At 63.1% G+C, this 55,999-nt stretch carries 54 protein-coding genes and 1 pseudogene (2 of these 55 running past the window's edge); 35 read left to right on the plus strand and 20 right to left on the minus strand.

The genetic code is table 11. The annotated features are described in order from the left end of the window. On the minus strand, positions 1-1,738 hold the 5' portion of the coding sequence (locus ACZ1JY_RS20255) for a cytochrome c/FTR1 family iron permease (protein WP_004212871.1). 230 nt of this gene lie to the left of the window's left edge; 1,738 of the gene's 1,968 nt are visible here — the first part of the coding sequence; its start codon is at positions 1,736-1,738; the stop codon falls past the left edge of the window. Then, positions 1,738-2,364: a cation efflux transmembrane domain-containing protein gene (locus ACZ1JY_RS20260; RefSeq protein WP_004212870.1), complete on the minus strand. Its 627-nt coding sequence runs from the start codon at positions 2,362-2,364 to the stop codon at positions 1,738-1,740. Before ACZ1JY_RS20260 ends, ACZ1JY_RS20255 begins: the two co-directional genes overlap by 1 nt. A gap of 75 nt (positions 2,365-2,439) precedes the next feature. Here ACZ1JY_RS20260 and ACZ1JY_RS20265 point away from each other — a divergent pair, with 75 nt between their 5' ends. Continuing rightward, entirely contained in the window at positions 2,440-2,859 is a 420-nt protein-coding gene (locus ACZ1JY_RS20265; protein ID WP_007406847.1) for a MerR family transcriptional regulator, read from the plus strand. Here ACZ1JY_RS20265 and ACZ1JY_RS20270 read toward each other — a convergent pair. Both ACZ1JY_RS20270 and ACZ1JY_RS20275 read right to left on the minus strand, forming a co-directional pair. Beyond that, the gene (locus tag ACZ1JY_RS20270; RefSeq protein WP_013039112.1) at positions 2,853-4,055 is read right to left on the minus strand and encodes an aspartyl protease family protein; all 1,203 of its coding nucleotides are present in this window, start codon (positions 4,053-4,055) and stop codon (positions 2,853-2,855) included. The genes ACZ1JY_RS20265 and ACZ1JY_RS20270 overlap by 7 nt on opposite strands. Before the next feature lie 289 nt (positions 4,056-4,344). Beyond that, positions 4,345-4,917 carry a recombinase family protein gene (locus ACZ1JY_RS20275; RefSeq protein ID WP_009824027.1) on the minus strand — a complete coding sequence of 191 codons (573 nt, stop codon included), beginning with the start codon at positions 4,915-4,917 and terminating at the stop codon, positions 4,345-4,347. Positions 4,918-5,108: 191 nt separating this feature from the next. Here ACZ1JY_RS20275 and ACZ1JY_RS20280 point away from each other — a divergent pair, with 191 nt between their 5' ends. Genes ACZ1JY_RS20280 through ACZ1JY_RS20290 form a run of 3 tightly spaced genes read left to right on the plus strand, consistent with a single transcriptional unit; the run spans position 5,109 to position 10,031 of the window. Continuing rightward, positions 5,109-6,509 (plus strand): Mu transposase C-terminal domain-containing protein, encoded by a 1,401-nt coding sequence (locus ACZ1JY_RS20280; RefSeq protein WP_004212864.1) that lies wholly within the window; start codon positions 5,109-5,111, stop codon positions 6,507-6,509. Next, positions 6,436-7,314: an AAA family ATPase gene (locus tag ACZ1JY_RS20285; protein WP_082102860.1), complete on the plus strand. Its 879-nt coding sequence runs from the start codon at positions 6,436-6,438 to the stop codon at positions 7,312-7,314. Before ACZ1JY_RS20280 ends, ACZ1JY_RS20285 begins: the two co-directional genes overlap by 74 nt. Beyond that, the gene (locus ACZ1JY_RS20290; protein WP_465131576.1) at positions 7,287-10,031 is read left to right on the plus strand and encodes a Tn3 family transposase; all 2,745 of its coding nucleotides are present in this window, start codon (positions 7,287-7,289) and stop codon (positions 10,029-10,031) included. Before ACZ1JY_RS20285 ends, ACZ1JY_RS20290 begins: the two co-directional genes overlap by 28 nt. A gap of 520 nt (positions 10,032-10,551) precedes the next feature. Here the strand turns inward: ACZ1JY_RS20290 and ACZ1JY_RS20295 are convergent. The 9 genes from ACZ1JY_RS20295 to ACZ1JY_RS20335 form a co-directional block, all read right to left on the minus strand. Continuing rightward, a complete protein-coding gene (locus ACZ1JY_RS20295) occupies positions 10,552-12,039 on the minus strand; it encodes an efflux transporter outer membrane subunit (protein WP_050763085.1) in 1,488 nt (495 codons plus the stop codon). Positions 12,040-12,046: 7 nt separating this feature from the next. Beyond that, on the minus strand, positions 12,047-13,603 hold the full coding sequence (locus tag ACZ1JY_RS20300; protein ID WP_050763086.1) for an MDR family MFS transporter: 1,557 nt from the start codon (positions 13,601-13,603) through the stop codon (positions 12,047-12,049). A 2-nt stretch (positions 13,604-13,605) separates the two neighbouring features. Continuing rightward, positions 13,606-14,754 carry an HlyD family secretion protein gene (locus ACZ1JY_RS20305; protein WP_009824032.1) on the minus strand — a complete coding sequence of 383 codons (1,149 nt, stop codon included), beginning with the start codon at positions 14,752-14,754 and terminating at the stop codon, positions 13,606-13,608. Positions 14,755-15,322: 568 nt separating this feature from the next. Then, complete coding sequence (locus ACZ1JY_RS20310) at positions 15,323-15,799, minus strand: hypothetical protein (protein ID WP_139114817.1); 477 nt, start codon at positions 15,797-15,799, stop codon at positions 15,323-15,325. Positions 15,800-15,945: 146 nt separating this feature from the next. Continuing rightward, positions 15,946-16,524, minus strand: coding sequence for a DUF4142 domain-containing protein (locus tag ACZ1JY_RS20315; RefSeq protein ID WP_225870697.1), 579 nt, complete (start codon positions 16,522-16,524; stop codon positions 15,946-15,948). A 399-nt stretch (positions 16,525-16,923) separates the two neighbouring features. Then, a complete protein-coding gene (locus ACZ1JY_RS20320) occupies positions 16,924-17,622 on the minus strand; it encodes an ABC-type transport auxiliary lipoprotein family protein (RefSeq protein ID WP_139114816.1) in 699 nt (232 codons plus the stop codon). Further along, the gene (locus ACZ1JY_RS20325) at positions 17,619-18,548 is read right to left on the minus strand and encodes an MlaD family protein (protein ID WP_009824036.1); all 930 of its coding nucleotides are present in this window, start codon (positions 18,546-18,548) and stop codon (positions 17,619-17,621) included. Before ACZ1JY_RS20325 ends, ACZ1JY_RS20320 begins: the two co-directional genes overlap by 4 nt. Further along, the gene (locus tag ACZ1JY_RS20330; protein WP_009824037.1) at positions 18,548-19,336 is read right to left on the minus strand and encodes an ABC transporter ATP-binding protein; all 789 of its coding nucleotides are present in this window, start codon (positions 19,334-19,336) and stop codon (positions 18,548-18,550) included. Before ACZ1JY_RS20330 ends, ACZ1JY_RS20325 begins: the two co-directional genes overlap by 1 nt. Then, on the minus strand, positions 19,333-20,442 hold the full coding sequence (locus ACZ1JY_RS20335) for an ABC transporter permease (RefSeq protein ID WP_031291247.1): 1,110 nt from the start codon (positions 20,440-20,442) through the stop codon (positions 19,333-19,335). Before ACZ1JY_RS20335 ends, ACZ1JY_RS20330 begins: the two co-directional genes overlap by 4 nt. A gap of 222 nt (positions 20,443-20,664) precedes the next feature. Between ACZ1JY_RS20335 and ACZ1JY_RS20340 the strand changes: the two genes are divergently transcribed. The 6 genes and pseudogenes from ACZ1JY_RS20340 to ACZ1JY_RS20365 form a co-directional block, all read left to right on the plus strand. Next, the gene (locus ACZ1JY_RS20340; protein ID WP_009824040.1) at positions 20,665-21,159 is read left to right on the plus strand and encodes a MarR family winged helix-turn-helix transcriptional regulator; all 495 of its coding nucleotides are present in this window, start codon (positions 20,665-20,667) and stop codon (positions 21,157-21,159) included. After that, on the plus strand, positions 21,152-22,765 hold the full coding sequence (locus tag ACZ1JY_RS20345; RefSeq protein ID WP_009824041.1) for an ABC1 kinase family protein: 1,614 nt from the start codon (positions 21,152-21,154) through the stop codon (positions 22,763-22,765). Before ACZ1JY_RS20340 ends, ACZ1JY_RS20345 begins: the two co-directional genes overlap by 8 nt. A gap of 70 nt (positions 22,766-22,835) precedes the next feature. Beyond that, positions 22,836-23,777 (plus strand): MlaD family protein, encoded by a 942-nt coding sequence (locus tag ACZ1JY_RS20350; RefSeq protein ID WP_009824042.1) that lies wholly within the window; start codon positions 22,836-22,838, stop codon positions 23,775-23,777. 215 nt (positions 23,778-23,992) lie between these two features. After that, positions 23,993-24,865, plus strand: a complete 873-nt coding sequence (locus ACZ1JY_RS20355) for an alpha/beta fold hydrolase (RefSeq protein WP_021245287.1) — start codon at positions 23,993-23,995, stop codon at positions 24,863-24,865. Between the two features lie 160 nt (positions 24,866-25,025). Next, positions 25,026-25,790 (plus strand): class I SAM-dependent methyltransferase, encoded by a 765-nt coding sequence (locus ACZ1JY_RS20360; RefSeq protein ID WP_021245286.1) that lies wholly within the window; start codon positions 25,026-25,028, stop codon positions 25,788-25,790. A gap of 32 nt (positions 25,791-25,822) precedes the next feature. Then, a pseudogene (locus ACZ1JY_RS20365) lies at positions 25,823-25,990 on the plus strand (IS110 family transposase); the annotation flags it as partial. Positions 25,991-26,534: 544 nt separating this feature from the next. Here the strand turns inward: ACZ1JY_RS20365 and ACZ1JY_RS20370 are convergent. Then, positions 26,535-27,773 (minus strand): site-specific integrase, encoded by a 1,239-nt coding sequence (locus tag ACZ1JY_RS20370; RefSeq protein ID WP_021245284.1) that lies wholly within the window; start codon positions 27,771-27,773, stop codon positions 26,535-26,537. Between the two features lie 146 nt (positions 27,774-27,919). On the opposite strand from ACZ1JY_RS20370, the gene ACZ1JY_RS20375 reads away from it, so the two are divergent. The 3 genes from ACZ1JY_RS20375 to ACZ1JY_RS20385 all read left to right on the plus strand — a co-directional run bounded on the left by ACZ1JY_RS20375 (position 27,920) and on the right by ACZ1JY_RS20385 (position 30,264). Next, on the plus strand, positions 27,920-29,086 hold the full coding sequence (locus ACZ1JY_RS20375; RefSeq protein ID WP_419680964.1) for a hypothetical protein: 1,167 nt from the start codon (positions 27,920-27,922) through the stop codon (positions 29,084-29,086). Between the two features lie 96 nt (positions 29,087-29,182). Further along, positions 29,183-29,581 (plus strand): antitoxin Xre-like helix-turn-helix domain-containing protein, encoded by a 399-nt coding sequence (locus tag ACZ1JY_RS20380; protein ID WP_465131577.1) that lies wholly within the window; start codon positions 29,183-29,185, stop codon positions 29,579-29,581. Beyond that, positions 29,581-30,264, plus strand: coding sequence for an RES family NAD+ phosphorylase (locus ACZ1JY_RS20385; RefSeq protein ID WP_465131578.1), 684 nt, complete (start codon positions 29,581-29,583; stop codon positions 30,262-30,264). The genes ACZ1JY_RS20380 and ACZ1JY_RS20385 overlap by 1 nt, the downstream gene beginning before the upstream one ends. Before the next feature lie 44 nt (positions 30,265-30,308). Here ACZ1JY_RS20385 and ACZ1JY_RS20390 read toward each other — a convergent pair whose 3' ends face one another. The 4 genes from ACZ1JY_RS20390 to ACZ1JY_RS20405 form a co-directional block, all read right to left on the minus strand. Then, positions 30,309-30,659, minus strand: a complete 351-nt coding sequence (locus ACZ1JY_RS20390; protein WP_465131579.1) for a hypothetical protein — start codon at positions 30,657-30,659, stop codon at positions 30,309-30,311. 64 nt (positions 30,660-30,723) lie between these two features. After that, positions 30,724-31,737, minus strand: a complete 1,014-nt coding sequence (locus ACZ1JY_RS20395) for a ParB/RepB/Spo0J family partition protein (protein ID WP_013849890.1) — start codon at positions 31,735-31,737, stop codon at positions 30,724-30,726. Between the two features lie 47 nt (positions 31,738-31,784). Continuing rightward, entirely contained in the window at positions 31,785-32,987 is a 1,203-nt protein-coding gene (locus ACZ1JY_RS20400; protein ID WP_419680967.1) for an AAA family ATPase, read from the minus strand. Between the two features lie 195 nt (positions 32,988-33,182). After that, complete coding sequence (locus ACZ1JY_RS20405; protein ID WP_296540277.1) at positions 33,183-34,271, minus strand: replication initiation protein; 1,089 nt, start codon at positions 34,269-34,271, stop codon at positions 33,183-33,185. Positions 34,272-34,936: 665 nt separating this feature from the next. Between ACZ1JY_RS20405 and ACZ1JY_RS20410 the strand changes: the two genes are divergently transcribed. From ACZ1JY_RS20410 to ACZ1JY_RS20475, 14 genes are all read left to right on the plus strand, one after another. Continuing rightward, positions 34,937-35,263: a single-stranded DNA-binding protein gene (locus tag ACZ1JY_RS20410; protein ID WP_007688082.1), complete on the plus strand. Its 327-nt coding sequence runs from the start codon at positions 34,937-34,939 to the stop codon at positions 35,261-35,263. Positions 35,264-35,324: 61 nt separating this feature from the next. Beyond that, positions 35,325-36,191 carry a DUF7146 domain-containing protein gene (locus ACZ1JY_RS20415; protein WP_056383874.1) on the plus strand — a complete coding sequence of 289 codons (867 nt, stop codon included), beginning with the start codon at positions 35,325-35,327 and terminating at the stop codon, positions 36,189-36,191. Between the two features lie 66 nt (positions 36,192-36,257). Continuing rightward, positions 36,258-40,457 carry a strawberry notch-like NTP hydrolase domain-containing protein gene (locus ACZ1JY_RS20420; protein WP_465131580.1) on the plus strand — a complete coding sequence of 1,400 codons (4,200 nt, stop codon included), beginning with the start codon at positions 36,258-36,260 and terminating at the stop codon, positions 40,455-40,457. Positions 40,458-40,568: 111 nt separating this feature from the next. Continuing rightward, on the plus strand, positions 40,569-42,581 hold the full coding sequence (locus ACZ1JY_RS20425) for a ParB/RepB/Spo0J family partition protein (RefSeq protein WP_419680979.1): 2,013 nt from the start codon (positions 40,569-40,571) through the stop codon (positions 42,579-42,581). Positions 42,582-42,673: 92 nt separating this feature from the next. Continuing rightward, on the plus strand, positions 42,674-43,597 hold the full coding sequence (locus ACZ1JY_RS20430; RefSeq protein ID WP_465131581.1) for an ArdC family protein: 924 nt from the start codon (positions 42,674-42,676) through the stop codon (positions 43,595-43,597). A 52-nt stretch (positions 43,598-43,649) separates the two neighbouring features. After that, the gene (locus ACZ1JY_RS20435) at positions 43,650-43,988 is read left to right on the plus strand and encodes an ArsR/SmtB family transcription factor (protein WP_013849891.1); all 339 of its coding nucleotides are present in this window, start codon (positions 43,650-43,652) and stop codon (positions 43,986-43,988) included. A gap of 12 nt (positions 43,989-44,000) precedes the next feature. Then, positions 44,001-44,537 (plus strand): arsenate reductase ArsC, encoded by a 537-nt coding sequence (locus ACZ1JY_RS20440; RefSeq protein ID WP_062069247.1) that lies wholly within the window; start codon positions 44,001-44,003, stop codon positions 44,535-44,537. Next, positions 44,534-44,962 carry an arsenate reductase (glutaredoxin) gene (arsC, locus tag ACZ1JY_RS20445; RefSeq protein ID WP_465131582.1) on the plus strand — a complete coding sequence of 143 codons (429 nt, stop codon included), beginning with the start codon at positions 44,534-44,536 and terminating at the stop codon, positions 44,960-44,962. The genes ACZ1JY_RS20440 and arsC overlap by 4 nt, the downstream gene beginning before the upstream one ends. After that, positions 44,959-46,026, plus strand: a complete 1,068-nt coding sequence (gene arsB / locus ACZ1JY_RS20450; protein WP_056383883.1) for an ACR3 family arsenite efflux transporter — start codon at positions 44,959-44,961, stop codon at positions 46,024-46,026. Before arsC ends, arsB begins: the two co-directional genes overlap by 4 nt. Beyond that, positions 46,023-46,454, plus strand: coding sequence for an arsenic resistance N-acetyltransferase ArsN2 (arsN2, locus tag ACZ1JY_RS20455; RefSeq protein ID WP_056383886.1), 432 nt, complete (start codon positions 46,023-46,025; stop codon positions 46,452-46,454). The genes arsB and arsN2 overlap by 4 nt, the downstream gene beginning before the upstream one ends. Then, a complete protein-coding gene (gene arsH / locus ACZ1JY_RS20460; RefSeq protein ID WP_056383962.1) occupies positions 46,454-47,194 on the plus strand; it encodes an arsenical resistance protein ArsH in 741 nt (246 codons plus the stop codon). Before arsN2 ends, arsH begins: the two co-directional genes overlap by 1 nt. 347 nt (positions 47,195-47,541) lie before the next feature. Beyond that, complete coding sequence (locus tag ACZ1JY_RS20465; protein WP_056383887.1) at positions 47,542-48,483, plus strand: DUF2493 domain-containing protein; 942 nt, start codon at positions 47,542-47,544, stop codon at positions 48,481-48,483. 113 nt (positions 48,484-48,596) lie between these two features. Further along, complete coding sequence (locus ACZ1JY_RS20470) at positions 48,597-49,265, plus strand: hypothetical protein (RefSeq protein WP_465131583.1); 669 nt, start codon at positions 48,597-48,599, stop codon at positions 49,263-49,265. 407 nt (positions 49,266-49,672) lie between these two features. Further along, positions 49,673-50,080 (plus strand): single-stranded DNA-binding protein, encoded by a 408-nt coding sequence (locus ACZ1JY_RS20475; RefSeq protein WP_007688067.1) that lies wholly within the window; start codon positions 49,673-49,675, stop codon positions 50,078-50,080. Between the two features lie 75 nt (positions 50,081-50,155). Here the strand turns inward: ACZ1JY_RS20475 and ACZ1JY_RS20480 are convergent, their stop codons facing one another. Next, entirely contained in the window at positions 50,156-50,590 is a 435-nt protein-coding gene (locus ACZ1JY_RS20480; RefSeq protein ID WP_007688066.1) for a thermonuclease family protein, read from the minus strand. Positions 50,591-50,895: 305 nt separating this feature from the next. On the opposite strand from ACZ1JY_RS20480, the gene ACZ1JY_RS20485 reads away from it, so the two are divergent. Both ACZ1JY_RS20485 and ACZ1JY_RS20490 read left to right on the plus strand, forming a co-directional pair. Next, positions 50,896-51,060, plus strand: a complete 165-nt coding sequence (locus ACZ1JY_RS20485) for a hypothetical protein (protein ID WP_007688065.1) — start codon at positions 50,896-50,898, stop codon at positions 51,058-51,060. A gap of 107 nt (positions 51,061-51,167) precedes the next feature. After that, entirely contained in the window at positions 51,168-51,689 is a 522-nt protein-coding gene (locus ACZ1JY_RS20490; protein WP_031295760.1) for a hypothetical protein, read from the plus strand. A gap of 138 nt (positions 51,690-51,827) precedes the next feature. Here the strand turns inward: ACZ1JY_RS20490 and ACZ1JY_RS20495 are convergent, their stop codons facing one another. After that, positions 51,828-52,178 (minus strand): hypothetical protein, encoded by a 351-nt coding sequence (locus ACZ1JY_RS20495; RefSeq protein WP_066564291.1) that lies wholly within the window; start codon positions 52,176-52,178, stop codon positions 51,828-51,830. A 259-nt stretch (positions 52,179-52,437) separates the two neighbouring features. Here ACZ1JY_RS20495 and ACZ1JY_RS20500 point away from each other — a divergent pair, with 259 nt between their 5' ends. The 6 genes from ACZ1JY_RS20500 to ACZ1JY_RS20525 all read left to right on the plus strand — a co-directional run. Then, positions 52,438-52,830 (plus strand): DUF3768 domain-containing protein, encoded by a 393-nt coding sequence (locus ACZ1JY_RS20500; RefSeq protein ID WP_007688057.1) that lies wholly within the window; start codon positions 52,438-52,440, stop codon positions 52,828-52,830. 191 nt (positions 52,831-53,021) lie between these two features. Next, complete coding sequence (locus tag ACZ1JY_RS20505; protein ID WP_013039042.1) at positions 53,022-53,198, plus strand: hypothetical protein; 177 nt, start codon at positions 53,022-53,024, stop codon at positions 53,196-53,198. A 12-nt stretch (positions 53,199-53,210) separates the two neighbouring features. Then, positions 53,211-53,975, plus strand: coding sequence for a ParA family protein (locus ACZ1JY_RS20510; RefSeq protein ID WP_007688046.1), 765 nt, complete (start codon positions 53,211-53,213; stop codon positions 53,973-53,975). Then, positions 53,975-54,922, plus strand: coding sequence for a ParB/RepB/Spo0J family partition protein (locus ACZ1JY_RS20515; RefSeq protein ID WP_007688045.1), 948 nt, complete (start codon positions 53,975-53,977; stop codon positions 54,920-54,922). Before ACZ1JY_RS20510 ends, ACZ1JY_RS20515 begins: the two co-directional genes overlap by 1 nt. Positions 54,923-55,152: 230 nt before the next feature. Further along, the gene (locus ACZ1JY_RS20520; protein ID WP_030540906.1) at positions 55,153-55,689 is read left to right on the plus strand and encodes a plasmid mobilization protein; all 537 of its coding nucleotides are present in this window, start codon (positions 55,153-55,155) and stop codon (positions 55,687-55,689) included. Next, positions 55,682-55,999, plus strand: the 5' portion of a protein-coding gene (locus tag ACZ1JY_RS20525; RefSeq protein WP_030540905.1) for a relaxase/mobilization nuclease domain-containing protein. 804 nt of this gene lie beyond the right edge of the window; only the first 318 of its 1,122 coding nucleotides appear in the window; it begins with the start codon at positions 55,682-55,684; its stop codon lies off the right edge, out of view. The genes ACZ1JY_RS20520 and ACZ1JY_RS20525 overlap by 8 nt, the downstream gene beginning before the upstream one ends.

Below are 55,999 nucleotides of genomic sequence, written 5' to 3' on the forward strand. Positions count from 1 at the left end.
GGACCGCCATGAGCCAGGAGCTATAGCGGAAGAACTGCGCGATCGGCAGCTTGCGACTGTAGCGAAGCATGGCCCAAGCGATCAGGCTGAGCAGTCCAATCGCCGACCCGGCCCCCGCGAGAAGCATCCCGTTGTCACCTTGCGCCGAAAGCGCGGCATAGAACAGGATCGTCTCGAAGACCTCGCGATAAACTACGACGAACGCCAGCCCGAACAGGAACCAGCCCGACCCGCCCGAGAGCGCCCGCGACATCTTCTCGCGAATATAGCGCTGCCACTGATCGGCCTGCGCCTTGCCGTGCATCCAAATCCCGACCGAGAGCAGCACGACCGCGGCGAACAGCGAGCCAAACCCTTCCGTCAGCTCCCGGCTCGCACCGCTGATCCCGATCGCATAGGTGGCGACCGCCCAGGTGATCCCGCCCGCGATGATCGCGCTGACCCAGCCGCCATGCACGTACCGCAGCGCCTCGCCGCGCTCGGCTTTACGCAGGAACGCGATCATGGCGACAACGATGAGCAGGGCTTCGAGCCCTTCACGCAGCAGGATCGTGAACGCGCCCAGGAACGTGGACGCTTCGGTGGCGGCATCAGGCGCGAGCGCCGCTTCCGCATCGTCGAAAAGGCCGCCCAGTACTGCGACCTTCTCCGCGAGATCATCGGGCGACGCGCCCCGGTCGATCGAGGCGCGGAACTCCCCCATCGCGCCCTCGATTCGACCCATCAGCGTCGCGTCGCGCGCGGTGAGTGTTGGCTCGATCGGCTCGAACCCATCGAGATAGGCCGACAGCGCCAGCTCTTTCGCCATGCGCGCATCGCCGCGCCGCGCAGCCGCCACGCTTTCGGCGAGTTTGGCGCGGGCGACCGCGAGCGAGCCGGGAGCCTGTTGTATCACCTGTTCGGGATGACGACGCAGGAACGCGAGCACTGGGTCAGCCTTGGCGTCGCCGATCGCCGCGCCGAGCGCGGCCGGGGTGAGCGCGACCAGGGTTTTCAGGTCCGGAATGCGCCGGCGAAGGGTCGGGTCGGATTTCCAAAGCCGCTCGCCTTCGCGCGCCTGCGCATCCGTGAAGGCGAAGCTCCCGGCTCGGAATGCTAACGCCCAGCGCTGATCGTTGGGCAGATCGGCGAAGCTCTGCATCGCGGTCCCGTCGATGCCTTGCGTCACCACCTGATAGAGCGCGAACACGCTGCGCTGGCGCGCGCGCTCGGCATCGGTGAAAGCAATCGGGGGCGTAGCGAGCTTGGCGGCGTCAGGGCCACGGCCGTTGCCCGTCATCCCGTGGCAGGACGCGCAGGATTGTCGGAACAGTGCATCGCTGGAGACGAGGTTCGGAGCCTTATCGGGCGCGAGCGGCACCGGGTAGGCGCGCAACAGATCGGCCGCGAGCCCGTGCGCCAATGTTGCCACCTGTTCAGTCGGTCCCTTTTCCGCGATCACCGCCTGGAGGTTGGCAGCCCGCTGGATGAGGGCTTGACGCTCCGGCTTCGCCGGCAGGCCCTGAAGCCGTGTCGAGACCGACGCGGCGAACTCCGTCATCTCGGCATATTCCGACGTGCTCTTGATCCGACCGTTGGCGACCGCGCCGCCATAATCGACGGCCATATAGTCGAGCAGCCGCCATGCGGTTTGCACGTCGCCGGGTTCGGCGATTGCCGCAGCAGGGATCAGCAGCGCCGCGAGCGCGGAGAGCAGCCGCAACGAGAGCATTGCCCGGATCAACGCGAGCAGACGCACTACCGCTCTCCCAATTCGCGCCGAGCGCCAGTGACGATTTCATAAGCGGAGTGGAGGAACAGGAGGGCGATGAGGCCGGCGACGGCGAGGTCCGGCCAGGCGCTTCCTGTCCACGCCACCAGACCGGCCGCGGCGATCACCGCCACGTTGGCGAGCGCGTCGTTGCGGCTGAACAGCCAGATCGCGCGAACATTGGCGTCCCCTTCCCGGAAACGCGCAAGCACCAAGGCGGACACGACATTGATCGCGAGCGCGACAACGCCGATTGTGCCCATCAGTTCGGCATCGGGCGCGGTTGCGTTCAGGGCGCGCCAAATCGCGAAACCGATTACGCCCACGCCAAGCGCACCGAGAAACAACCCCTGCGTCAGCGCGACCTTTGCCCTCGCCCGTGCGGACCAGGCAAGCGCGAGAAGACCGATAAGGCTGATCGACCCGTCCCCGAGAAAATCGAGGGAATCCGCTTTCAGCGCTTGGCTATCGGCGATGAACCCGCCGAACAGCTCGGCGACTCCGAAGCCGAGGTTGAGCACCACGACGGTCAGCAGCGCACGGCGATAGGCCGGATCGGTTTGCGCGCGCGCGGGCTCCCCGTGGCACCCGCAGCTTTCGGTAGAAGCATTCATGCGGCCTTCCTTACCACCTCCAGTCGCTGTAGAAGCAAGCGAAATGTGCGACACGTTCGCATAAGCAAGGATGGCATGATGAAGCCGGTGATGATTGGGCAGCTCGCCAGCGAGACCTCGACGAAGGTGACGACGATCCGCTTTTATGAGTCGATCGGGTTGCTCCGATCCGCCCCTCGCACGGCGTCGGGTCGCAGAACCTACGATGCCAGTGACATTGAGCGTTTGCACTTCATCCGCAACGGTCGCCGGCTTGGCTTCTCCGTCGACGAGATCCGTTCGTTGATGGGGCTGGCGCAGAACCCGGACCAGGATTGTGGTGCCGCCTCAGCTATCGCTGCTCAGCACCTCAAGGATGTGGAGGAGAGACTGGCGCAACTCGCGGTGTTGCGGGATGAGTTGGCAATGCTCAGCCAGAGCTGCACCAAGGCGCGCATGGCCGATTGTCGGATCATGAAGGCGATCGGCAAAGGCCACCCTCAAGCCGATCAATAATAATCGGCCAGCCTGAGCTCGCGCACATCACCCGAGGCCATCGTCAGCTTTACGAGGGTGCCAGCAGGCCGGGAGCGCACTTGCCAGAGCTCCCCACGCGTATAGTTCGCATCGATCGAATGGCCGTTCACCGCCACGATCCGGTCGCCGACCGCCCAGCCAGCCTTTTCCGCGGGACTGTTCGCCGCCACATGAACAACGGTGAGCGCCGTTGGTGAGGCTGCGAGGCCAAGGCCGCTACGGTCCTTCAGCATCGGCAGGCGACGACGAGGACCGAGTGGCCGGAGCCACACGAATCCGGCGGTCACGTCGAACACCACGTCGAATTGAGCGATCAGCGGTAGGCCGACATTGCCAACCGTGCTGGTGGAGAGCCAAGCTCTCATCCCGAGTGTGGGGACGTTCGAGACGCCAAGCCCTTCGATGTTGATGTTCTGGATCGTGAAAGCATCGTTGATACGCACACCATCGACGCCGCCGATCGCCGCGGTCGAGACGAGCTTCCCGTTCAACAGCCCTTGATCGCGGGCATAGGCCGACGAGAGCATCAGCGCGGCCGAGCTGCCAAGATCGATCATCAAGGGCACGGGAGGCAAACCCGAGACGGAAGCTCGAATGAACAGCTCCTGCTTGGCACCGCGCCCGAGCGCGACAGCGCGCCAGTCGGGACCGGCGAGAAACGTGCCTGACTTGACGACCGCCATACGCCTTTTCGCGAAATCGAGCGCGATGCAGCTACCCGTGAACATATCGGCACCGAGGAGGATATCGATCGGTCGTCCGAAGGCCGCCGACACTGAACTCAGATCACCAACGACGGCAAAGGGTAAGCGACGGGTTTCGCGGGCGAGCTGTACGTCGATGTCGCGGACCAGCAGCACCGGGGCCTTGGCGCTCAGCCCGCTAATCATGCGCCGCTCACCATCGTTCAAGCCGAGCTTCGCCGCGAGCGCCGTGCTCATGATCGACGCGCCGCTGCCACTGTCGAGCACCGCCCGCACCGGCACTCCGCGCACTTGTGCCGAAACAAGGAGGGTATCACCCGTGCCGACTTCCAGCGGCTCCCATTCGAGGTGAGCCGCACCGAAGTTCCACGAGCCCGCAGACCGGGAAGTCTGTCGCGCGAGCGTTGGAGAACCGAGCACCAAGCCGGTTCCACAGGCCACCAGCCGCGCCACTAATGAGCGTCGAGACATACCGATTGCTTCAACACGGGCCGTCAAAAAGCCACCTCCAGCCCCCCGTCCGCAGGAGAGCAAATTGCGGTTACATGCTCCAGCCACTGGAGGAGCAAGTGCTTTTGGTGCGCCCGAAAATCCTCAGAAGCGCTTGGAGAACTTTAGATGAAGGATGGTGCAGACCGCTTAGATGCCTTCCCGATAACGAACGGTTCCGGGGGACGCTGGGCCGATCGGGACCGCGAACGGTGTAAACGCTCGCGCTAAGTGGCGGCATTCTGATCGCGCTATTTGTCGGCGAGCGTCGCTACGCGGCTACCGGCTTGGTCTCGGCCGATCGCACATAGGCGTAGAGTTTTGGCTTGGAGATGCCGAGCATCGAGCAAATCTTGGCGATCGGCATCGTGTTCTCGTGGTAGAGCCTGACGGGCAGGTCGCGCTTGTCCTTGCCGAGTGCGGCCGGCCGGCCACCCTTCTTGCCGCGAGCGCGGGCTGCGGTGAGACCGGCCTGGGTCCGCTCGCGGATCAGGTTGCGCTCGAACTCCGCCAATGCCCCGAACAGGTGGAAGGTAAGCTTGCCCGACGTGGTGGTCGTGTCGATCGCCTCGTGCAGGCTCAGCAGCCCGACCTTTTCCTCGTCGAGGTAGGTCATCCATCCGATCAGATCACGGAGCGAGCGGCCGAGCCTGTCGAGGCGCCAGACCACCAGTGTGTCGCCGGCGCGAAGCAGCTCCTTCACCTTTTCCAATCCAGGGCGAGCGGCAGTCGCCCCGGAGGCCTTGTCGGTGATGACCTTCTCGCAGCCGGCAGCCTTCAGCGCATCACGCTGGAGGTCCAGGTTCTGCTCGGCGGTCGATACGCGGGCGTAACCGATTTTCATGCGTAGGGCCGGTGGCGCCCCGATCGGGCGCGGTTTGGGAAGAAAGTCGTCATCGGCAGGTCTATGTTGCCCTAGTTTTCTTTACCGGGTAGATTTACGTCGAACAGGCCGGTTTGGCAACGCGAGCGGACTCGCATGGCGATGGGCAGGCAAATCTCCGTTTTCCTTACCTGCGACACGGACCGTCGGCGGTGACGCATCCGGCGCTTGTCCCGCCGCTGGCGATCGAGCGCTACCGCGTCCTTGAACCGCACCTCGCCGATGGCATCCCGCTCGCGGACCTCGCCCGCACCGGCACGCTGAGCGAGCGGACGTTGCAGCGCTGGCTCGGGCGCTACCGTGCCGAAGGACTTGCCGGTCTCGCGCGTCTGCCGCGCAACGATCGGGGCAGGCTGCACCTGCCGGAACATCTGGTCGAACTGACCCGCACTCTCGCCACCAAGCGCCCGCGACCCCCGGTCGCCGCCATTCACCGAAAGGTGCAGGAACTCGCCATCGCGCATGGACACCGAACCCCCAGCTATGCGGCCGTCGCGCGTGTCGTCAGGGCGATACCGGCAAGCCAGATCGCCGCAGCCTCCGATCCGGCCGTCTACCGCGACCAGCACGAGCTAGTGCATCGGCGCGAAGCCGCGACCTCGAACGAGATGTGGCAGGCCGATCATACCGTTCTCGACATTCTCGTGCTCGATGATGCCGGAACCCCGGTGCGTCCTTGGCTGACCGTCATCGTTGACGATCACAGCCGAGCCATCGCTGGTTACTTCCTCAGCCTCGATGCCCCCAGTGCCCTCAACACGGCGCTCGCCTTGCGGCAGGCGATCTGGCGCAAGCCCAATCCCGAATGGATCGTCAGCGGCATTCCCGAACAGCTTTACGTCGACAACGGCTCGGATTTCATCTCCGAGCATATCGAGCAGGCGTGCATCGCCCTCAAAATCCGCCTCATCCATTCGCTGCCGGGGCGTCCTCGCGGGCGCGGCAAGATCGAGCGGCTGTTCCGCACCATCAACGACATGTTCCTGCCCGACCTGCCCGGCCACCTGATCGCGGGCAAGCCGCTGTCGGCGCCAGTGCTCACGCTCGACGAGCTGCGCGCCCGCTTCGAGGCGTTCGTGTGCGGCGTCTATCATCGTCGCCCGCATGGCAGCACCGGCGAACCGCCGATCACGCGCTGGCAGAAGGGCGGGTTCCTGCCCGCAATGCCCGACAGCCTTGAACAGCTCGACATGCTGCTCGTGCACGTGCCCAAGCCCCGTAAAGTGCTGCGCGACGGCATCCGTCTGATGGGCAGGCGCTATGTCGAACCCACGCTCGCGGCCTTCGTCGGCGAGCAGGTCGAGGCGGTCTATGACCCCCGCGACCTGACCGAGATCCACGTCTACCACCAGGGCCGGTTCGTCTGCCGTGCGCTCAGCTCCGAGCACGCTGGGCACCCGTCGTTGCGCGCGATCCAGCGCGCCCGGCGCGGCGCGAAGGAGCGCGACAAGCAGGTGCCTGCCCCCACGGAGACCTTCGATGGCGACCAAGAGGATACGGCTTCCCGGCCCACCACCTACCGAGGGCTCCGGCTCTACGCCGCTGACGATTGAGTTCCTGGTCGAGCAGCCGTTCCTGGCGACCCGCGAACATGCCCGGTTCGTCGAGTTTGCCGAAGCCTGCGCGCACTACCGCTATATCGGCGTGTGTCATGGCCGGCCGGGCGTCGGAAAGACGCGATCGGCGCGCGAGTTTTCCAGCTTCCCCGACCTGGGGGAATATGCCGCGCTCCGTCCCATTGCCGCGCTCCTTGGCGAAAAGGTCGCTCGCTGCCGCGCCGTCTTCTACACCGTGTCGGTCAGCAACACGCCCAAGACGATCGACGCGGTGTTGGGCCTCAACCTCATTAAGCTGGGCTATGCCCGGCTGACGGTCGCGGGCGGCTCGCAGGACGAAATCACCCATGACGCCGCCCGCATCGCCTGCCCCCTCGTCATCGTCGACGAGGCCGACCGCCTGACCATAAAGTCGCTCGAACATCTCCGCGACATGGCCGATCGCCACGGCTTCGGGCTGATCCTGATGGGTATGCCGGGCTTGGAGAAGCGCCTCGCCCGCTATGCCCAGCTCTACTCGCGGATCGGCTTCGTCCACGAGTTCAACCCGCTTACCGAGACCGAAATGCGGCTGCTGCTCGCGACCCACGCCGGCGATTTCGGGATCAGCTTCGACCCGGCCCAACTCGACGCGATCGAAGCGCAGGCAGCCGTGATCCGCATCACGCGCGGCAACTTCCGGCTCATGGAGCGCCTGTTCGCGCAGATGCGGCGGATCATGACCCTCAACCGCGTCGAGGAGGTCACCGCTGACATCGTTCAGGCCGCGCGCGATTGCCTCGTCATCGGACCCGGCAACTGACAAATAGCGCGATCAGAACGCCGCCATTTAGCGCGAGCGTTTACACCCGGCTCGAGCACGCCTGGGAAGCAATGGGAAGTCTGGGCCTGCGCGGCTTCGAGCCCGGCGACGTGGGGCGCGCACTTGACGTCGCGACCGAGGCGGCGAGAGGAACCGAGCGCGGCATGGCCATTGCGACTGCGATCATCGACGACCTTCGCGCAGGCCGCATCGTTCTTCCGGCGCCAGCCCGCATCGAGCGGATCGGGATCGCAGGAAGGGCAAGGGCGCGCAAGCTCGCGGCCGACATCGTGGTGGCCGCACTCACGCCAGGGCAGGTCGGCGCCCTCGACGCTTTGCTGGTCGCCGATCAGAAAAGTGGGGTGACCCCGCTCGCGTGGTTGCGCGACACGGGCGACAGCCCATCCGCCCGAAATCTCGCCGGCATCCTCGCTCGCCTGTCCTACGTCCGCGGCATCGGCATCGACGCGCGGGTGGCCGAGAGCATCCACGAGCGCCGATTTCGCCAACTCGTACGTGAAGGAGCAGTTGCGCCGGCATTCCTCCTCTCGGACTATTCGCTCCGTCGCCGGCGAGCGACCTTGGCCGCGGCCATGATCGACCTTGAAGCCCGGCTCGCCGATGCCGCGATCGAGATGTTCGCCAAGCAGACCGGGCTCCTATTCGCCAAGGCGCGAGCCTCGCAAAAACGCCGCTACGAGGCGACCACCAAGGACGTCGGCCGCCTCATGCGAATGTTCGGATCGACGATCGGTACGCTTCGTGTCGCGCGCGAAGACGGGCTTGATCCTTGGTCTGCGCTCGAGACCGGCGTTGGCTGGGACCGGTTGATGGGTGTGGCCGATGAGGTGTCCGCGATCGCCGGTCTCGCTCGTGACGAGCCGTTGGTCAGGGCGTCCGACAAGTACATGACGCTTCGTCGATATGCGCCGGCTTTCCTGGACGCATTCCGGTTCAAGGCCACGGGGTCGCGCGATGGCGTGCTCGCGGCCGTAAAGCTGGTGCGCGAGTTGAACGCGACCGGCAAGCGCGAGGTGCCGATCGACGCACCCATGCCATTCCCGAAGAGCTGGAAAGCCGCGATCACGGAGGGCGGAAGCATCGATCGGAGACGATATGAGACGGCAACCGTCGCTATGGTGCGCGAGCGGCTTGGCTCGGGAGACCTGTGGGTGGAGGGTACCCGCGACCACCTTCGCTTCGATGCCTATCTGCTGCCCCGCTCCGAGGCCGCAGCAATCGCCGGTAATCTGCCTTTCGACACCGACGTGGACCGCTACCTCGACGGACGTGCCAAGTTGCTCGACTGGCGGCTGCGCCGGTTCGGCAATGCACTGAAGCGCGGCACGCTCGACGGCGTCGAGCTGAGGGGCAACGAATTGCGCGTCACCCCGGTCGCGGCAACGACACCCGCGGCAGCCGACCAGCTCGATGCACTCGTTGATCGGATCATGCCTAAGGTCCGCATCACCGAGCTTCTGGCCGAGGTGGCGAGACGCACCGGCTTTGTGTCAGCTTTCCCCGAACTCCGTTCGGGGCGGACGCATCCCAATCCCGAGGCCCTTCTTGCGGCCATCCTGGCGGACGCGACCAATCTCGGGATCGAGCGAATGGCTAACGCCAGTCAGGGTATCAGTTACGCGCAGTTGGCGTGGACACACAGCTGGTATCTCTCGGACGAGAACTATGCGGGCGCGCTGCGCCACCTGATCGATGCGCAGGCCGCCCTGCCGCTCACCCGGCTCTGGGGAGACGGCACCACGTCGAGTTCGGATGGGCAGTTCTTCAGGAGCGGTCGCCGCGGGTCCGCCGGTAGCGTCAACCTGCATTACGGCTCGGAACCCGGGCAGAAGATCTATACCCACGTCGCCGACACCTATGCCCCGTTCCACGCCCGGCTGATCTCGGCGACCGCGGCCGAGGCGCCCTACGTCCTCAACGGTTTGGTCGCCCACGGAACCGGCATCGAACCGGCCACCCATTACGCCGACACCGGCGGCAGTTCCGACCATGTGTTCAGCCTGGCGCATCTGCTCGGTTTCCGGTTTGTCCCGCGCCTGCGCGACTTGGCAGACCGCAAGCTCGGCACATTCGAGGGCCAGAGTCGCTACCCTTCGCTGGCGCCCCTGATCGGCCGCCCGATCAACACCTCGGTGATCCGCGAGAGCTGGGACGAGCTGGTCCGTCTGGCCGCATCCATCAAGGCCCATGCCGTGCTGCCGTCGGTCATGCTGAAGAAGCTGGCCGCGCACCGCCGTCAGAACCGTCTCGATTTCGCGCTCCAGGAGGTGGGCCGCATCGAGCGCGCACTGTTCACAATCGACTGGTTGGAATCGAAGCAGCTCCGGCAGCAGTGCCAGGCCGGACTGAACAAGGGCGAAGCGCGGCATTTCCTCGCCCAGGCCGTCTTCGCGCACAAGCAGGGCCGGTTGCGGGATCGCACGTTCGAGGACCAGGCGCTCAAGGCATCGGGGCTGAACTTTGTCACCGCCGCCATCATCTATTGGAACACACTTTATATGGGCCGGGCAGTCGATCACCTACGCCGATCGGGCGAGCCTGCCCCCAACGAGTTGCTTGCGCATGTCGCGCCGCTGGGCTGGCGGCATATCAGCCTCACCGGCGACTATCTTTGGCAGAACACCGGCCATGGCGTCGATAACGACGGCTTCAGGCCGCTCAATCTTGGCGTCGAACCCATCGACCAAGTTGCATGAAGGGGGTCGAAGCTCATCTGACCCCGCAATGTTGCCTCTATGTTCAACTTACCGCTGTCCGTGTAACAAACCTTGAAGTGCCCCCTTCGTCGATCTATGGTCGTGAGGTCGTAAGCTTGGCTGGTCTTACAAGCGCCCCCATCTTCCGTCTGCGGGTGATGCCGTCTGTCGGGTACAAGGTCGTATACGCGGTCAGGACAACTCCCCGCGGGATAGATCTTCGTCGGACAGAAAATTCTATTCAATCACACGTCGAGGCCGATAAACTGCTCTATGGTTGTCTCCGGTCCGATGTTGCGTCCGGCTATGCGGTCGTGAATCCGTATTTCATCCTATCGGGGGCAACCCCCGTCAAACACATCGCAATCGCCCCGGGGCGCGTTACCCCGCGAAACTCTGTATAATCGCAAGGGCCGCAGGATGGATGCCGAACAGGCGGGTTGCCCTGTGCCAAAAGTCATCATTGGCGGTGGGCAGGGCCGCCGATTCTTGTATTGGCAAGTCCGGACAGATACCATCATTATTTGCTCATAAGGGCTGAGGCTTGACTCCCAGCTTCTGTCCATCCCAGTCCAAGCGACTTCTGTATGGCAACATAGCTGGCGGTGAGGGCCGCAACCGCACTGTGCAGGTTTGCCTCTGCAAGCCGCTGCTGGCGGTCAGCCTCAAGAGCGTCGCCTCTCGAAATGACCTGCCGCGCATAGCGCTGCCGCATCAGCGTTGCCGCTTCATCTGCTGACCGCTTGATTTCGGCAAAAGCGGCGACGTTTCGCCTTTGCTGTGCAAAGCGCGCAAGCGACGTCTCCGCATCCTCAAGCGCGCCGAGCACTACCTGCCGATATTGTGCCTCGGCTTCATCGCGACCAGAGCGTGCCTGTGATATCGCCGCTGACGTTCGTCCAAAATCGAGCAAGCCCCATTGCAGCTGAGGGACGGCGATGTTGGAAATATTGCCCAGATCTACCAGGTCTCCGATCGACGTGCCGCCAATCCCGAGAATCCCCATGAAGCTGATTTTCGGAAAACGAGCTGCTTCCGCGACTCCTATCCGGGAAGTTGTGGCAGCGAGACTGCGCTCCGCAGCGCGGATGTCGGGACGGCGACGCAGGAGCGCCGAAGGGTCTCCGATCGACACCCGCGCAGGGGGCATCGGGATATCGCGCCGTGGCGTCAATAGCGGATCGAGAGATCCCGGCGCTTCACCGGCGAGAACCGCTAGCGCATTCATATATATTACGATCTCAGCATCGGCTGCGGCGAGATCGCTGATCGTGGCCTGAACCGCGCGGTTCGCTTGGCCGACAGTAAAGGCCGGGATTGTGCCTTGCCCGAAACGCTGCCGGGCTAGGGCGAGCTGCTGCCGCTGAATGTCGAGACCTTCGCGAAAAGCGGCGGCGCGCTGCTGCCGGTCACGAAGATTGGTATAGGTCTGCGCGACTTCAGCGCTGAGCTGGACCTTTGCGTCTGCAACATTATACGCCGCTGCCGCCGCCAGCGCGTTTGCCGCTTCGATTTTTCGCACCTGCCCGCCCGCGAGATCTATTTCCCAGTTTGCGTTCAGACCAAGGTTGTAGAAACGCAGAGACGTGTCCGCATCCTGGGCGGATGAAGGCGCCGGAACAGGTGTGGGTGTAGTACTTCCTTGACTGGTCTGGAGATCGATCCCGGGAAGATCGGCAAATATGGCCGTGCCCTGAGCACCAGCCGTCGGCAGGCGGTTTGCTCGCTCCTGGCGTACAGACGCACGGGCTTGGCGAAGTCGGGCCTGCGCAACATCAATCGAGGGATTCGCGACAAGAGTGCGCCGCTCGAGCTCATCGAGAACCGGATCTTGCAGCGTCGCCCACCATTCGGCGAGTTCAGGCTCGCTGGTCGATGCATCTGCTGGTTGACGAACGAATGTTGGCCGCGGCGCGGCTTGGCCGAGCTCTGGTGGTCCGGAATAGTCCGGGCCGACCACACATCCACCAAGGAGCAGCGGAAGGATGAGACCACTTAACTTTGCCATTACCACCTCAATGCATCGTCAGCGACATCCCCTTGGGGAGCGGGCGAAGGAAAAACACGAACGGGAGCGTCACAAAAGTCGCTACCGCCATCGTCAAAAATATGTCGTTATAGGTCATGACGAACGCCTGCTGCTGAATAGTGCCAGCGAGCGACTGAAGGCCGGCGTCCATATTTCCCAGAGTATGAGACATCCCCGCGATATACTCCTGCACGCTTGGATCGTTTGCCCACAGCGTTTCCTCCATCCGTCGGCTGTGGAGTGACATGCGCTGGTCCTGGAACGACGTCAGGGCCGCCAGAGCGAATGAGCCACCGAGGTTTCGCGCAGCATTGAAGATGCCCGAGGCATCTCCAGCATCCTCCTTGCTGACTGAGGTAATGGCGGCTTGGTTCAGAAAGAGCATGACAAAGATCATCCCCACCCCGCGCAGCAGCTGACCGGTAGTAAAGGCTTCGCCTGCGGATTCCACTGTGAGACTGGTGTTCACAAAGCAGCTAGCAGCCATAAGCGCGAGGCCAGCACCAACGGCCAGCCTGATGTCGACAAACCGCATCAGAAACGGTACGAATGGCATCACAAAGAAGGCAGGAACGCCCATGAGAAAAATGACCTGTCCGGTCTCGAGGGCATTATAGTCGGCGATAAGCGACAGGAATTGCGGGATGACGAAGGTCGATCCGTACATCACCATGCCCAGCGCTAGCGCCATTATAACGACGCTGCCGAACTGTCTGCTCATGACGATTCGCAACTTAAGGACGGGCTTTGTTGCCCGGATCTGTCCGATCCCCAACATCACAAACCCTGCTACTGTTATAAACGTCAGCCGGATGATAAGCGTCGATTCGAACCAGTCTTCACGGTGCCCCTCCTCGAGCACGATCGTCAGTCCTCCAAGGCCAAGGATCAGGCCTATAATACCCAACCAGTCGGCCTCGCGAAGATAGACCCAATTCGTACGTTCGTGCGGCAGGCCGAGCAACAGGAGCAAGAGGAGTATCCCGCAGACCGGCACATTGACGAAGAAGGCATAATGCCAGCTCAAATTTTCCGTCAGCCAGCCACCGAGCAAGGGGCCAAGAACGGGCCCCAAGATTACTGTCATTCCGAAAAGGGCCATCCCGATAGGCTGCTGGGGTGGCGGGAGTCGCTTTGCGACAATCGTCATGGCGGTCGGTATCAGCAGCCCTCCCATAAGGCCCTGCCCGGTTCGTCCGATGATCATCGTCATAAGGTCGGTGGCGATGCCGCATAGGATGGAGAACCCGGTAAAGGCAGTCACGGAAATGAGAAGGAGGGTTCTCAGTCCCAAAAGCCGCTCCAGCCAAGCGCTCAGCGGAATGACGACGATCTCGGCAACGAGAAAGGCGGTGGCGATCCACGTTCCCTCAGTGCCGGTTGCTCCGATTTCGCCTTGGATCGTTGGCAGTGCCGAGTTGACGATCGAGATGTCGAGGGTCGCCAGCAGTGCGCCGAGCGAGCCGGCAGCCACAGCGATCCAAGCGGTCAAGTCCGCACGCGCGGAACGAGCTGCGTCTGGAGATGCTGTGACCGTGACCACTGTCAACGCTTCCGGCTTACGGCCTGACGGAGTCGATCCATCTCTCCTCTGGCTGAACGCGTATCGACCGTTACTCCAACCGACATTCCCGGCACAAGGAGCCTGCGCACTTCGAGAGGAGCATCGATTGCAATGCGTACAGGCACGCGCTGTACGATCTTTGTGAAGTTTCCGGTCGCATTCTGGGGGGGGAGCACCGAGAACTGGGCGCCCGTGCCAGGAGCGACACTGGCAATACGCCCGGTCAGTTCGACGCCAGGGAGCGCATCGATTTCGATGCCAACAGGCTGGCCGACGCGCATAAGCCCCAGTTGAGTCTCTTTGAAATTCGCCTCTATGAACAATCGATCGACAGGAACCAGTGTCATCAGGCGCGTACCGGGCTGCACGAATTGCCCGACACGGACAGCCAGGTCGCCCACACGGCCATTGATGGCAGCCTTAAGCACTGTCGATTCGACGTTGACGCGCGCCACCTTGAGTTGGGCACGCGCGGCCTCTGCTTGCGACTGGGCCTGACGTACCTGCGCGCTCAGTGTACCGACACGCCGTTGCGCGGCAATCAGCGCGGCATGCGCAGCATTGGTTCGCTCGCGAGCTTGCCGTGCCTGCGTCTGAAGCTGCGCGAAACGCTCCCCTGGCTCGGCGCCGGATGCGGCAAGCGGCTGATATCGCGTAACCTGCTGTGCGGCGAAAGCAGCCTCGGCGCGCGCCGCGTCGAGCTGGGCTTGCGCTTGCGCTATGGTTGCCTGTTGTTCGGAAATCTGAGAGCGCGTCGTATCCCCCGCAGCCGTTGCCGTTTCGATCTGGCTGGTAATCTGTTCAGTCTGCGCCCGATATTCGCGGGGATCGAGTTCAGCTAGAGACTGCCCCTGCCGAACCGTCTGATTCTCGATAACGAACACCCGTTCAACATATCCGGCGATCTTGGGCGCTGTGATGACGGAATCCGCCGCAACATAGGCGTTGTCGGTCACCTGCATGTATCGGCCCCGGTTCTGATGATCCAAGTACCAGACAAGGCCACCAATGAGCAGCAAGATCGCGCTAATGAGCATCGCCAGGCGAACGCGTGGCGATTTAAGCGGGGACGCTGCCGATTCGCCGAGGCCCTCAGGATCCGCCGAAGCAGTGGCCGACTTGTCCGCCATATAAATTACAATTCCCCATGATGCGCGGTGCGGTTCTGCTCTTGCAGCATTAAAGGGCGCTCGGCAATTGCATATTATATGGAACCTCAGCGTTTACGCCCCTATCATTCGCTCTTGCCCGACGCCGCTGGACCGGTACTAACCATCAGCCGCCCTATCAGGCTGTAGCTCCCCCCAACTTCACGTCAGAATCAGAATATACCGAGGAACGATTTGTTAAGCTGGGGCACAAATACAGAAGCTGAACGCGCATGATGCCCACCATTTCGGCGAGAAGATTACTGGTGCCTACAGGACGGTCGATAAAAACTGAGCCGAGATCCGATGTCCAGGTTCAATCCGCGCAACGATGGGCTATCGTGATATGAGCAGCGCCATCCGAAAATTGCCGTGCCACTTTGATTGGATGGGTGCCGTCACCTTGTCCGACAGCGATATTATGGGCGGTCTCGACCGCTAGTACTTTCTTGTTAGTCTCGCCGGAGTTATTGCCCTGCAATGCCAAGCTCACGAGATAATGCGCAGCCTCACACAGCGGCATTGAATTCAATAGCGTCAGCTTTCGTCGTTAATTTTTACTACCCGGACAGCGCCGTGCGAGCGCTGTTCCACGAAGAAAGCCGCGGCGCGCGAAGCCGGCGTCGATTGCTGACGCCAGGCGTCTTTCGGCCGGAGCTGCGCCCGAAATCTCCCGAACTAAGCCCCGAAACGGTATGATTGTGTTAACAATAGTTTTTCCTCCAGCCTCGGCTAGCCGACCAGGCCTGTTCTCTTTTTTGTTGTTGCCGACGGCAAAATCAGGTCCGAGGACGCTATCGAGCTCCGTGGTTGCGGCCTTGATCTGCGCACAGGATTTCAAACCGGAGAGGCCATATGGATTTTCTTGCGCTCTTTCCAGAATAACTGGAATTTCAGTTTTGGCCGCGCCAATATCTTTCGCCGGCTGAGTGACGATTTCCCGACCGCGGTCAACTGTCTCATCTTTTCTGGCGGGTTGCTCGGGGCTTTGTCCAAGAGCCGCCATGGCAAAAATAAGTATCATCATCCGCCAAATATCCTGAAGACAAGGTTGAAAGCATAAACACGACCGCTGTGGGGTTCACTGTTGCCGCGCTTGAAATAACAGCAGATGCCCACAAGGGCATGACGATCACATTGAGTGGCGCCCGTGAAGAACGGGCGCCACTATGATCATTGACCGCCGGTCAATGCTGAAGGAAGAAGTGCCTTCCCGTTGGTGAGTTCTTGCTCAAGTGTGGGAACGGCGGTGCCCGCGACTTGCTTCAAGGCTGGGTCGGTGCCGTCTTGCGCATAGCCTTTGTTGATGGCCCATGCCGCCTGCAGTACCTGGGCGGACTGGGATAGATAAAGATTATCGAAGCTGCCGCGCGGCGTCTTCTGGAGCAGCTTCACGAGTGCGGCTCTGTCGGAGGAAAGCGATGACGATGGCGCTTTTATCGTCCGCTGATCGTTGCGCAGCGCCGCCATGAGAGCTTTCTGGGCGATTTGCGCTTCTGTCTGAACACGTTTGGCATAAGCCTTCACATCGTCACGCTGGGCCTTGGTCACGGCGAGCTGCGCCGCTTTTATTTGATAGAGGTTCGCATCCGATGCAGCCATCACAAACGCTGGCTCATTCTGTCCAGCTATCGGTGTCGTGCCGGTATCCATGCTCGACATTGAACCTGTGTTCGTTGGCGAAACAGCTTGGGCAAGAGCCCCTGAACCTGAAAGCGCTAGCGCGCCCGCGGCCATAATGACTTTCAGCATAGTACCTTCTCCGTAGAATAGATTGCGAGCGGTCAAGTGGCCGCATCACGTTAAACGTGACCACGTCGTAACGATGCTGTTGGATAATCGTTCCACCATCACCCGCATTGCATAAATTGAATTGTCAAATCAATAGCAATTGAATCGGCAGCAGATTCCATTGGCTAATCGGATAGAAATATTAGGAATTGCAAGATTTGACTTATCACATGGTCGATATGCTATCGCTTATTAAGACCTGGAACCCGATATTCACTATCTTACTTAATTTGGCTCCGATCGGGTCGGTCCTTCAAATAAAAACAAAACTCGTAGATACCTACGAAGGTATCCGGCGCATGGCGATTTTGTACATGCAATTACGCCCGAAAGTTGCTGAGATCGGCGACAGGCTCATGATCAATTTATCTCCTGCTTGCGATCCATCCGATCCTTGGATGTATCTAGCGCGCGCTCTGTGGAATGCTTCCGCGCTGTATCCGCGGACCAATCCGTCAATTCTGTGGTTGAGCGAGCTACTGCACGATCGAAAGCGGCGACTATCCCACTTGTGGTATTTGCGGAAGCTGGCTCCTGCACCAAGAAGCGCTTGGCCTCGACGGGACGACGATCAGAAAGATCAAACAGGGTTGCATCGCCTTCGATAATGACAGTGGGCGGTGCTTTTTCACCCCCATCTAGGGCATACCTTGCTTCGAATCGCTCGATATCAATCTGCAGCGCATGCGATGCCCCGGTGGCGTTTCTCACGCCCGTCAGGCGCACGTCAGGTGCCCGCGCCGCATATTGACGCATCAGCGCCTGGGTGAAAAGATCGGGGACCGGCGCCACCCAACGAACCCCCTTGAGGTAGAGCGCACGCTCCCCCCGCGTGGTGAGCATGCGATCGCCCTCCACCTCCTGCGAGAACCGGGGGCGAAGCAGAGATACAGAGCGAGTCGGGAGCGCACCCTGCATCCCGGTGACGGGCGTGGGGTCAACCACGCCAAACCTGAAAAGGTCAGCGCGCTCGCCGCCGCCTAGCAGGTTTCCACAGCTAGCCAGCAGCAAGGCGCTCGACAGAAGTGCAAAAGTCCGATTCCTGGTTGATAATGTCACTTAGGCAACTCCAGTTCAGTACCCCGGCTTTTGGCCAGAGCTTCGCGGGGACTTTGTCGGATCCCGCGAATTAGCCCGTCCAGCGATTCAGCTGTTTCTTGCAATGTCAGCATAGTCGCATTGATATTAGGGATCGTGGTCGTGCCGATATCGGCGCTTTGCGTGTCGAGTTTGGCGATCACGCCGCGAGCCTCATGAACTGCCGATTTGAGCTCGTTTGCCGCTTGGGAGATGTCGGCGAAGGCGCGCTTGCCATCGCCATCGGCAATCTGCCGAACGGACGAGGCCGCGCCCTGAATATCGTCAGCCGCCCGATCCAGTTTGGCGAGCGCAGAACCGGCATGGGCGAACATGGTCCGATTGGCCGCCAGTTCCGCCGTAGTCATTCGGACATCGCGAATGGCGCCGCCGATGTTGGCGATATTACGGTCAGACAGGACCTTGTTCACACGGCTCAGTGCCTCGGTCGCGCTTGCCACCACCTGTCCGCCGCCTTGCAGCAACGAAGACATAGCGTTGGGCTTGCTGGGGATGACAGGTCGCTTACCGTGATCATTGGTCTTGAGAAGGGGCTTGCTCGGCGTGCCAGCGCTGATTTGAACGATGCTGACCCCTGAGATGCCCTGACTTTCAGAGGATGCGACCGAATCTTCGCGGACCGGTGTCCCGCGCGTCAGTTCGATATCCGTGATAACACGGTTGGGGTCGCGTTGGTCGAGGCGGATTCCGCCGATTTCCCCGACCTTGATGCCGTTGAACTGCACTTCGCCTCCAACGCTTAAGCCTCTGACCGGCCCATGAAACACGATCTGGTAAGAATCACTTCCTTTGGCCGAACCGCCGAGCCAGACAACAAAAACAAGCGTGGCGATAAGCAACGCGATGGAGGCGGCGCCTACCAGAGCATAGTTGGCATGGCGTTCCATCAGCTTTCTTTCTCTTTTTTGGCGGCACGGCCTCGCGGTCCCAGAAGATAGCTCCGGATCCACGGGTGATCTGACCGTTCAAGTTCTTTGATCGTTGCAACAGCGGCGATTTTCTTGTCAGCGACAACCGCAACGCGGTCGCAAATCGCGTACAGAGTATCGAGGTCGTGGGTGATTATGAACACGGTGAAGCCAAGAGCATCCCGCAATGTTCTGATAAGATCATCGAATTCGGCTGCAGCAATTGGATCGAGGCCGGCAGTCGGCTCGTCGAGAAAGAGGATATCCGGATCCAGCGCGATTGCGCGGGCTACCCCCGCGCGCTTGCGCATTCCGCCAGATAGCTCGGCAGGCTTCAAGCAGCCTGCATCTTCCGGCAAACCAGCAAGCTTGATCTTCAGCCTTGCAAGATCGTGCACATACTCATGTGTGAGTTTCGTATGTTCTAGAAGTGGCGCCTCGACATTTTCCTGTACGGTGAGAAAGGAGAATAATGCGCCTTGCTGGAACATCACCCCAATCCGACGCTCGACTTCACTGTGCGCTTGCGGATCGCGGATGTCCTGCCCGAATATCTCGACGGATCCGCCATCGGGCTGCTTGAGGCCCAGGATAGTGTTGAGCAGCACCGACTTACCGGAACCCGATCCGCCAACCACACCCAATATCTCACCGCGCTTGACCTCAAGGCCGAGATCCTCATGGATGACCTTGTCGCCAAAAGCCGTGCGCAGGCCTTTGACGCGAATGGGCACGTCTTCGGCATCGGTTTCCAGAGGCGCGCTCACAGATCGAGCGCCATGAAGATCACCGCGAAAATCGCATCGAACATAATGACCATGAAGATTGACTGGACGACCGCGGATGTCACATTTTGACCAAGGCTTTGGACATCGCCGCCGACCATAAGGCCATGCCGACAGCCCGCAGCAGCGATGATCAGAGCCAGAAACGGCGCTTTGCACATGCCTATCCAGAAATGCTTAATGTCTACCGTTTCGAGCGTACGCTGGATGAAAAAGACCGGGCTGATATCAATCGTCACCCAACTGACCAACAGTCCGCCAGCAAGACCGCCGATATCCGCGCAGAAGGTCATGAGAGGCATCATGAGAAGCGCGGCTAATATGCGCGGGATTACCAGCGCATCGAAACGGTCCACACCCATAACCTGCATCGCATCGGTTTCCTGGTTCATCCGCATCGAACCGATCTGAGCGGCAAAGGAAGATGCGGAACGTCCAGACAGAAGGATGGCGGTGATCACTACGCCGAACTCGCGCAGGATGGCCACGCCCACCAACTGGATCGTGAACACCTCAACGCCAAGCGTTGTCAAAAGGTTGGTGCCAACAAGCGCAATGACCGCGCCGATGAAGAAGGTCATGATAAAAACTATCGGAAGCCCATTAATGCCCGCGTCCTGCATGAAAGCGACAAGCGGCGTCATGCGCAATCGGCGAGGATTGCCAAGCGTACGGCCGAGCGCGATAATAAGCTGTCCAGTGAACACCAGCATCTGGTAGGCGTCACCGGCGGTCCCGATTACCTGACGGCCGAAGCGCTCGAAAAATCCTAGAACACCAGTGACGCCAGCCTTACCGGACGACTCTTGTTCAAGGGCAGGTCGAACAAGGTCTATCAGCCTTTGCAAATCCTCTCTTTCGCCAAAGTCAATTTCGGCGCCTGGAGCCATGGACCGCAAAAGTAGGAGGGCACCAGCAGTGTCGATCCGCCCTAGAGCAGAAAGATCGAGACGCTGCACGTCTAGACTCCTGGCCGCCTGGGCATCCAGGCGCCCTTCCGCATCGCCCAAAGCAAGCGAAGTCCAGTCACCGCTCACATGCAGAGTCTGGCCGCCACCCTCGTCAATATGCCAATCTGCCGCGATCATCGCACTGGCAGCATGGGAATTGAACAGCGGACGATTTCGGCTGCTGCTGGCATCAACGCCACGCAGCGCATATCTTGAACTACGCCATGGTCAAGCATTGGGGTCTCACGATGACGATCGAGCAATGGCGCGCCAAAGGCCAAGAGCGGTCAGCTTCGTCGCAGTCATAACTTTATCCTCTCCTCTTGCCATGCCATCAAAGATTGAGCAAGGACATAACATATGGAACCTCAGGAAGTTCATTTGCGCGCGCTCGCGACGGCCTTTGGCTGGACCTGGTACAGAATGCGGCGGCTGATCGACGCGCACCTTGCGTCCCAAGGTGCATCGATGGCCCGTCTTAAGCTGCTAGTATATCTCGCCGAGCAACCCAGCCGCTCAACCGATATTGCAAGCTTCTTCGATCAGGCCCCGCGCACGGTAACCCAGGCGATTGACTGGTTGGAGCAGAATGGTCTGGTCACACGCTCGCCCGTTGAAGAGGACCGCCGTGTAAAGCTCGTGGAAATCACGGACGCAGGCAGGGCGATGCTGGAGCAGGCCCTGCCACTCTACGATGGCATTGTGGCAAAGACCTTCGGCAGCTTGACCGCGGAAGAACTGGAAGCATTGGATAGGGCGATCCTTCACCTCGACAAGGTCGTGGATCAACTCGAAACGCAAGCTGGCTTCCGCCAAGGTCGGGTCCCCACGCTCAAGGCACATAACGATGGCTGATCCTCATTTGATGGACGGGCCTGAAGCGGTCGCATTGAAGGAGCGGGAGCGGTTCGCACAAATCCTGCTTCTGTTCGGGCGACATGGCCTCAAGGGAATGGCCTCCCGGCTAGGTCTCAGACTGGGTGGTGAGGAACCATTTGATAGCGCTCGACCAGAAGCAGTCGTTGCGCTGCTGCAAGATATCGGTCCTGCGGCGGTCAAGTTCGGGCAGATTCTTGCAATGCGAAGTGATCTGTTGGAGCCCGATTGGATCGATGCGCTTTCGAAACTTCAGGACCGGGTTCCGCCGCTGCCGTTCGCCACCGTGCGACCACTTATCGAAGAGGCGATCGGCGGAACTGTGGAAAGCTATTTCGCCTCGTTTGAAGACGAAGCGATTGCGGCCGGCTCGATCGCTCAGGTCCATGCAGCAACGCTGCTCGACGGCCGGGACGTTATCGTCAAGGTCCGTCGTCCCGGGATCGAGCGGATTGTCGACGCCGACCTTCGGCTGCTGCGCCGCGTCGCCCGGATCGCAGAGCGCCGCATCCCCGAGATCGCGCGACTCAAGCCGGACGAACTGCTGCGCCACTTCGCTGAAAGTATCGATCGGGAAATGGACCTCGGCGCGGAAGCTCGCGCCAGCGATACGATCGGAGAGTATCTCAAAGCTTTCGGCGTGCGAACGGCTCGCTTCGACTGGGAGTTGTCCGGCAGGCGTGTCAACATACAGGAGCGGTTTCGAGGCCTCGCGGCAAGCGATCTGGAGGCGGCACGGCAGGGCGACCTTGATCTCACGAGCCTCGCCAGCACCTATGCGCAGGCGATCCTCCACATGATCGTCATCAATGGTCATTTCCACGCCGATCCCCACCCCGGCAACGTCTTTTTCCTGGAGGACGGAACGCTGGCGCTTATCGACTTCGGAGCGGTGGGGACGCTTCTGCCGAGACGCCGGGAGGAATTGGTACGGCTTGGCCTGGCGATCGCGGCGGCGGACACAAGCGGGGTCGTCGATATTCTGCTGCTTTGGGCGGGCGACCCTGATGTTGACCGTGTCAGGCTGGAAGAGGCCCTGGACGAACTGATCAACCGTTTCAGCAATGTTCTGCTGGAGCAAATTGACCTTACCGACATTTTCAAGATGGTCTTTGCGATACTGCGCGACTTTCATCTCGCGCTCCCGCCCGATCTGGCACTGGTGCTCCGGACGCTGCTCACAGCAGAGGGATTTGTCCGGCGCATCGATCCGACATTTGACATCACTCGAGAACTGGCTCCGCTGGCAAAGGAACTGATGCGCGAGCGAACGAGTCCTGCGCGATTGCGTGGCGAAGCGGGCAAGCTATTTGCAGCGCTTGGAAGAGCCGCCTTGTCAACGCCGAGCCTGGTGGGACAGATCGAGAGAGTTGCGCGTACCGGGTCTATCACCGTCAGTATCGCACCCAGGGATCTTGAACGATTGCGCGGCGATGAGCGCAACAGCAGAGCCACTCCCCAGCTCTACCCCGCAGCATTGGGAATATGTGCTGCAATCCTTTTCGCCTCGGAACCGATGATCGCCGGGCTGCTGGCGGTGCTTTCCATTGCCCTGGCAATTGGCGAACGAGTGAAGCGGCGATGATCACGTTCCAAATCTCGCGAAAAGTCAAAGCTTATTTGTCGCGCTGCCGGCTCCAGGATTTCTAGGTCGCATGGAAACGCGTTCGAACTGGTTGAAGGTGAGCCTTGTTGTCGGCCTGCTCATAGCCGCCGTCATTGGGTTCACCCTGTGGCTCATCCAGTCGCGTGAGGCTGACGGGGCCACGTATGAGGTGCAGTTTAAACAATCGGTCGACGGCGTTCAAATCGGATCGGGCGTCAACCTTCTTGGTGTTCCCGTCGGGAAAGTAACCCAGGTCCGGCTCCAACCTTCAAATCCGGGTACGGTGATGGTCCGGTTCGTCCTTACCAAGGACATCTTACTCCATCGCGGCGTGACAGCGTCGATCGATAAATCATTCTTCGATGGATCGGCAGAAATAAGCCTGGCGGGAAGCAACAAGCGTGAACCGGCACTTACAGTTCAAGCGGGACAGCCATTCCCGCTTGTGCCAGTGAAGACCGGCGGTCTCCTGAGCGGTGATCTCAATCCAGGCGAGATGATCGCCAAGATATCGTCAGGTGCCGAGAGCATCTCAAAGAAGCTGGACCCTGCCGGTCAGCGATCAATCGAGGAACGTCTTGGCCAACTCGCGCTGCGCTCGCGGGACTGGAAAAGCGATGCCAGTCAAATCGCGGCGGAGGTCCTGCAGGAAGACAGGATCCATTCTCTAGGGAATGTGATGGCTCGGGCGGGAGACGACGCGGAGAGGCTTCGCCTGAGGCTCGAGGCATCGCGGGGCGGTCTTCGCGACAGCCTCGGCCGGCCCTTGCATGATGCCGAAGGCAAGGCCCGGTCTCTGGGCCTATCCATTGCACACGCACGGCCCCGGATCAGGCAATTGGAAGGGGATGCGCAACAAATCGCCGAAACCGCCCGCTCCGTTCGCGAACCAGTTCGACGCGTGGGCGATGCGGCCAAGAAGATTGACCGGGAAGGCTTGGGATCTCCCAAACTACCTGACTACCGGCCCACGACTGAGGAACGGAAATAGATGATCGCGATCGACCGCTCAGGAACGGACCAACCCTCGTCTTCATGCACAGGCGCGCAATCAGCTTCTGTGAAGCACGAAGTCAGGACGATAGAACGACCCTCTCAATTCTTCGCGCGTGTGTGGATGCAACGTCCTGAAGTGGCGCAAAGGCAACGCCAAAAATGGACTAAGGGGTTTATCTTCAATCGGGCCTGCAAGACCGAGACTGGTGGATGACCGGGAAGAATCGCACAATCGATGGAGCCGCTGGTATCAGCCTGGCTGTTGAAGTGAAGGGCGAGTGCGGGGCGATGCCCGTCTTGCTTGCCCACGGGGCGGGTCAGACTCGCCGCGCCTGGAAGCGGGTAATGCAAGATCTGGTCGAGGCGGGGTTTCGCGCTATCGCTATCGACATGCGTGGGCATGGCGACAGCGACTGGTCGAGCGCAGGTGCCTATGACGTGCGCGACTTTGCGGCCGATCTCGTCGCGGTAGCATCAAGAATGGATCGCAAACCGGCTCTGGTAGGCGCCTCCCTTGGCGGCCTTGCCGGAATGATAGCCGAAGGAGACCTCGCCCCAGGCAGCTTCGCGTCGCTCACTCTTGTAGATATAGCCCCGCGTATCGATCCGGGCGGCGTGATGCGGGTGGTCAGCTTCATGCAAGAACATGTCGAGACTGGCTTTTCGTCTCCGGAAGAAGCTGCACAAGTCATTGCGCGCTACATGCCTCATCGTCGCAAGCGCAGAGCGGGTGATGGCCTGCGGCACTATCTCCGGCATAAAGAGGATGGCCGCTATTACTGGCACTGGGATCCAGCATTTATTAGCAATATGGTGGCTGCACATTGCAGCGATACCGCGCATCAGGAGCAGCAAGTCAATATATTATACAAGGCTGCCGCTAATTTGACGCTACCGCTTCATCTGATCAGGGGCGGATCTAGTGATCTTGTCTCGAAAGGCGCTGTCGAACATCTACGCGAATTGGCGCCGCATGCTGAATATACCGACATAATCGATGCCACGCATATGGTCGCAGGCGATGCAAACGACGCCTTTTCTGCCGCAATTCTCGGCTTTTTAGGGCGCCAGTCGACCTCCTAGAGGGACGAGCATGGGAGAAGAGATTTTGCTCCAGATCATCGAGGGTCGGACGACTTGCTGTGCAGAGCGCCATACATTGGTGGGTTTGCCTAAGATGACACTCGGTAACTGGCTGCTGCCTCGCTCACTGGACTGCTATCCATAACGAAGGTGACGAAAGTTGACGACCAAAAATCTGACCGGCATGCTGGCCAAAAAGATGCCGCAGGAAACAGGCACCGCGCGCACAAAGGGCGAAACCCTGTTCCAGCTATTCTTTGCGCTCATCCAATGGCCTTGGCTGTTGAAAAGCCTTTATGGGGGAAACAAAGCTGAAAAAAATGCTGTTCTTGAGCGTATAAACCTTGAACAGGACGCCTTGCCTCATCTTGGCAGCTGGAAAGCAGACACTTACCTTCTTCACAGGATTGTTGATGAGATTGAAGTCCGACAACCGAAAAATGTTGTGGAATTAGGTTCCGGAGTAACTTCGCTGGTTATCGCCAAAGCATTGTCGCTTCACGGTGGCGGGCATTTATACAGCTACGATCAGTATGAACCGTTCGTTGAGCAGATGGGCATTTGGCTCGCTGAGCACCACCTGTCGGCAAGTTTCAGCCATGCTCCGCTGAACTTTCGGGACAAGGCCTGGCCTGGATTATGGTATGTCTTGCATCACCTTCCAAAGACAATTGATCTGCTTGTCATAGATGGACCGCCTTGGTCAATACATCCCTTTACCCGAGGAATGGCGGAACGCCTTTTCGAACGTATCGCACCGGGAGGCCTTATCATGCTCGATGATGCAGCAAGACCAGGAGAAAGATACGTGGCGCGACGCTGGAGGAAAACCTGGAGAGACTTCGAGTTCAAGTTCGAAGGCAAGGGCGCCAAAGGCCTGCTAACGGGACGGAGGATCGACGGATCAGATAATCGCCAAAAGTGACGCTGCAATGCATTATCGACTTCCGTTGCTGATTCGGTTTGATCATTCCCAAGGGTTCCGGACGAGTCTTTGAAGGGCACGTCCGGAGCCTTTTGAGCACCAATGCTGCATTGGAGCGGATCATCTTGCCCATCCTCGAAGCATGGCGCAGCATGCGCAGCCAGACCGCAGAGCTCGGGAAGCAGCTCGTTTGCGGGGCACCAGAGCGACGCGTGCAAGCTGGCAGTCATAATGCATCAGATGCTGAAGACTGGCGAGCTGTTCGACAGGTCAGCAAACGCAAAGCCTTAAACCAGTTCACGAGGAAGCTAGAAGGAAAAACCATAGCCGATCACGCCGGTATCCGGCGCCCGGTCGTCTCGTCGGGACGTTGGTCAGGCCATTCCGTCCAACAACGTTCCAGTTGCAATTACTGTCGGCAAAATGCGCGCACCACACTGGAAGGCCTCTCTTGCGAAACCCATCATGCGGCGGAACATGTCGACCGCGCAGACAACCATGCTCCTGGCAGCGCCCACCTTAAAGGCGCCAGGGTACCGAGCCTGTCGATCTTTATGACTGCAGCTGCCTGTCATCCCGCCACGGCAGCCCAGTGATGTTGCGAAAAGGTGCTTGCTCAGCGGTTCGCGATTAGACAACACCTTGGGCACAATCTAAGAAAGCCGTTGCACCGCCCCGTGCTGGCACCAAAGAAGGCCTCGAAATACAAAGGGGCTAGGGAGCAGCTGTCGATACCGGGCGCGGTCATTTCAACCTGTCCATCAGGCGGCCGACGGCGCCCGCTTCGGCGGCCAAATTACGGTTGTAGCTCAGTGGCATTCGTGGCGACTTCCACCGCAAAGCATCCATGATACCCGCGAGATCCTCGCCACTCGCGAACAAATCCTGGTTCAGCCCGATCCGTGTCGAGTGCGCGCTGATCCCTTTTAGCAATCTGGCCAAATCCTCGGCTGTCAGATCGGGCAGCGCGCCGAGGTCGAACGCCCGCTTGATGATCGACCGGAAAATCGGCCCGATCGAGCCCGGGTGGAGCGCCAGGCTGCCGATGTCATATTCGACGCGCGCCTTCACGGCAGGCTTCGAGAGTGTCTTGCGCAGGTCCCAAGCCTCACGACCTGAAATGCTGTCGATCGCCCGACCGCGCACGGCGGCGCGCGCCTTGTAGCGCCGCACCTGCACCCGCCGGAACAGCGGCCCGGCCGATAGCTCGGCAGCCTCGGTCCAGGCCATGATCGCCGCGACGGTGCGGGGGCTAAGATAGGCGGTCGCCCCCTCCCCGTCCTGATCGCCCTTACTGCGCAGGATCTGCAGCAGGCGTGACTCGGGGTCGATCGCCTCCTCGATATGCTCGACGGCCACCGCCACGAGTTCGGAGGCTCGCAGGCCGGTATCATAGGCCGCCGACAGCAATGCACGATCGCGAAGGCCCGGCAGATCGTCTCCGCAGCTCTCTAGCAGCGCGCGGATGTTGAGCCCACGCGCCTTGTCACGCTCGACGTCGCGCACCGGGCCCTTGAACCGCAGCGGCCGCGCCTGCTTCTGCGCCGTCCCCTTCTCACGGCGCACGGCCTGCAGCCGCAACTTGACCAGCGGCGCCGGCGTCGGATCCTGGCGGTCGAGCAGTTGATGAATCTTGGCGATCGACGCCTTGTACCGGGATAGCGACGCTGGACGGCTCCCCTTCCCCGCCCGCGCATCCAGATAATCGGCCACGGTCTCAGCCGTCGCCGGCAGCGCGATCCGGTTGGTGCGCCGACACCAGCTGTCGAATGCTTCGATGTCGGACTTGAGCGCGCGGATGCTGTGAGGCGACGAAGCGGCCTGATAGGCGGCGATCAGCGCCTCGTTGACGGCAATGCGCTCGCCCGCGCGCATCTGCACGATCGTCCAGGCAAGGTCGGCCGGCGCGCTAACGGTTGGCAGGATCGCCTCAGGCGCCGCCACAGCGTTTTCTGACCCTTCTAAGCCGGTTTCGGTGCCCATCCTGCGCCACGCTCCTCAGCGGCCCTTGTAGCTCACCTAATAAAGAGAGGTCAATTCCGCTTATGCGATAACTGCAATTATCGCATGTTCATTCACCAACCATCCGAGCGATTGTGCAGTGTTTTGGTATTCACTACACATTCGGCATGGAGCGCTTCCATCCCCTCGCCGCCGACACCGACGTCCCGCCCGAGGAGCTCGCCCTCGCGCAAGGCGAATGCGCGCTGGCGCTCGGCCGGCTCGACGGGCTCCTCGCCGGCCTCACCGATACCGAAAAACGGCTGTTCTGCGTAGGGCTGCTGCGCGAGGTGCTGCTCTCGGCCCTGGCGCAGGCAGGATTTGCCGATGCCGAACACCGATTCAACGCCTGGTTCGCCGGGCTCGACCGTGGCCCTCAAGAGACGCCCCTCACCGGCTGCTCCGCCTATGCGCTGGTCCGCGCGCTGCTGGGCGAACTCGGCCATCATCCGTGGGAACCGCTCGCCGATGCCGCGCAGACCATCGTTCTGGCCGCTCGCTTCGGGGCCGACCGCCCGATGCAAGCCGAAGACGCGCTGGCGGAGGAGGCGATCGGCAGAGCGATCACGCTGGTGAAACAGGCCGGCGCGGATGACGAGCCCCCCCTGCCCTTCGCGGGTCTGGCGCGCCTCCACGCGCTGCTGCGCGCCGATCCGCTGTTCGCGCCGCTGGAGCGCGCGGTGCAAATCCGCTCGCTTGGGCCGCGCGCGGTGGCGATCGAGCAGGCCGCCCCGCGCACCCCGCTCTGGGCGGTCGATGCCGCGCTGGGGCGGCTGCTGACCGCGTGCGGCGCGTGGCAGCTTGCCCTCCCCTGCCCCGGCGCGGTGACGGCTGAGGCGCTTCAGCCGCAGCTCTGGCCGGGCGAACGCGCCATTGTCTCAGCGCGCACTCTCCGCGCCAGCGCTACTCGGCTTGCAGAGCTGGTCGTGAAAGCGCGACGGCGCGCGGCGCTGATGCGCGAGCAGCTGGGGCACCTGCGCTCGAGCGCGCGGGCACCGCAGGTGTGGATCCTGCTCGCTGGTTTTGCGCCGCTCGGACTCGATCAGATGGCCTCGGCGTTCGGGGTCAGCCGGCGCGGCACCTATGCGATCGGCGACGCGCTAGTCACAGCGGGCCTCGCGCGGCGTGCGAGCATCAAGGGCAAGGTTCTGCTGGTCGCCGAAGCGCCGCGAAGGGATCGGGTGTCGGCACCCCTGGACCACGCACCCGCGCTCTCCCATCCAGCGCTCGCCGAGTTCGACGCGGCGATGGGCGAGATTGACCGGCTGCTCGCCGGCAGTTCTGGCCATCCCTGACGCGGCCTCGCGCGCGTTAGGCGTGTATGAAAACTGATCCACTCTTGACGTTATGTACAGATATCATACATAGACAGAGAAAGAAGGAGATGGCCAATGGCCACAGCTGCCCATTCCGGCGCCCCCGCCAAAGCGCCTAGCCGCAAGGATCTGAGCGGTCCGGCGCTGCGCACCTTTTTCCGCATTGCCGACGCCTGGGGCCTCAAGGAAGCCGAGCAGATGAAGCTTCTCGGGCTCGACAGCCGCTCGACCTTCCAGACCTGGAAGCGCGGCGCCGTCGCGGCGATTCCCAAGGATGCGCTGGAGCGCATCTCCTATGTCATGGGGATCTACAAGGGGCTGAAGATGCTCCTGCCCCGTACCGCCAACGAATGGGTGCGCAAACCCAATGAGGCGCCGCTGTTCGCCGGACGCCCGGCGATCGAGCGGATGGCCTCGGGCAATGTCGCCGATCTCTACGTGGTGCGCCAATATATCGACGCGCAGCGCGGCTGATGGATGCCATTGCGACGACGCAAGTGCGGTGGCAACCGTGCTACCGGATCGTCGCAAGCCGGTTCCCGCCCATATCGCTGTTTGAGGATGTCGCGGACCCGGCCGACCTGGAAGCGGTCTATGCGATCGAGGCGATGACCAATGACCGGCTTCGCGACGAGGTCGGGGACCTCGCTCTCGTCCCCCCGGAGGACCGGGTCTCGGGGCCCGGCACGTCGGCGATCATGGCAGCGTTCACCCACCTCAATCCCGATGGCAGCCGGTTCTGTGACGGCAGTTTCGGGCTGTTCTACGCTGCCAGCACCATCGAGACTGCGGTTGCCGAGACGCGCCATCACCGAACCCGCTTCATGGCGTACACCCACGAACCGGCGCAGGAACTCGACATGCGCGTCTACGCGGTCGACCTGGACGCCATGCTCCACGATATTCGCGGCCTGCGCGATGAACGCCCTGCCCTCTACGCCCCGGACAGCTATGCCGCCGGCCAGGCGCTTGGCCGAAACCTGCGTGAGCAAGGTTCGGATGGCATCGTGTACCAAAGCGTGCGCGACGCCGACGGCGAGTGCGCCGCGGTGTTCCGCCCTCGCCTACTCGCCAACAGCCGACAGGAGCGGCACCTGTGCTACGTTTGGGATGGCCGGGCGATTGTCACCGTCTACGAGAAGAAGACATTTGCCTAAAGGTCCTGCGGACAAGCTAACCTTTCGGCCTTGAGTGACGCCTGTCAGGAATAGACCCCGGCAGCCATACGATCGAGATCTTCCATGACGATATCGATATCGCCATTCGCAACCAATTCCGCAGCCGTTTTCCCAACTCCAGAAAGGGGTTGATGCTTGAACCAGATAACCGCCTTGCCTTCTTCGCCTGCAAGTTCTGCCGCTCGCGTTATAACTCGGGCTATTTCCTCCAGTTTAATCTGCACGGTCGGGGCGGAGGGATACAGAGTCATGGCCTTACGATCCAGGCGAGCAACGCGAGCCAAATGCGCCATGGAGAAGTGCAGGCGCTCCGCCAGACGACGGGGCGCGATGATCTCATTCTCGCGAATGTCATCCTGGAAGGCTGCAGTCATTGGGCAGTCCATATTCAACATGTGAAGACAAAACTCTCACATCTCAGAACCGCTGAAGATTGTCCTAGCTCCAATGCTGATCGAGCAGCGCTTTCAACGCGGCCTCCGCTTCAGCCCGCGTACCACCGGCATGCGGGAGCAAGGTAAGTTTGAGACCCTTACGATCCACCGCCTCCACTTTCAGCAATGGTTTCCCCCCTTCGGACACGATCGTTTCCGGCTTTCCTGACTTCTTGGGGGATCCTGACCTCTTGGGGGGATCGGCGGCCAGAGCGAGCGCGCGTATGATATCGGGGACCGGCATCGGTGCTGCACGATCGGACTGCACCTGAGCGAGACGTCCCGCCTCGGCGAACACACGCTGCCGCCGATCCTCCGGTTTCAAGAGAGGCTTGATCGCGGTGACATGCTTGATCCTGAGATCCTGCGGAAGGGCGAAGGCCGCCATCAGTTCCGCCGGCAGCCGGGCAAGGTCGAGATAGCGGCTGAGCCAGCTTTCCGTGACATTGATCCGCTCGGCCATCACCTTCTGGCGCCCCTCATAATAGGCGTCGAGCGCGCGCAGATAGTCGCGCGCGCGCTCCAGATCGGTGAGATCGTCGCGCGCCCGATTCTCGAGGTCGGCGAGACGGAAGGCCTCCTCGTCGGTAAGGCTGCGGATATCGACGAGAAAGCGGAAATCCGGATAGTTGTGGGCGCGCAGCCAACTGATCGTCCAATGCCGGCGCGCGCCGCAAATCACCTCGAAATCGAAGGCAGGATCGTCCTTCACGCGGCGAACGATGGCGGGCATTTCTTGCTTGCCCTGCGCCTTGATGCTCTCGATGAGGTCGGCGCACCGCTCCTCATTGAGGAGCGCATATTCGCGGTTATGCCCCGCCCACATTCGGCAGCGCGCGGGATCGACAAGCTCATGGGTGCGCGAGACGACGCTGCCCGTCGCCAATTCGGCAAGCCGGCTTTCCCGGCCCGCCAGCACGCTCGCACCGATGCCAGGGCGCCGCGCCGCTGGGGCTTGCGCCCCCGGGTCGATTCCGGCGACCAGATCAGCCGCGAAGTTGGCGTTCTTCTTGCTCATCATCCACCCCTTCTACCCGGAATTGCACCGGTGCAATTTTGCTCGCATCAGGCGAGTCCCTCCTTGCGAAGCCGCGTCAAATGGCTCGGCCACATCGACCGGATGTCGACCTCGATTTCGCTGTTCACGCCGTCAAGATAGGCAAGGCAGCGGTTGCGCACCGCCGAACTGGTGACCGGGCCGTCCAGCTCGTAGACGGTCATCAGCCGCGCCGTTGCATTGTCGATTTCGGCCGAATCCTTGAGCGGCGTACGGACGATCGCGTGACCGAAAAGGGTCCGCATCAGGTTCAGCAGTTCCTTCTGCATCGACTTGTTCTCATCGACCTTGGACGCCACAAAGCGCAGGAACTGTAGTGATGGCGCCAAGCCGCGATCGGCCAGCGTCTCGATGGTCTCATCGAGCATGGCGAGGAAGGCCGCCGTCGACGAGAAGTCCATCACCGTCGGCGGAACCGGCACCACCAGCGCATTGGCCGCGCGCAGCACCGAAAGCGAGATCGCGCCGAGCGCCGGAGGCGGATCGAGAACCACCACATCGAACCGATCGGCAATGCTCGCGATGCCTTGCGCCATGCGGTCGATCAGGTTCCCCTGCCCCCGCGCCATGCGCGCTGCGATTTCATATTCCGACTGGAACAGCCGCAGATTGGCCGGAACAAGCTCCAGACCGTCGAAGTGGGTCTTGCGCAGAGCATAGTCGAGCGACTCCATGTCGTCGTGCCGCAGGAATGGATAGAGCGTGTCCTCCTCGGTCAGGTCGAGGTCGGGCACATAGCCGAATAGCGTGGTTGCCGACGCCTGGCTGTCGCAATCGATGAGAGCCACCCGGTAGCCCTTGATCGCGAGATATTGGGCCAGGTGCACCGAGAGGGTCGATTTCCCCACCCCGCCCTTGAAGTTCTGCACCGCGACAACACAGCACGGATCGGTTGCAGCCCGCCAGGGCCGGGTGCCGAACAATCCCCGCATGTCGTTGAGCTGCGCCAGGGTATAGCCGACACGCCGATTATTCTCGGTTCGCGGAGGCGGCGGCAAGCGGCCGTCCTTCTCGGCCTCGCGAATGGCCGCCGCGGTTCGGCCGACCAGTTCCGCGGCCTTGCCAATCGGGAACGTCGGCTCGCGCCGCTCGTCCGCCCGGGCACTACGCGCGGAGTCGCGGAGCCGCTCGAGGACAGAGCTGGTCCGTTGTGCGAGCGTTGAGACGGACAGCAGGTCCTGCGTGCCCTCAATATCGAGTGATGCAGCCAAGAGAGGCCCCCTTGCGAAACTAGAAGGGGCATAGCTCAATTTGCACTTTTAGGTCAATCAAAGGCTGACTTTCGCAAGTCGGCCTAGCCCGAAGAGCGGAACTGGCCCAATCTGCGCCGCGGACCTTTTGCACACACTCGCAACCTGACCCCTTGGGGGCAGTTCATCCCGAAATTGCACCGGTGCAATTTCGGCTCAGGGGCGCCCGCGCCGCGCCAGGAAACTCTCGCAGAAGCCGGTCCAGGAAGCGATCAGCTTGGCGCCCTTGAGCTTCGCCAGCCTCTCGCCCATCTGCGCGCGATAGGCATCGGCAATGAGATCGATGTCCCAACCGCCGCCCGCCGAGCGCGCGATCGCGGCAAGTGTATCGGAACCGAAGCGGATCGTGCCGTTCGGGAAAGCGACCTCCCCTGCCCCAGCCTTATCCTTTGACACCAAGGCCGCCACCGCCGCCTGTGTGACAGCCCCGACGGCCACGGTCTCCACCTCGTCCTCGCGCCGCGCCCTTCTGCCCGCAGAGTGCCGACCGATCTCGTCCACGGTCGCGATTTGGGCCGGAGCATCCTTGGGCTCAAAGCGGAATTCGATTTCGGTGACGGTTCTGCCCTGGCGGATCTCCCGCCACTCCACGCGAAAATGGGCGAGCTGGTCGATTTCGGCCTTCGCCTTTTCGAGAACTTTGCGGCGCAGCTGCGCGAAATCCTTGTAGACGTCCGGCGCAATGCCGAGCAGCGCACGCAGAGCCGTCATGTCGCCCTTCCAAAGCGACTGGCGCCTATGCAGCCGTAGCGCCCCGATCTCGTACAGCTTGAGCGCATAGGTTGATCGGAAGCCGAGCACCGCCTGGCGATTCAGGACCGCATAGGTCTCCGATTCCTGGATCAGCTTTCGGGCTTCGGGCGTGAACTCCCACTCGATCCACCCAGCGTCCGCGCCCTCTTCGTCTTCCGCTTCTTCGCGCGACGATGAGATAAGCGAAAAGCGCAGCGTCGCCTTCTTGCCGCGCCAGGACTTGTCGTCGACCGCGAAAAGCGTGCGGTGCAATTCCTCGAGCATGTCCGAGATGCGCTCATTGCCCTTGTGGCCGCGGCGAATGTCCGCCTTTCGCATCTTGTGCGGGCGGTCCTCCCAGGCATCACCGCCCGCGGTCAAAATCATCAGCGCAAGCAAACGCGAAGCAGTCAGGCTAAGCGACTGGCCTTTGACGAACTTGACCTCGACGATGCTGCCGGGCTTGGCGAACTCGTCACCGCCCTTTGCCTGCAGGGCGGCAGCCACCCGCATCGCCCGTCCCGGAGAAGCGTCATCGCCGGTGGGGGAGGGCGTTACAGCGTGATCTAGGGCTTGCTCGTCATCCATGCCATGAAGTCTGCGCCGATTCGTCCAGCGTGGGAGAAAATCTGCCTGACCTGTCCTTACGCGTCAAGTCAGGGCAGGATAGACACCGGATTCGGCCCCCAAGAGGTCAGGATGGAACTTCGCTCCGAAGCAGCAAAACATGAGGAAGTGCGGCGAGTCGCGTTTCCAAGCGCCCGGACCCGCGCAAACGGCAGCGCGGACGCCGAAGAAAGTCCCTGACGAACGCCATGGCGAGCGAATCACTCCAGCAAGAAGCTGGCCCCCATACGGTCAGGAAGGCCCCAGCAGGTCAGGTTGCATCCCCCGATCGGTCAGGGAAGCGCCCCCGGAAGGGCAGGCAAAATCCCCCGTCCGGTCAGGATAAGCTTGCTCAAACCCGCAGAAATGCTGTGCTTTCGGCTTCCTGAATCTGAATCCTTTTGAATCGGAAAAGCTTCCGCTGCGAGCAGCGGCGTTTTGATTCTTTTATTTTTTGAAAGAGATCAGCGTCGCGCCTGAAGCAATCGTTCAATCCCCCCGCCTGGAGGGATACGCGAAGTTAGCCGCCCACGATAGGCTGCCGGCCAAATGACCTTGCGCATGGAGGGTGCATGATCAACTTCGCCAAGTTCGAGATCATCGGCCGGATCGGGGAAATCGACGCGCGGCCGAAAGTCACCCTGCTGTCGGTCTGCGCGAATTATCGCCGCAAGGGTGACGATAACGAATGGCAGGAAGACAGCCACTGGAACCGCGTGAGCGTCTTCAGCGAAGGCCAGCGAAAACATATCGCCGACCGGGCTCAAGTCGGGGATCTCGTGCGCATAGCCGGACGGCTCAAGGACAACTCCTATGAACGCGACGGCGCGACGCACTACACAACCGATCGCATCGTCGAGGAATTCGGGATCCTGGCACCCAAAGGCATGCCGGGGTGAAATACCGGGGAGGGGAGGGCGCAATCAGCAGCGGCGCTCCACCACTTCCGAGGATTAGTCGATGCCCATAGCTGCTCCCCATCGCGCCAAAGCCATTGTCGAAGCCCTGGGTGGGATCTGGCGCGGTACGCGCGGCGAATGCCGTTGCCCGGCACATGACGACCATGGTCCCAGCCTGTCGGTACGCCTGGGCGAGCGGGCGATCCTGTTCCACTGCTTTGCCGGCTGCGACACGCGCGATGTTCTGGCTGCTTTGCGCCGGCGCAAACTTCACGATGCGGAGCCGCTCACAATGCCGCGCCCGAAGGCGGCCGCGGACCATCGCGCTCTTGCACTTCGCCTATGGAAGGCGAGCCAGCCCATCGCCGGATCTCCAGCGGCCGATTATCTGGCGGCGCGCGGTCTGCCGCCTCCCTATCCGCGTTGCCTGCGCTACAACCCGCGCACCATCGTCGGGGCCGGTGAGCGCCGCCGGTTCTTTCCGGCGATGATCGCCGCGGTCGAGAATGATCTGGGGGTTGTCGCCGTCCAGCGGACCTGCCTCGATCTCGCCGACATCCTGCACAAACCCATGCCAAAGCCGAAGATTGCCCTTGGCCTTCTCGGCGACGCGGCCATTCGTCTGGCGCCGGCCGGCGAGGAGCTTGGCCTTGCCGAAGGCATCGAGGACGCCCTTTCAGCAATGGCCTGGTTCGGAACGCCCACCTGGGCGCTGGGCGGGGTCGAACGCCTTGGGCTTGTCGCCATCCCCGAACGGGTCAAGCGTATCATCGTCTATGGCGATCGCGGTGCCGCCGCTGCCGCCATGCTCAAAAAAGCCCGCCCCCATCTCACAGCCAATGGACGCGAACTGGTGCTCCGGCTGCCGGAACGGCACGCGGACTGGAATGATGCTTGGCGTGTCCGCCGGGCCGCCGAGGCGGCCTGAAAGGGGAGGGAGCCTTCCGGCTGATGACCTGGCGCTGATGCCAGGTGTCAGACTTGGAGATGCCCCATGGCCACACACCCCCTCGCGCTCACGCTGCCGCTCGATGATCCCGCCCGTACCGCTGCTCAAGGCATAGCCGACCGGCTGTCCGAAGGATGTCCGGTTGCACGTAACGACCTCCTTGCCGAAATGACCTCCGCTTTCGGTGGCTCGAGCGCCGATGGCCTGTGGTCATTGCGCGACGCCTACGATGTGCTCGAACTCGCGCAGGTCCTCCATCTGAAGAACGCGACGCTCCCGGCAGATGCGAATGCGCGGCTCGCCCAGCTGATCGCTATGACGGCGGCGCTTCCCACGCAAAGCGTACGTAGCGAAACGCAGATCGCGTTCCAGCAATTCTCGACACCGGCGCCGATCGGCTTCCTTGCCGCCAAGGCAGCCGCGATCACGGCACACGATATCGTGCTCGAGCCCTCGGCCGGGACCGGCCTCCTGGCCGTACACGCCCATCTCGCCGGCGCGCGCCTCCTTCTCAATGAGATCGATGCCTGGCGCACGCGTTTGCTGCGTCACGCCTTTCCCGAAGGCAGGCTGAGCACGCATGATGGCGAACTGATCGACGATATGCTCGATCCGCAACTGGTGCCGAGCGTCGTGCTCCTCAATCCGCCCTTCTCGCGAAGCCAGGGGCGCGCGCGCGATCGCCATGCCGCGCTTCGCCATTTGCGCTCCGCGCTGTTGCGGCTTGCTACAGGCGGGCGCTGCGCCGTTATTCTCCCCGACCGCATCGAGACGGAGGACGCGGATTGGCTGCACGCCACTGCGGGCGCGCATGCCCGGCTGCATCTCGACCTGCCGCCCGATGCCTATGCCAAGCACGGCACCGGCCAGGCAGTCCAGCTCATACTCCTCGAAAAGGGCGGGGCAGGGGGCTCGGTCCCGCGCCAGACCTGCACGACGCTCGGCGCTGCGCTTGCGGCCATCGATGCGATGGCGACCCCATGCGCGCCGCAGCCGCAGCCGATCTCCCGCCCCAGCGGATTGTTCCGGGGCCTCACGCGGCGGACCCGCCCCGTCTGCTCGCGTGCGGCGGTGACCCTGCCCACGACCCGCGCGGTCGCCTATCACCGTCTCGACGCGCCCGCACCCGCGGGCGAACCGCAAGGGATTTACCTGCCCTATCGGCCGAGCCGTCTGCTGATTGCCGATGCTCGTGAGCACCCAAGCGCGCTAGTCGAATCGCAGGCAATGGGATCGATTGCCGCACCCCCGGTCGCTTATGAACCCGTGCTGCCGGCCAGGATCCTGGACGACGGCCTGCTCTCGGACGCGCAGCTCGAAACGCTGATCTACGCTGGCGCGGCGTTCGAGCGCGATCTTCCCGGCCGGTTCATATCCAGCGAGGAGGGTCTTTCGCTGTCGCCGGCAGAGGCCGGTAACGCCTATCGGACCGGCTTTTTCCTTGGCGATGGCACGGGCGCCGGCAAGGGGCGGCAGGTGGCAGGCGTCATCCTCGACCAGTGGTTGCGTGGCAACCGCCGCCACCTCTGGATATCCAAGAGCGAGACGCTGGTCGAAGACGCTCGCCGGGACTGGTCGGCGCTTGGCGGCTTGCCGCTCGACATCCAGCATCTCAACCAGTGGAAGCTCGGCACCCCGATCGCGCTGGGCGATGGGATCCTCTTCCTGACCTATGCCACCCTGCGCTCCAACCGCGGCGACAGGGGCACGCGGCTGCGCCAGCTGATCGAATGGATGGGTGAGGATTTCAGCGGCGTCATCGTTTTCGACGAGGCGCATGAAATGGCCGGGGTGGCCGGCGGCGAGGGCCGGTTCGGCGCCACGAAAGGGTCCGAGCAGGGCATCGCCGGCGTCCGCCTGCAAAATCTCGCTCCGCGCGCCCGGATTCTCTACGCCTCGGCGACGGGCGCCTCGGACGTCAACAATCTTGCCTATGCGACACGCCTCGGATTGTGGGGACCGCAGACGGCCTTCGCCGACCGGCGGGCCTTCGTGGAATCCCTGCGCCGAGGCGGCATCGCGGCGATGGAGTTGATCGCCCGCGACCTCAAAGCGCAGGGCCTCTATGCCGCGCGGGCGCTCAGCTTCGCCGGCGTCGAATATGACATCCTCGAGCATCGGCTCAGCGAAGAACAGATCGCCGTCTACAATGCCTATGCCGATGCCTGGGCGATCATTCACAACAATCTGCAGGCCGCGCTCGCCGCCACGCGCGTCACCGACGGCTTCAGCGGTGCCACCTATAATAGCGGCGCGAAGGCCGCGGCATTGTCGATCTTCGAATCGACCAAGCAACGCTTCTTCGGCCAGATCCTGCTGTCGATGAAGCTGCCCTCGCTGATCCCGGCGATCGCCGCCGATCTCGCGCGCGGCGACTGCGCCGTCGTCCAGCTCGTGTCGACCTCGGAAGCGATGCTCGATCGTGCCCTTGCCGACCTGTCCCCCGAGGAGCGGGCCTGGCTCGATATCGAGCTGTCCCCGCGCGAATTCCTGGTCGATTATCTGACCGCGGCCTTTCCCGTGCGCCAGATGCGCACCTATACCGACGATAGCGGCACGGTGCGCTCGGAACCGATGATCGACGAGGCCGGGCAGCCCGTGCTGTGCCGGGAAGCGATGGCCATGCGCGACCAGCTCCTCGAGCAACTCTGTGCGCTGCCGGTCGTCGGCTCGGCGCTCGATCACATCATCGGGCATTTCGGGACGGAGGCTGTGGCCGAGGTGACGGGCCGCAGCCGGCGGATCGTCGTCGATGCCGACGGCCGTCAGCGGATCGAACGGCGCAGCGCGCGCACGAACCTCGCGGAGACCGACATCTTCATGCGCGGCGAAAAGCGCATCCTGATCTTCTCCGATGCCGGCGGCACGGGGCGGAGTTACCACGCCAGCCTCGACGCGCCCAATCAGAGCCGCCGCATTCACTATCTCCTCGAGCCCGGTTGGCGCGCGGACGCGGCGATCCAGGGGCTGGGCCGCACGCACCGCACCCACCAAGCCTGCCCGCCCTTGTTTCGGCCCGTTTCCACCGATTGCCGTGGCGAACGGCGGTTCATCTCGACCATCGCCCGGCGCCTCGACAGCCTGGGCGCGCTGACCCGTGGCCAACGCCAGACCGGCGGGCAGGGACTTTTCGACCCCCGCGACAATCTGGAGTCCGACTTCGCGCGGGAATCGCTCGACCAGTGGTTTCGCCTGCTGTTCCAGGCAAAACTCCAATCGGTCCACTTCGATCAGTTCCAGGCGCTCACCGGTTTGAACCTGGCCGGGGAGGGCGGGGGGCTCACCGAGACCTTGCCCACGATCCAGCGGTGGTTGAACCGCATCCTGGCGCTGCGCATCGACCTGCAGAACGCGATCTTCGACGAATATCTCGGCTTGATCGAAGCACGGGTGGAAAAGGCACGCGAGGCCGGCACCCTCGATCTTGGCGTCGAAACGATCGCGGCCGACCGTATTTCGATCCTCGACCGGACGGTGATCCGGCGCGATCCCGTGAGCGGCGCCGAAACCGAGATCCTGCGTATCGAAACCGAGGAGCGATATCGGCCGCTGACCCTGGAGCGAGCGCATTGGCTTCTGGCCGACCCGGAAGCGCGCGGGTTGATCAACCCGCGTTCCGGCAAGGCCGCCATTTGCCGGCCGACCTTCTCGCTGACGGACGAAGAGGGGCGGACCGTGCGCCGCTATGAGCTGGTGCGGCCGACGCGCACCGAACGGCACAGGCAGGACCTCTTCGCCGAAACCCATTGGACCGACGTGGACCGCGCGAGCTTCGACGAAGCCTGGCAGGCCGAATGCGACGCAATGGCGGCGCAGACGCGCACGCAGATCATCTATCTGGTCACCGGCCTGCTGCTTCCGGTGTGGGGCAAGCTGCCCGACGATCATGTCCAGGTCTGGCGGCTGATGAGCGATGACGGCCAGTCGCTTCTCGGGCGTCTTATTCCGGCGCCGCTGGTGGAGCGGATTGCCAGCGCGTTCGGCATCGCGGCCCATGTCGAGATCGACCTCGGCGCGCGGGTCCAGCACGTCCGCACCTCGGGCGAGATCATGCCAATCGGAGCGCTGCGACTGAAGCGCGCCTTGGTTGCCGGCGATCAACGCCTCGAATTGCTGGACTGGAAGCCCGAGGCGCTGCCGCATCTCAAGGCGGCGGGCTGCTTCACCGAGATCATCCAGCACCGCACTCGGCTGTTCGTTCCCCCGAGCCGCGCCCTCGAGATCCTCGCCAGGATCACGGACTGACCCGCGACCGCGCCAAGCGACCGAAGAGAGGGGAGGGGGCCTTCGGCCGGGTGGGCCTGAGTGGCTCAAGCCGGCCGACGAGGTCGGCGCAACCCTCGAAGGAGACAACCGATGATCCAGTCCGTGAAGGTCAAGAACCTCTCGCTCTCGAAGGACAATGTCCGCAAATCCAATCGCGATGCCGACCTCGACAGCCTCGCCGATAATATCGCCGCGCATGGCCTGTTGCAGAATCTCGTGGTCACGCCGCTCAAAAAGGCAGGACATTTCACCGTCAAGGCGGGTGGCCGCCGCTTGCGGGCGCTCCAGCGGCTGATCGATTCAGGTCGGCTTGCCGGGGACCATGAGGTTCAGGTGCTGGTGCTCGAGGATGATGCCGGATCGGCCGAAGCGAGCCTTGCCGAGAATTTCCACCGCGTCGCGATGAACCCGGCGGATGAGTGCTCGGCTTTCAAGCACTTCCTCGACAAGGGCGCGAGTGCCGAGGATGTGGCGAAACGTTTCGGCGTCACGACCCGCTTCGTTGAGCAGCGGGTACGGCTTGCCGAACTGGCTCCTCTCGTATTCGCGGCGCTGGCGGCGGGCGAGATCACGCTGGGGGTCGCCCAGGCTTATGCCGTCACGCCCGACGTCGATCGCCAGGCGCGCGTGTTCGAGAGCATGAGCCGGTCCTATTATGGCGACAATCCCGACAATATCCGCCGTGCGCTCCTCAACGGAACGGTCAAGGCGACCGACGCCAAGGCACGGTTCGTCGGCCGCGACGCCTATGTCGGCGCGGGCGGCCGGATCGAGCGCGACCTGTTCGGTGAAGATGTGGACGAGAGCTGGATCGACGTGGAGCTCATCGAGCAGCTGGCCGCCCAGAAGCTTGAAGCGGCCGCGGAAGCACTCGCTGCCGAACAGAAGCTGGCGTTCGTGACGCCGGTTCTCGCGACGCATGTGCCCTATGATATGGAGTGCCAGCTCCACGAATATCATCCGCCGCTGCGCGAATTGAGTGGGGACGAGCAGGAGCGCGTCGACAGTCTCTCGGATGAGGGCGATGCGCTCATCCGAGAGCTGGAAACTGAACTCGAGGACGGCACGCCCGAGGCCGAGGCGGCTTCGGCGCGGCTCGCCGACATAGAGCGGGAACTCGATACAATCGAGGCGTCGCGCACGATGGTCGACGATGCGATCAAGGACCAGCTGGGCACCTTCATCTATCTGGCGCCCGATGGCAGTCCGCGGGTGCACAGCCGCATGTTCAGTGAGCGCGCCATTCGTCAGGCGGGCGAGGACGCAGAACCCGAAGCACCGTCCGGCAAGGTCGCGGCCTCCCGGCTCAGCGCGATGCTGGTTGACGAACTCGCGACCCAGCGCCGGCAGATCCTGGCGGCCCATGTCGCCTCGGATGCCGGGTTCGCGCTCGATCTCACGATATTCCTGATGGCGCACCGGACGGTGTTCGCCAGCAGCTATGTCCGGGACCACTCGACGCTGCAGGCGGCCGCCGCGAGCTTCCCGATCGTCAGCTTCCGCGATGAAGGCAGCGCGGCGAGCAATGTCCTGACCGAACAGCGCCAGGCGCTCGATGTGAGCTGGGCAGGCGGGAACACGCTGTCGTCCCGCTTCGATGCCTTCCGGCAACTGGATGAACAGGCGCGCGCCGATTGGCTCGCCCATGTCCTGGCGCAGACGCTCGAGCCGACACTCAACGTCGACGATGGCGGGCGCCGCAACGGCTTCCACGATCATCTCGGACGGCTGCTCGACATTGATGTCGCGCAATGGTGGCGGCCCGATGCCCAGAACTTTTTCGGGCGGGTGAAGAAGGACGTCATGCTCGAAGCGCTCGACGAGATCGGCGGGCCGGTGCTGCGCGGCCGATACAAGGACGCCAAGAAGGGTGACCTTGCCAATGCCTGCGCTGCGCTCTGTTCGGGGCAGGGCATCGTTGAGGCCGAAGTCCGGGAAAAGGCGCTCTCCTGGCTGCCGGACGAGATGCGGTTCGGCGCGATCGAAAAGCCCGAAAGCTTCCGGAGCTATTCCGCTTTCCTCAGCGATGAAGACGACAGCGACGGCGGATCAGGGGAGATCGCCCCCGATGGCGATGCTGGCGACCTCGAACAGGCCGCCTGAGGCCAACGCCTAACGGCGGGCGGCGCTTTCGTGTCGCCCGCCGCCCTTCATCGGCGGCGCTGAGACAGCCGCTCTTTCGCGGAGTATCCACCATGACCCAATCATCGGGCCGGCCCTCGCCGGCCGAGACCATCACGCGCGCCATCATCGACCGGCTCGAGGCCGGTGTGCGTCCCTGGGTAAGGCCCTGGCGATCATGCGCCGCGCAAGGGCGCCCTCTGCGGGCCAATGGCGAGCCCTATCGTGGCATGAACACCTTTTGGCTATGGCTGGCTGCCGAGCAGTGTGGCTATCGGTCGCGCTACTGGATGACCTATCGGCAAGCACAAAGCCTCGGCGGCCAGGTCCGCGCCGGTGAGCAGTCGCAATTTGCGATCTTCTACAAGGCCTATTCGAAGAAGGTCGATTCCTACGAACGTCCGGGTGAGCTCGTCGATGAGCAGCGCCGGGTCATGCGGTCCTATGCGGTCTTCAATGCCGACCAGATCGACGCACTCCCGGGCGATTTCTATCCCGAAGCCCTCTCCCTCGTCCCGCCGGGCGACCGGCTCGGTCCGCGGGCGGAGCGCTTCGTCGACCGGCTGCCCGCGCGGCTGCGATGTGGCGGCGATCGTGCTTATTACGATCTGCGCCAGGACGTCATCACCATGCCGCCGATCGAGCAATTCGACACGCGCGCCGCCTGGGCAGCCACCATCGCGCATGAGGCCGGCCACTGGACAGGCCATCCAGCCCGGCTTGCCCGATCGTTCGGGAAGCGCTTCGGCGATCAGGCATATGCGTTCGAGGAGTTGGTCGCCGAACTGACAGCAGCGCTGGTTGGCGCCGATGTGGGTCTCCCAACCACCCATCTCGACGATCACGCGGCTTATATCGGCTCCTGGCTCGCCATTTTGCGCAAGGATAATCGCGCATTGCTGACGGCGGCTGCGCGAGCGGAGGAAGCCGCCGGGTTTCTGCTGCGGGCAACCGATCTCGCTTGCGAGGATGATCTGGACGAGCAGGCGGCTGCTTGATCTCGCCATGTCGCCGATTGCACCATATCCATATATCCGCTATCGTGGATATATGGATAACGAATCTGTCATCGTCGCGTTGGGCGCGCTTGCCCAAGCCACGCGCCTCGACGCCTTCCGCCTTCTGGTGCGTCACGAACCCGAAGGCCTTCCTGCCGGCGAGGTCGCCAAGGCGCTGGATGTCCCGCAGAACACGATGTCGGTGCATTTGGCGACCCTGGCGCGTGCCGGCCTGGTCACATCCGAGCGGCGCAGCCGGATCATCAACTACCGCGCCGATCTCGATGCGCTCCGCTCCGTGATGCTGTTCCTCGTCAAGGACTGCTGTGGTGGCCGGGCCGAGCTCTGCCATCCACTTGCGGATGAACTGCTTGCCTGTCGTGCTGCCTGAAAGGACATCAACATGACTGATCGCCTGTTGAACGTACTGTTTCTTTGCACGGGCAATTCCGCCCGTTCCATCATGGCCGAGGCGATCCTCAGCCGTGAAGGGCTAGGCCGTTTCAAATCGTTCAGCGCCGGAAGCCAGCCCAAGGGCGAGGTCCATCCGTTCACCATTCATCTCTTGGAGAAGCTGAACTACGACGCAAGCCGGTTCCGCTCGAAGAGTTGGGAAGAGTTTTCCGGCCCCGATGCGCCGTCCTTGGATTTCGTGTTTACGGTCTGCGACAATGCCGCCAACGAGCTTTGCCCGGTTTGGCCGGGGCAGCCGCTGACCGCCAATTGGGGGGTGCCCGATCCGGCCGCTATCGAGGACAGCGAAACGGTGCAGCACGCGGCCTTCTTCGATACATACAGGATGCTGTTCAATCGCATCTCGCTGTTCACCAACCTGCCGTTCGAAGGCCTCGACAAGATGAGTCTACAGAACCGGCTGAACCGGATCGGCAAGGAACAGGGCCGCGCCGACCTCCCAAGCGAAAAGGTGCCTGGTGCATGAGCAATGCCGCAATCGATATCGTCATCTATCACAATCCCGAGTGTGGGACGTCGCGCAACACGCTGGCGATGATCCGCAACGCCGGGATCGAGCCGCATGTGATCGAATATCTCAAGACGCCGCCCAACCGCCCGCTCATCGCCCGCATGGGCATCAGCGCACGCCAGTTGCTCCGCGAGAAGGGCACGCCCTTCGCCGAGCTGGGTCTTGCCGATCCGACGTTCAGCGATGACCAGCTCATTGATGCGATGATCGAGCATCCGATCCTCATCAACCGGCCAATCGTTGTGTCGCCGCTCGGCGTGAAACTCTGCCGTCCATCGGAAGAGGTGCTCGATCTTCTCCCGTCCGCCCAGCGCGGGGCTTTCACCAAGGAAGATGGCGAGCAGGTCATCGACGCCGCCGGCAAGAGGATCGGGGCGTGAACGCGACCGTTGCGGCACAACCCAAGCCGGCGATCAACAGCTTCGAACGCTATTTGAGCGTCTGGGTGGCGCTCTGCATCGCTGTCGGCATCGCGCTCGGCTATTCGCTGCCGAATCTGTTCGCAGCCATCGCATCGGCCGAGATCGCGCGCGTGAACCTGGTCGTGGCTGTGCTGATCTGGCTGATGATCGTCCCCATGCTGCTCAAGATCGACCTCGGCGCGTTGGGGTCGGTTCGCCAACACTGGAAGGGCGTCGGCGTCACCCTCTTCATCAACTGGGCGGTGAAGCCCTTTTCAATGGCGCTGCTCGGCACGCTGTTCCTGGGATGGCTCTTCCGGCCGCTGCTGCCGCAGGGCGAGATCAACGCCTATATCGCCGGGCTCATCCTGCTCGCCGCCGCCCCCTGCACGGCGATGGTGTTCGTCTGGTCGAACCTATGCGACGGCGAGCCGACCTATACGCTGAGCCAGGTGGCGCTCAACGACGTGATCATGGTCTTCGCCTTCGCACCGCTGGTCGGACTGCTGCTGGGCGTCGCCTCGATCACAGTGCCCTGGGACACGCTGCTCATCTCGGTCCTGCTCTATATCGTCGTGCCCGTCATCGTCGCGCAGATCATTCGTCGGGCGTTGCTATCGTCAGGCGGGCAGCCGGCGCTGGATCGGCTGCTGGCAACGCTTGGGCCGGTGTCGCTGGTTGCGCTGCTGACGACGCTCGTCCTCTTGTTCGGCTTCCAGGGCCCGGCGATCCTGGCTCATCCGCTGGTCATCGCACTGATTGCCATTCCCATCCTCATCCAGGTCTACTTCAATGCGGGCCTGGCCTATTGGCTCAGTCGGCGCTTCGGCGTGGCCTGGTGCGTCGCCGCTCCGGCCGCGCTGATCGGCGCGTCCAATTTCTTCGAGCTCGCGGTTGCAGCCGCGATCAGCCTGTTCGGCCTCAATTCCGGGGCCGCGCTCGCGACCGTGGTGGGCGTGCTGGTCGAGGTGCCGGTAATGCTGTCTGTCGTCAGCATCGTGAAGAAGACGCGGCCCTGGTACGAGCAACGCGTTCCTGCATGATCGCTACACTGCTGGATCCCAGGTCGCTTTCCGACCTGATGGCGGAGCTGAGCGCGGCGGGTCTGCCTGCCAGTGATCTCGCCGAGGCGGGACGCCGCTTCTTTCGGTTCGAGGATGATGCGGGCATTGTCGGCTATGGCGGGATCGAAGGCGACGGCTCCGACCGCCTGCTGCGCTCGCTGGTCGTGAAGGCCGATCGGCGCGGATGCGGATTGGGCGGTGCCATTCTCACGGCAGTCGAACGCGCTGCAGCTGATGAGGGCGCGACTAGCCTGTACCTGCTCACCACGACCGCCGAGCCTTTCTTTCGCCGTCACGGCTATGAAACAGCCGAACGGACCGACGTTCCTGCCGTCATCGCGCAATCGGCCGAGTTCCGATCGCTATGCCCGGCGAGCGCCGCCCTTTTGTACAAATGGATTGCCTGATGTCGCGTCTTCGTATCCTTCCCGAACCCGATCACATGCCCGCGCTGGACCGTGCAATGATCCGGCCCGATCTCGCCGCCGGGCTCGGCGCGCTTGAGCCGAAACCTCGCATCCTCCTCCTCTACGGCTCGCTGCGCGAGCGGTCGTTCAGTCGCTTCGCGGTCGAGGAAGCGGCCCGGCTGCTCATCCTCTTCGGCGCCGAAGTGCGGATCTTCGATCCGGCCGATCTCCCGCTCCCCGACCAGATCAAGGACGATGATCACCCGGCGGTGCATGAGCTTCGCGAGCATGCGCTCTGGTCCGAAGGCATGGTCTGGTGCAGCCCCGAACGGCACGGCCAGATCACCGGCATCATGAAAGCGCAGATCGACCATTTGCCGCTCGAATTCGGCGGCATGCGTCCGACCCAGGGCCGGACCCTGGCCGTCATGCAGGTTTCGGGCGGATCGCAGTCGTTCAACGCAGTCAACACGTTGCGGCTGCTCGGGCGGTGGATGCGCATGTTCACCATCCCCAACCAGTCGAGCATTGCTATGGCGTTCAAGGAGTTCGACGAGGACGGCCGTCTCAGTGCCTCAAGCTATTATGACCGGATCGTCGACGTCATGGAGGAGCTGGTGCGCTTCACGGTGCTGACACGTCGCCATGCCGATCAACTCGTGGACCGCTATTCGGAACGCAAGGCGGCAGCCGCCAAGCGCGACGCGGCACAAGATCTGGCCTCACGGTCGACGGCCTGACGGCCCGGCGCTTGCGATGCGACGCGCTTTCATGCCGTCCTGTGCGCATCGGGAGATCGGGTTGCGGGTGCCCTTCTTAAGGTCCTCTGCGCCATGAATGCCTGACGCGACAGGGCCTTCGCGCCTTTCGCCAGAGGATGCGGCACATGGGCCATCGCGCTGGCGGCGGCAACCCGAACGCTCCGGCCGTGTTGGCGCGCCGAGGCGCGCCGGCCCGCACCACCCGGACCTTATCGGGTTCCCCTTGGGCGTTGCCCGGCGGTGCCGCCGCCGCTTTTTCGATGGCCCGGAGGGTGCGCATCCGGCGGGAAGGCCGCCGGCCCTGCGACACGGAAAGGCAATCCCTCATGACCAGCTCCCTTTCAGCAGTGCTCCAAGCACTCGAACTCGGCCATCTCGACCTGACGGGCGACCAACGCACGATGGAAGCGCCGCCACCGGCCGAGGCGCTCGAACAGACCGTCAGCGCCATCTGGAGCGATCTCTTCGCGCTCTTCCCCTTCACCGCGCTCGAACGCGACATCGAGGATCTGGGCTGGGGCTTCGTCAATCTCTTCCACCGCGCGGCCGCCAAGAAGCATCAGCTGATCGACCGCCTGACCGACGAGATCCGGCTCCTGCTCGCCGAGCAGGACGGGTCGGAGATCGCGACCGCCGATCTCGAGGACAAGATCGATCTCGCCCGCAAGGTCGAGCAGTCCGCCCAGGCCTATGAGGGGATGCGCGACACCGCGGCGCGCCACTATCTGCACGAGACCGGCCGCTCCTGGGTGCCCGCGACCGGCAACCGCATCTCGCTCGGCACGACCGCTGCGATCGTCGATGGCCGGGCCTATTTGCAGGCGCGGCGCGAGCGGGTGCGCGATGCCAATATGGTCCATGGCACGCCCGTGGTCTTCGCCGGCGGGCGCCTTCGCTTCGCCAGCGACGACGAGGCCAAGCAGTTTGCCGACAATCTGCTGCGGACCCTCAAGGCCGTGCGCGAGCGTGTGGGCGACATGTATCTCGTCCATGGCGGCGACATGAAGGGCATCGAGCGTCTTGCAGCATCCTGGGCCGAGCAGAACGGCATCCAGCAGCTGCGGTTCGGCCTTGATCGCAAGCTTGGCGATCGTGCCGGCTTCCGGCGCAACGAGCAGATGCTCTCGGTCAAGCCGCGCTACGTCATCGCCTTCCAGGGCAACGGCGTCACCGAAAGGCTGGTGATCGAGGCCAAGGCGCGCGGCATCCATGTCGTCGATCGCCGCGGACCGCTCGGAACGCCGCCGGCGGCTTTATCCCGCGGCTGACCGCCGTGCCGGCCGCTTCGGCGGCCGGCTTTTCTCAATCTCACGAATGCCGGTGCCGGAGGGGAGGGGGCGGGGTGGATGCGTCCCTTGTTCCCTTTCGGAGGTTCCGCATCATGTTCATGCCCGATCGCGCCAGTGCGTGCGCGCTCCTTGCCTTCCGCGCCGCGCATGGCCGCCACTGGAAGGCGAAGCTACTGTCGTTATGGTCAACGGGCAGCGATGTGGACGAAGCCGATGGCGCTTACTTACGGCATTTGCGCAACCAGGCCGGTCCCTCCTGGCTCCGCCAGCTGACGCCGCGCCGCTGGCGCGCGATCGAAAGATTGGCGGCGCCCGGCGATCCGGTGCTTGCAGCCGTGTTTCTTGATCGTGCGCGCGAATTTCATCGCGGCGCGCAGATTGGCGCGCCTATTGCGCTTGCGCCGGCACTGCACTTGCTCGCGATCTCCTGCGAACTGGGTTTGAAGGCGCATCTTTTGGGTCATGGCTGGACGGACGATGCGCTGGCCCGCGATATCCGTCATGACCTTGTCCGCGCCCTCGACGAGGCGCGGCAGCTAGGCCTGCCGGCGCCCGGTCGTCCGCTGGCCGATTTCATCAAGAGCCTCGGCCCGGCCTATGCGGTGCATCGGATCGACGCGCTGGTGGCAGGTGGCTATGCCTGCAACATCGGCGCCGTGCTTTGCGAGACCGGGCAGCTCCTCGATGCCGTGGCGGCCCGCCTGAGCCCAACCATGCCAGGCGCCGCCACCTTGCTCACCTCCTCATCCCCCTCCGCGTGATCGTGCAACGGACATCGTGTCGAGCCCGCGAGAGGCCATGCGAAGGACCTACAATCCCGTCCTGCGGCTCAAGGGACGGGCAGATAAGGCACGGGCGTAAGGTCCGCGAGATGCCGGACCGGCGAGCTCAGTAAAGCCGGCAATATCGGCGGTTTCGATGGGTGGGCTCCGGTCATGGCCCAAGCGACGCACCGTCCTTCTCCTCATCTGACCCCTAAGCCGGCCGTCCGGCCCATCCAACCCGCAAGCCATCGGGCCGAGTTGCCGTGTGCCACGGCTGCCCGCACCACCCCTTGTCTCGGGGTTCCCCGGCGCTGCGCTGCCGGTGGATGGGCCGTCCTGTCCGCCTTGGCCGGGGATCAGTCGAAGGGACGGTCCCTTGGACCCACATCGAAGGAACCCAGGCCATGCAGAACCTCGTCATCCTCGCCGGCAATGTCGGTGGCACGCCGGAAACCCGCACCACCCAGGGCGGCACCCGCATTACCCATTTCAGCCTCGCCACCTCGCGCCCGAAGCGCGACAGCAACGGCAAGATCCTGCGCGACGACAACAATCGCCGCCTCGAGGACACCGAATGGCACCGGATCACCTGCTTCAACGGCGTCGGCAAGACGGTCGAGCAATATGTCGACAAGGGTATGAAGGTCATGGTCCGGGGCCGTATCCACTACACCCGCTGGACCGACAGCGAGAATATCGAACGCTACGGCGTCGAGATCATCGCCGACGAGGTGACCTTCCTCACCCGCGCCAAGTCCAACGAGAATAGCGGCGGCGGCAACGAGCCCGAAGACGATGAAATCCCCTTCTGAGCTCGGACAGGGCGGCCCGGCGGCATCGCCGCCGGGCCTCTTATCCTGTTCAGGCGCGGCATGGTCCCAAGCGGATCAGCGGGATCGGCATCGCCCCTTGGCATAGCGCTCCCAGCGCAGCACGGTGCCGGTCGCAATCATCGCGCAGCTGAGATCGCCGATGCCGGGCGCGTTGCACCAGGCGCCGGTCCGGTTGCCCTTGGCTTCGCCGGTCGAGACGCAGCGCATGGTGGGGCCAGCCACGCGAATATGCCCGGTGGATGTCTGGCCGCGCGGTCCGCCAAGCAGGCGCACCAACGCATCGCGGGCGGCCGGGCCACTTGCTCTCGGACAGGGCTGGCCGGGGCGGCAGCTGTTGTCGATCTCGCGCGCGGCAATGCCGGCGAGCCGCACATGGGCGCCCTCGCGGCACCAGATCGGGCCATCGCCATCCCAGACGCGCGTCGGTGTGCAGGCGAAGGTCTGATCATTGGGGACCACGGCGGCGGCAAGCAGGAGCGGGAACAGCATCCGGCGGGGCTAACCGACAAGCGGCGGCCTGTCATCCGGACCCGTTGGATGGAGCGGCAGGCAGGGCAAGGGGTGGGGCGCGACATCGGCGGGGACCTGGCCTCCTGGCCGGCGGGTTCGCCCGCTCTCAATCGGCGCGATCCTTGGTCCACCCGGTGACCTTTTGCGATCAACCCGCAAGGGGTCCGGTCGCTTCGCTACGGCTTTTTGGGCCTCCAGCCAAAAAAGTGATCGCGGCCACCGGCCGGACACATCGGGCGCCTGTCGAGCGGGACGAACCCGCCGGCGCGCAAAGGAGCCTCGACATGTTCACCGACATCGCAATCGCTCGCCGCCACGCCTTCAGCCTCTCGCGCAGCCTCATGATGGTCACCTTCGTCATCGCGATCGGGCAGCATTACGGGGTCATCACCGCCGAAGACGCCGACGGCAGCGTCGCCATCGTCACCGAATTCGATCCCTTTGCCTGACGGCTCGACCGGGAGCCGCTCGGCTCCCGGTTATTCCCCGCGCTTCGCTCGCGGCTTGCGCCGAAGACGAGAACCGATTGTTCAGATGCCGCGACTATGCTGCGATAATGACGATTGAGGCTGCGATAGCGAATGCCGGCGATGATGCCCTGTGGGCGCGCGTCACCCAGGAGGTGAACGCCTGGCGCGGTGCCTGTCTGCAATGCTTCGCCGCGGTGGAGGTGGCCGTTACCGAGACTTTGCTGCATCTGAGCGCTCAGCCGGGACGAGGACAGTCGGTGAAGCTACGGCATTTGGTCGGGCAACGGCTCGATGACCTTGCTGCACTCGTCAATGAGGGCGGCCCCTTTTCCGTGGAGGGAAAGGGTGTCGCGAGCCTGCTGGCGGAATTTCGGCACCAGGAAGGGCTGCGCACGATGCTCGCCCATGGCCAGGCGAAGCTGACAGTCGAACGGACCAGTCGATGGGCCGCCATCTTTCGTGTGATCGCGATCCGGGCACGGCAGGCTGATCGTTCGACGCTCGTGATCGAAGAGAACGAGGCGGCGGAGAGGCTTCAGCAGCTCCGTAAGGTATCGCAGAAATTGTGTTCTGCACTTGGCAATCTGCGACGGGCGGTTGCCGTCTGAAAGTCGGATTTCTCTGCATCTATGCGCTGAGAATGGCGGCTCCGGCGCGGCCGGACCGGGCTCTAGGCTTCGCCCTGAGCCTTGTGCCAAGTCTCAGCCCATTCGGGTGACGATCCCTGCCGTGACTGCTCGCACTTCTCAACCCTGCGCGCAAACTATGGCCCGGCCGGTCGCGCCGCGCGCTGGAGGGCAGTTGGCCAGGCCCGCACGCAGGTGCTCATCGTGCAGCAATATGTGCCAGGGACGGTCATGGCCCCGCGCCGCGAGATAATAGGCCGCGCCGTCGCAGCCGACCATGCGGCATCGGGCCTGCCGGTCGATGAGGCTGGCGCCTGCTCCATGGAGCCCGATCAGGGCATCGACATCCTCGCGCATCAACGCACCGCAGCGGCGGCATTGCGATCGGACGAGGATCTGGCGCAGCCGCATCGCCTGGAGTGACGCGGTCCAGGCCGGGGCAAGGCGGAAGAGAGTGGCGCTGCTCGTCATGATGGGCGGAGGATAGCGCCGGGCTCTCCGCGGAGCCAGAGAATCAGGACACCGCGATCATCTCTTCGCGATCCCGCCCGCCAAGACCTTCCTCCTGTCGGCTTGCCTGGCCGGCGCGCGCGCCCGCGCAAGCCCGCTTTGCGGGCTTCTCCACTGCCGTTGCGACCCTGCCGGTGCGCGGCCGCGCTCTGCCGCCGGCCCTTGGCACGCCTGTCGGAAGGCCCCGGCGGGCGGGGCCGGACAGATCAGGAGCGTTCTCATGTCCCAATCCTCCCCGAATGCGATGAGCCAGGCCGAGCGGATCGCCCGCGTCGCCGAACTCAATGACGCGCTTCGCCGGTCCATCCATAGCCCGGGCCGCAACCAGATCGTGATGACTGCGGGCGTTGCGGCGCTGATCGGCGACGTCGCCCTGTTCCGCGGCTTTCGCCGCCGCGCGGAGATCCTCCGGATCGTGCGCGACTATGACAGCTTCACGCCCGACAACGATCCGATCGACGAGCATGATTTCGGCCGCTTCGAGTTCGAGGATGCGATCCTCTACTGGAAGATCGACTATTACGATCTCGAGCTCGCCTATGGCTCGCCGGATGCCGCGAACCCCGAGGTCACGACGCGCGTGCTCACTATCCTGCTGGCCGACGAATATTGATCCGGCGCAGCCATCCCCCCGACCGGGGGGATGGCCCGCATAGTCTGCTTGAGCAGACTATGCGGGCAACGGACGCCGCATCCGCAAATGCGGGAGGGGAGGGCGCGGGTCCGAGATGTCGCGCGATTGCGCGTGGCCGGCGCCAGTGGCGCCGTTCGCTTGCCCGTTCACTGGCTCCAAGGAGACTTATCATGGCCGCATATTTCGCCGCGCATCCCGATCACGCGTTTCTCTTCGCGTTCGGCTGCTTCGCCCTCACCGTCTATCTGTTCCGCTATGTCGGTCCCGGCATTGGGGGTGGCGGCGACTGGTCCTCGCGCGATCATTATGAGCGCAACCTGCGCGATGGTCCTGACGACTATTGCTGAGGTGCCGCGGTCATGAAGACGATCGTCGTCAGCCTGCTCAAGGGCGGGGTCGGCAAGACCTTCCTCGCCAGTCATCTCGCCTGGTATCTTGCTGAACCGCCTGAGCGCCGCGTCGCCTTCGTCGATCTCGACCCGCAGGGCAGCTCGACGCGGCGCCTGGGCGCCGAGCGGCAAGGCGGATTTTCCGCCGACCTGTTCGATCCTGCCGCTGCCCTGTGCGCCGACGGGCAGGCCGGGCTAACCGTGCTCGGTGCCGATCCCCGTCTCCAGATGGTCAAGGCGGCGCAGGATGTGCGCGACTTCATCGGCCGCTTCCCGGCGCTCCGCCCGCATTTCGACTATTGCGTTATCGATACCGGTCCCAAGTGGGACGAGCTCACCTTGAGCGCGATGGCGGTCGCCGATGCCGTGATCGCGCCGGTGCAGGTTGCCGAGGATTCGGTCGAATGCGCCAAGATGCTGCTGACCGCGCTGCGCAAGGCCGAGGCCGCGCGCGCCGGCCGCAAGATCGCTTTCCTCGGGCTCCTCCCCTCGATGGTCAATCCGTTCGACCGGCGCGAGATGGAGAATGCGGTGAAGCTGGCGCATGCGGTCGGCGAGAAGCTCATGTTCCCGGCCTTCATCAAGGCGCGGCCGACCTACAAGCATGCCGCGGAAAATCATCGTCCGGTATGGCAGGAGACCGGCAGCGGCGCCAAGGCGGCGGCCGAGGAGATCCGCGCGGTGCTCGCCGAGATCGAGGGGCGCATGACAAGCCAGGAGGTCGCGGCCGCCTGATGGGCAAGTTCGACGAGCGCATCGAGGAGTTCGGACTTCTTGTCGGCGACCATGAACGGGCGCGCCGGGTCGAGGATATCGAACTTGCGCGCATCCTGCCCGACCCCGGCAATCCCCGGCGCAGCTTCGACGATGACGCGCTCGCCGAGCTGGCCGCCTCGATCGCGTCGCGCGGCGTGCTGCAGCCGATCACGGTTACGCCGCCCGACGCGAACGGCATGCACCGGATACGTCTGGGCGAGCGCCGCTTCCGCGCATCGCAGCTGGCGGGCCTTGCCACGATCCCCGCGATCGTCGTGCCGGTCGGCGAGGGAGTGCAACTGCTGGCCGACCAGATCGTCGAGAACGACCAGCGCGCCAATCTGTCGTCGGTCGAGCTCGCCCATGCGATCGCCCGGATGCTGAAGGGCGGGATGAACCAGGTCGAGATCGCGGCGGCACTCGGCCGATCCAAGCAGTTCGTCTCGCTCTATGCCGCCTATGGCGACATGCCGGCCTATCTCAAGGCGGCCCTGCCGTTTGCGCCTATTCGCCTTCTCTATGATCTGCACCGGACGGCGAGGGACTACCCTGCCGAGGTCGAGGCCTATGTCGCCAGCTGGGGCGACGCCGGCGCAACGCTCGCCGCAGGATCGCGCTTCATCGCCGAACTCAAGCAGACGCACCCGGCGCCGGTCCCTCCGCGGGCGCCTGTGGCACAGCCATTGGCCCCCACCGACCGCGATCCGGTTCGATCGGGCCTCACGGACAAACCCTCCGCGCCGATCCGATCTCCTAGACTACCGGTCTTGGTCGACGGCTTCCCTGCGTGGCTCCCGCTGGCGCCTTTGGTCACGGTGATTTTCGAGGATGGCCGCGAGCGTGAAGTCGCTGCCTCGTCGATCGGTCCGACCGGCGAGAGAAGCGAGGCCTTGCCAACAACTGACCCGCCTCCTCCGCGTTCGTAGTTTATCTTGCACGATGGTTTGGGCCGTACCCTTCGGGGTGCGGCCCTTTTCGTGTCGATGGGCGGGGGCGGCGCCGAAGGCGCCGCCCCTTGCTGCGGACGATCGGTGTTCGAGAGGGGTTCGCTGGCCGAAGAACAATAGTCTGCCCAAGCAGACTATAAGATGAGTTGAGTAAAGGTAAGAGCCGGATAGGCTTGGCGCCGGGGATGTATGACAATAGCGTTGGGGACATGCCCGTCCTCACCTTTCGGCTCGACGATGATGTCGCCCAGCGCTTCGCCGCGCTCGCGGCGGCATCAGGCGGCCGCTCGGCGCTGTTGCGCCGCTTGATCGGTGACGCCTTGGCCATGGAGGCGGGGGAGGGGCATCAGGCGCCGCGCGCCCGCCAGCGCGCAACCTGCCGGGTCGAGGTTCGGCTGATCCCGGAAGAAATCGCCGCGCTCGACCGCGCGGCGGATGTGCTGGGGATGAAGCGTACCGACTGGATCACCACGCTGTTGGCGCGGCGCTTGCGCGCAAACGCGCCCTTGCCGCGCGAGGAGCGAGCGGCCGTCGCGCAGGCGTGGCGCGAGCTCAATCGGATCGGGATCAACCTCAACCAGGCGACCCGCGCGCTCAACGCCTCGGTGATGGTCGAATCCGGCCTCGACGTCGCGCGGGAAGCGGCCAGGGTCGCAAGTTTCCGGTCCGAGATCGTCGATGCGCTTGCCGGTCTCGGGGCCGCGCTCAAGGGCGATCTTCGCTACTGGGACACGGCCGATGCGTGAGGAGGAGGGGGTTCTCCCGCTTCCCAGCCTGATGGAGGCCTGGCGGCCGCCGACAGGCGGCAAGCGGACCCTGCGCGGCGCTTATGTTCGGATCAAACCGGGCGGAAGCGGGGGCGGGGCCGCCCGGCCGATGTCGATGAGCCAGGCCGAGGCGCGCGCCAAGCTCGAGCGGATCGTGCGCAAGGCGCCCGAGGTGATGGTGAAGGTCTCCGGCAAGCAATATGGCGCTCATCATGTCGCCGAGCATTTCGGCTATGTGGCGCGCCACGGGAAGCTCGCCGTCCGATCGAGCGAGGGCGAGATTATCACC

Source organism: Novosphingobium sp. BL-A-41-Hi4B-X5A, assembly GCF_055521705.1.

Coding starts and splice junctions, on each gene's coding strand:
- ACZ1JY_RS20420 (WP_465131580.1), top strand. CDS start 36,258: ATGGCCACACACCCCCTCGCGCTCACGCTGCCGCTCGATGATCCCGCC.
- ACZ1JY_RS20305 (WP_009824032.1), bottom strand. CDS start 14,754: ATGGCGGACAAGTCGGCCACTGCTTCGGCGGATCCTGAGGGCCTCGGC.
- ACZ1JY_RS20410 (WP_007688082.1), top strand. CDS start 34,937: ATGATCAACTTCGCCAAGTTCGAGATCATCGGCCGGATCGGGGAAATC.
- ACZ1JY_RS20480 (WP_007688066.1), bottom strand. CDS start 50,590: ATGCTGTTCCCGCTCCTGCTTGCCGCCGCCGTGGTCCCCAATGATCAG.
- ACZ1JY_RS20500 (WP_007688057.1), top strand. CDS start 52,438: ATGTCCCAATCCTCCCCGAATGCGATGAGCCAGGCCGAGCGGATCGCC.
- arsN2 (WP_056383886.1), top strand. CDS start 46,023: ATGATCGCTACACTGCTGGATCCCAGGTCGCTTTCCGACCTGATGGCG.
- ACZ1JY_RS20315 (WP_225870697.1), bottom strand. CDS start 16,524: ATGCTGAAAGTCATTATGGCCGCGGGCGCGCTAGCGCTTTCAGGTTCA.
- ACZ1JY_RS20385 (WP_465131578.1), top strand. CDS start 29,581: ATGGATGCCATTGCGACGACGCAAGTGCGGTGGCAACCGTGCTACCGG.
- ACZ1JY_RS20405 (WP_296540277.1), bottom strand. CDS start 34,271: ATGCGGGTGGCTGCCGCCCTGCAGGCAAAGGGCGGTGACGAGTTCGCC.
- ACZ1JY_RS20260 (WP_004212870.1), bottom strand. CDS start 2,364: ATGAATGCTTCTACCGAAAGCTGCGGGTGCCACGGGGAGCCCGCGCGC.
- ACZ1JY_RS20510 (WP_007688046.1), top strand. CDS start 53,211: ATGAAGACGATCGTCGTCAGCCTGCTCAAGGGCGGGGTCGGCAAGACC.
- ACZ1JY_RS20490 (WP_031295760.1), top strand. CDS start 51,168: ATGACGATTGAGGCTGCGATAGCGAATGCCGGCGATGATGCCCTGTGG.
- ACZ1JY_RS20265 (WP_007406847.1), top strand. CDS start 2,440: ATGATGAAGCCGGTGATGATTGGGCAGCTCGCCAGCGAGACCTCGACG.
- ACZ1JY_RS20390 (WP_465131579.1), bottom strand. CDS start 30,659: ATGACTGCAGCCTTCCAGGATGACATTCGCGAGAATGAGATCATCGCG.
- ACZ1JY_RS20285 (WP_082102860.1), top strand. CDS start 6,436: ATGGCGACCAAGAGGATACGGCTTCCCGGCCCACCACCTACCGAGGGC.
- ACZ1JY_RS20395 (WP_013849890.1), bottom strand. CDS start 31,737: ATGAGCAAGAAGAACGCCAACTTCGCGGCTGATCTGGTCGCCGGAATC.
- ACZ1JY_RS20515 (WP_007688045.1), top strand. CDS start 53,975: ATGGGCAAGTTCGACGAGCGCATCGAGGAGTTCGGACTTCTTGTCGGC.
- ACZ1JY_RS20275 (WP_009824027.1), bottom strand. CDS start 4,917: ATGAAAATCGGTTACGCCCGCGTATCGACCGCCGAGCAGAACCTGGAC.
- ACZ1JY_RS20340 (WP_009824040.1), top strand. CDS start 20,665: ATGGAACCTCAGGAAGTTCATTTGCGCGCGCTCGCGACGGCCTTTGGC.
- ACZ1JY_RS20370 (WP_021245284.1), bottom strand. CDS start 27,773: ATGGGCACCGAAACCGGCTTAGAAGGGTCAGAAAACGCTGTGGCGGCG.
- ACZ1JY_RS20310 (WP_139114817.1), bottom strand. CDS start 15,799: ATGATGATACTTATTTTTGCCATGGCGGCTCTTGGACAAAGCCCCGAG.
- ACZ1JY_RS20470 (WP_465131583.1), top strand. CDS start 48,597: ATGTTCATGCCCGATCGCGCCAGTGCGTGCGCGCTCCTTGCCTTCCGC.
- ACZ1JY_RS20375 (WP_419680964.1), top strand. CDS start 27,920: ATGGAGCGCTTCCATCCCCTCGCCGCCGACACCGACGTCCCGCCCGAG.
- ACZ1JY_RS20345 (WP_009824041.1), top strand. CDS start 21,152: ATGGCTGATCCTCATTTGATGGACGGGCCTGAAGCGGTCGCATTGAAG.
- ACZ1JY_RS20465 (WP_056383887.1), top strand. CDS start 47,542: ATGACCAGCTCCCTTTCAGCAGTGCTCCAAGCACTCGAACTCGGCCAT.
- ACZ1JY_RS20440 (WP_062069247.1), top strand. CDS start 44,001: ATGACTGATCGCCTGTTGAACGTACTGTTTCTTTGCACGGGCAATTCC.
- arsH (WP_056383962.1), top strand. CDS start 46,454: ATGTCGCGTCTTCGTATCCTTCCCGAACCCGATCACATGCCCGCGCTG.
- ACZ1JY_RS20485 (WP_007688065.1), top strand. CDS start 50,896: ATGTTCACCGACATCGCAATCGCTCGCCGCCACGCCTTCAGCCTCTCG.
- ACZ1JY_RS20425 (WP_419680979.1), top strand. CDS start 40,569: ATGATCCAGTCCGTGAAGGTCAAGAACCTCTCGCTCTCGAAGGACAAT.
- ACZ1JY_RS20505 (WP_013039042.1), top strand. CDS start 53,022: ATGGCCGCATATTTCGCCGCGCATCCCGATCACGCGTTTCTCTTCGCG.
- ACZ1JY_RS20350 (WP_009824042.1), top strand. CDS start 22,836: ATGGAAACGCGTTCGAACTGGTTGAAGGTGAGCCTTGTTGTCGGCCTG.
- ACZ1JY_RS20380 (WP_465131577.1), top strand. CDS start 29,183: ATGGCCACAGCTGCCCATTCCGGCGCCCCCGCCAAAGCGCCTAGCCGC.
- ACZ1JY_RS20335 (WP_031291247.1), bottom strand. CDS start 20,442: ATGATCGCGGCAGATTGGCATATTGACGAGGGTGGCGGCCAGACTCTG.
- ACZ1JY_RS20495 (WP_066564291.1), bottom strand. CDS start 52,178: ATGACGAGCAGCGCCACTCTCTTCCGCCTTGCCCCGGCCTGGACCGCG.
- ACZ1JY_RS20415 (WP_056383874.1), top strand. CDS start 35,325: ATGCCCATAGCTGCTCCCCATCGCGCCAAAGCCATTGTCGAAGCCCTG.
- ACZ1JY_RS20475 (WP_007688067.1), top strand. CDS start 49,673: ATGCAGAACCTCGTCATCCTCGCCGGCAATGTCGGTGGCACGCCGGAA.
- ACZ1JY_RS20355 (WP_021245287.1), top strand. CDS start 23,993: ATGACCGGGAAGAATCGCACAATCGATGGAGCCGCTGGTATCAGCCTG.
- ACZ1JY_RS20295 (WP_050763085.1), bottom strand. CDS start 12,039: ATGGCAAAGTTAAGTGGTCTCATCCTTCCGCTGCTCCTTGGTGGATGT.
- ACZ1JY_RS20430 (WP_465131581.1), top strand. CDS start 42,674: ATGACCCAATCATCGGGCCGGCCCTCGCCGGCCGAGACCATCACGCGC.
- ACZ1JY_RS20435 (WP_013849891.1), top strand. CDS start 43,650: ATGGATAACGAATCTGTCATCGTCGCGTTGGGCGCGCTTGCCCAAGCC.
- arsC (WP_465131582.1), top strand. CDS start 44,534: ATGAGCAATGCCGCAATCGATATCGTCATCTATCACAATCCCGAGTGT.
- ACZ1JY_RS20325 (WP_009824036.1), bottom strand. CDS start 18,548: ATGGAACGCCATGCCAACTATGCTCTGGTAGGCGCCGCCTCCATCGCG.
- ACZ1JY_RS20270 (WP_013039112.1), bottom strand. CDS start 4,055: ATGTCTCGACGCTCATTAGTGGCGCGGCTGGTGGCCTGTGGAACCGGC.
- ACZ1JY_RS20520 (WP_030540906.1), top strand. CDS start 55,153: ATGCCCGTCCTCACCTTTCGGCTCGACGATGATGTCGCCCAGCGCTTC.